Here is a 55925-nt window from a genome sequence, read left to right as displayed (position 1 = left end):
GCGTTGCCATTCCGGGCGATCGAACAGTGCGGACGCACCACCGCCGGTGCCGAGCGACAGCGGCACGTCGAACCAGGCCTGCTCACCCAGCCACGCGCCGTCGGCGGTGGTGGACAGCGTGGTGCCGCCGACATCGGTCATCTCCGGCAGCGATGCCACCGAGTCCAGGCCGATGTCATCCGGTCCCGGGGGTGAGGACCAGTCTTGTCCGCCTTTGCATTCCAGGCCGGCGAGGTCACCGCTGGCATTGAACGCCGTGGTGCCGCGCGCATGGGCGGCGGAAAGCGCGGACCGCACCGGGGCGAGATCGGCGGCGGTCAGCAGTTTGTCGCAGCCCCAGCCGATCGAAAAGCTCCACACCGCACCGGGAAACTGCTGATCGGCCGATTCGAGCATCTGGCCGATCTTCTCGTAGGCGCCGTCGCCTTCGACGGTCGGCCGCGCGTTGATGACCACTTTCCGTGCGTCGGGCGCGATGGCATGGGCGACTTCGAGATCCATGGTGGTCTCGCCGCGCGGTTCGCCGGGCTGCCCACCGATGAGGACGGGATTCAGCGGGGGCAGATTCCACAGCGTCGTGAAGCTGTCGAGATCGGCTTGGTCGTACCCGTCGAACGCGAAGATCACGATGGTCGTGCCCTTGCCGGTGAAGCCCTGCGCCGCGAGCCCGTCGGCGTTGTAGGTCTTGAGCAACCCGCTGGGCGTCAAGCCCCGATCCGGAACGTCGAGCGGCAGGATCCACGGAAGCGACATCTTGTGCGGGGTGTAGCCGAGGATGCGGCCGAGCTCGTCGACCTCGCCCTGCAACACGGCCGGCACGGCCGGCTGGTGCGGTGAGGCGTAGAACACCTGGCCCTGCTGGCCGCGGTAGTCGTGGATGGCCACCTCGAAGGCGTCGGCGACGCGATCCGGTGCCCCCTCGACGATCGCCCAGGTGTGGCCGGGGCGCCATCGGATGGTCATACCGTGCTGGTCCGCCCAGGTGATGAGGGCATCCGGGCGGGTGGCGTGATGCAGTGCGGCGGTGAGCTGCACCGGACCGCGGTGGGTCGGGCCGAGATCTGTTGAGGCGGCGAGTAAATGGGCATATGGCCCGTCGATCACGGCCGACGTCCCAGGTGCCTGCGCTGCCCGAAGGTCAGACGCCAACACCAGTACGCCGGCCGTGATCAGAGCCAGTAGCCAGTGGCTGGATACTGCGCGCACGTCGCGTTGTCCCGCGACCGTGCGTGCTTAGTTGTCGCCGGGAATGGCGGTGGGAGCCGGGGGTGCGATCACCTCGGGCGAGAACGGGTTCGGGCCACCGGGATCGATGCGCGGGGCCTTCTCGGTCGGCTCGACCGGCGGCGGCGGAGCGGCCGGCGTCGTCGTGGTCGTGGTGGTGGTCGTGGTGGTCGGCGTCGTCGTCTCGGGTGCCTCTTCTTCGGTACCGCATGCCGCGGTGAACGCGATCATCCCCATGACTGCGGCACCGCCCGCGATGACGGTGAGCCGACGCCTCAACTGCCCTGACTTCATGATGTCCTCACTGTCCCCCGAAGTTACAAAAAGCTGGCCATGCGAATCGCTTTGCGATTCCCAATATCTGCAACGCACGCATGCACCGAAACCCATCCCGAGCGGGTTCTGGCGAACGAACTCTAACTTAATGGCGGGTCGGCCGCAGAGGCATTACTGCGGGGATTACCAATCGGTGACGTCGCGTCCGTGCGCAGCTTGACGGTGTCGGACGCCCGGTGTTTACTCGAGCCATCGAACATATATTCGAACAGAGGCTGGTTTTGATGGTGCGGGAGGTGTTGGTGTGACAGCTGCGACAAGCCTGGACGAACGCCTGCGCACCCGCGCTGAGCAGGTAGAACACCTTCGCCGCAAGATCGCGTCGGTGTCGGGGAAAGTCGGTCCGGCGCACCGCGGGGTCTCGGGCTCCGATGACCTTCTCGACGATCAAGAATCTTTGCTGCAGGCGTCCGATGCGCTGGCCGGAACGTTGCCGGTGCAGTTGCCGACGGCGTTGCCGCGCGGGACGGTCGCGGTTGCGGCGGGGGCCCGGTCGTTGACGCTGGGCATCGTGGCGGCGGTGACGGCCGCGGGCGGGCATGCCGTGATCGTCGGTCAACCCGATGTCGGGCTGCTGGCCGCGGTGGAGATGGGCGCCGATCTGAGCAGGCTTGCGGTCATCCCGGATCCCGGCGCCGATCCGGTTGAGGTCGCCGCGGTGCTCATGGACGGGATGGACCTGGTGGTGCTCGGGCTGGGCGGACGCTCGGTGCCGCCGAGCCGGGCGCGCGTGATGGTGGCGCGGGCCCGGCAGAAGGGCTGCACGCTCGTGGTGACCGACGGGGTCTGGCAGGGCGCGTCCACCCGCTTGGAGGCCAGGGTCTGCGGTTATGAGGTGACCGGTGCGGGCCGGGGTGCGCCCACTCCCGGGCGCGGCCGGATCGGGCGGGTCCGGCTGACGATGCAAGGTAGGGGCCGGTCCTTCGGATCGGCACGCGCGGCAGGCGGATAAGCCATGCCCGCGGGTTCCAGGGTGCTGGCCCTGTGGTGCATGGACTGGCCTGCCGTCGCCGCGGCCGCCGCGGCGGGCCTTTCGCCCACCGCCCCGGTCGCGGTGACGCTGGCCAACCGGGTCATCGCCTGTTCGGCATCGGCGCGCGCGGCGGGTGTGCGGCGCAGGCTGCGCCGACGCGAAGCCCAGGCCCGATGCCCGGAGTTGCACGTCGTCACCGCCGACCCGGCGCGGGATGCCCGCCATTTCGAGGGCGTGACGGCCGCCGTCGACGAATTGGTCCCGCGCGCGGAAGTACTGCGGCCGGGCCTGCTGGTGCTGTCGGTGCGCGGGGCCGCCCGGTATTTCGGATCCGAACCGGCGGCAGCCGAACGGCTTGTCGACGCCGTCGCCGCGGTGGGGGCGGAGTGCCAGGTCGGTATCGCCGACCAGTTGGCCACTGCCGTCTTCGCGGCCAGGGCAGGCCGCATCGTCGAACCGGGACAGGACGCGCCGTTCCTGTCCGGCCTGTCCATCCGACAGCTGGCCACCGAACCGGCGCTGGCCGCCCCCGGCCGAGAGGATCTGGCAGATCTGCTGTGGCGGATGGGTATCCGGACCCTGGGTAAATTCGCGGCGTTGTCCCGCACCGATGTCGCGTCCCGGTTCGGTGCGGATGCGGTGGCAGCGCACCGGTTCGCGCGCGGTGAGCCCGCGCGGGGGCCGTCGGGGCGGGATCCGGCGGCCGAACTCGACGCGGTGATGAACTGCGACCCGCCGATCGAGCGGGTGGATGCCGCCGCCTTCGCCGGCCGCTCGTTGGCCAGTGCCCTGCATCGCAGCCTGGAGGCGGCCGGTGTCGGGTGTACCCGCCTGGCCATCCACGCCGTCACCGCCAATGGCGAAGAGCTGGAACGGGTTTGGCGTTGTGCCGAACCGCTGACCGAGGATGCCACCGCCGATCGCGTGCGCTGGCAACTCGACGGCTGGCTGAATCGGCGCACCTCCGAGCGGCCCACCGCCCCGGTCACGGTACTGCGGCTGCGCCCGGTGGAGGTGGTGTCGGCGGGTGCGCTGCAACTGCCGCTGTGGGGTGGTGTCGGTGAGGAGGACCGGTTGCGGGCCCGGCGCGCACTGGTGCGGGTTCAGGGGCTGCTCGGTCCGGAGGCCGTGCAGGTGCCGGTGCTCAGCGGTGGGCGCGGGCCCGCCGAACGCATCACCTTCACTCCGCTGGGGGATGAGCCGGTGCCGCGGGCTGACCCGCGGCAACCCTGGCCCGGCCAACTACCCGAGCCCTCGCCGACCGTATTGCTCGACGACCCGGTGGAACTCCTTGATGCACAAGGTGATCCGATTCGGGTCACCAGCCGAGGGATGTTCTCTGCCGATCCGGCACGGCTGTCGGGCGCAGGCAAACGCGGTGGCAGGCTGCGCTGGTGGGCCGGGCCGTGGCCGGTCGACGAGCGGTGGTGGGATCCCGAGAACCGGGGCGCGGGCCGCACCGCCCGCGCCCAGGTGCTCATGGGCGACGGCGAGGCCGGTTTGGCGATGCTGCTGTGCTACCGGCAGCGGCGGTGGTACTTGGAGGGGGTCTATGAGTGATGAGAGACGCCGAACGTGAACTTGTGTGCGACTTTTCGGCCGAATAACGACAACAAGCTCACGTTGGACGAAGGACAGCGGTGAACGCACCGACCCGGTCGATGAACCGATCGAAGAACACCACCGGGTCGACGTCCACACCGATGAGCGCGTTGGGCTTGCGGCCCCAGTGCCCGCGCCAGTCGGCAACCGTCATACCGCGCGTCAGCGTCCCGGCCAGCTCGACGTCGACGGTGGTCTGGCGGTACTGCACCAGGTCGGGGTCGAGTGCGACCGCCGCGGCCAGCGGATCATGCAGGTGAGCGAGATAGCCGTCGCCGGTGTCGAAGTGGAACTCGAAGTAGAACCGCATGGAATCCTCGAACACGCAGATCAGCGGGTTGGCCGAGGTTGATCGCGTGCCTCGCTCGTCGAGCACGCTCATCGGCGCGGACGTGGCCCCGCCTGCTGCCGCCAGCCGGTTCAGCAGCGCGGGCGTCATCGCGATGTTCTCGGTGAGGTTGAGGCCCAGCACGATCGGCACGTGGCCGGGGTCGTCGAGCCCCCACGCGGCACCCCAGCCGCCGAAGACCTCGGCCGCCGACTCCGGGTCCACGCTGATGTTCCACTCCGAGACCGGTGTGGTGTTGCCGCGGTAGTCGAATGCACCGCCCATGATCACGAGCCGGCGCAGCAGTTTGGGCAGGCCCGGCTCGATCCGCATGGCCAGCGCGAGATTGGTCAGCGGTCCGGTCGCCAGTCCGATCAGCTCACCCGGATACGCGCGCGCGGCGCGCACCCACGCTTCGGCGGCGTCGTAGTCGGTGAGCGGCCGATCACTGGCCGGCAAACGCGCGTAGCCGAGGCCTTGCGGGCCGTGGGTGTCCTCGGCCGTGCGCAGCGGCGCCTTCAACGGCTGTTCGGCGCCTTTGGACACCGGAATTCCCGTTGCCCCACACAGCTCCAGCAGTCCCAGGTTGTTGACGCAGACCTGTTGCACCGGAACGTTTCCCGCGGTCGACGCGATGCCGACGATCTCGGCCTCGGGGCTGGCCAGCAGGTACACGAGGGCCATCGCATCGTCGACGCCGGTGTCCACATCGGCGAAGACGGGTAACGGAGTATTCACTTCGCCCAGCCTAGAGCGAGACTAAAATTCTCCACCGAGGAGGCGACGACGATGACTGGTCGGGTTGTGCACTTCGAGGTGCCCTTCAGTGACGGCAAGCGTGCGAAAGACTTCTACCAGCAGGTGTTCGGCTGGCAGGTCAACGAATATCCCGAGATGAACTACACGGGTGTCGCGACCGGCCCGGTGGCCGAATCGGGAATGCCCGCAGAGCCCGGATACATCGGTGGTGGCATGTTCGAACGTGAACCGGCGTATCCGCAGGGGCCCGTGATCACCATCGACGTGCCGAATATCGACGCCGCGCTGGAGAAGATCCGGTCCCTCGGCGGCGAACAGGTCGGCGAGAAGACCGCGGTGGGAGAAATGGGGTTTGCGGCCTACTTCAAAGACACCGAGGGCAACGTCCTGGGTCTGTGGGAGACCGCCGCGCAGTCCTGAGCTTCACTGCTCGACAAGACGCAGGCCGATCAGGCCCACCACGATCAGCGCGATGAACGTCATCCGCCACGGGCTCAGTGCGTCGCTGAACAGCGCCACGCCCGCGACCGTCACGCCCACCGCGCCGATTCCGGCCCATACGGCGTAGGCGGTTCCCACCGGCAGCTGCTTGACGGCAATCGCGAGGATCGCGAAGCTGGCCGCCGCGGCGGTCACGCACACCACGCTCGGCCACAACCGCGTGAATCCGTCCGACTGTTTGATGGCCAGCGCCCAGACGATTTCCAGTAGTCCGGCGAAGATTAGCAATGCCCATGCCATCGTGGGTCTCCCTCGTGTCAGGCGTTGTAACCGCCGTCGACGGTCAAGGTGGTGCCGTTGACGTATTGCGCGTCGGGTCCGGCGAGATAGGCGACCGCAGCGGCGATCTCGTCGGCGCGCCCGTAGCGGCCGAGGGGAATGTTGGGCAGGTCGGCGATGGCGTCGTCACTGTCGGCCGGGTTCATCTCGGTGTCGGTGTTGCCGGGGTGGACGACGTTGGCGGTGATGCCGCGGGGTCCGAGATCGCGGGCCAGGCCACGGGCCAGCCCGGCCACCGCGGCCTTGGTCGCCGAGTACAGCGTCACGCCGGGGTAGGGCACGTGATCGGCAAGGGTGCTGCCGATCGTGATGATCCGGCCGCCCTCACCCATGACGGCCGCGGCGGCCTGGCTGAACAAGAACGGCGCACGGATGTGCAGATCGATGGCCTGGTCCAACTCGGCGGCGCTGACCTGGTCGAGGGGACCGTTCGGAAACACCCCGGCGTTGTTCACGAGGATGTCGAGGCGACCGAACGCTTCGATGACGGCGTCGACCGCCTGCCGCGCCGCCTCGGCTGCGGCGCTGTTTGCCTGCACCGCAATGGCTTTCGATCCCGTCGCGGTGATCTCGTCGACCACGGTGGCGGCCCGCTCGGGCGAGGAGTGGTAGGTGATGGCGACGTCGGCGCCCTCGGCCGCCAGTCGCCGGGCGATCGCTGCGCCGATCCCGCGGCTGCCTCCGGTGATCAATGCGGCTTTCGACTCCAGCGACATGACAGTCTCCCATCAATTTTGTAATAGTCACTACAAATATAGACTCTTCATATGTCCCGTCAACCCACGGCCCGCCGCGGTCGGCCCCGCGCATTCGACCGCGGTACCGCACTCGAGGCAGCGATGGACGTGTTCTGGGAGCGGGGCTACGAGGGCACGCGAGTGAGTGATCTGACGAAGGCGATGGGCCTGAACGCCCCGAGCCTCTACGCCACATTCGGCTCCAAGGAAGACCTGTTCCGGGAGGCCGTCGCGCACTACAACGCGCCCGACCGCTCGCCGACCACGATCGCGCTGCAGCGGCCGGGGCCCGTCCGTGACGCGGTGGAGGCGATGCTGCGCGACAACGTGCGTGAGTACGCCGATCCCGACACCCCGCCGGGCTGTCTGATCGTCCTGGCCGGGATCGCCTATTCGGCCGAGACCGAGGTGTTGCGTGACCTGCTCAAGAGCTGTCGAGACGAAGACCGCGCCCGGCTGCTCGGCCGAATCCAGGGCGGAATCACGGCAGGTGAGCTACCCGCCGGTCTGGACGCGCAGCGGCTCGCCTCGTTCCTCATGACGGTGCTGCACGGGCTGTCCATCCAGGCGCGCGACGGCGCCTCGCGCGCCGACATGGAGGCGGCGGTGGACATGGCAATGCTGGCTTGGGACCGCACTGTCGACGCCGCCGCCGGGCGGGCTACCAGTGCAGGCCCGGCACCATCCGCGCCGCCCGCTTGACCGGGCGGGCCACCGAACGCGGCACGCGCAGCGATCGCCGCGAGCGGGCAGGCCGCTTGGGTCTGCGAGTGGGAACCGTTGTGCTGTCGGTGGTTTCGGCCGGAGCCAGTCCGCGGGCCGCCGCCGAATCGGGGTAACCCAGATAGAGCTGATGCAGCACCCGGCGGGACAGCTTGGGGGTCATGTAGTTGCCGAAGTCGGCGAAGGTGCCCAGCGGGGTGTCGATGCGCGGCGGTTTTTCGACCAGGCCTCGCACCACCATCGCCGCGGCGTGCTCGGCCGAGATCGGCGGCACCGGGTTGAGCCGGCGCGACGGCGCGATCATCGGCGTCTTCACCAACGGCATGTGGATGTTGGTGAACGTGATGTGATCGGACAGGGTTTCGGTCGAGACCACATCGGAGAACGCATCCAACGCAGCCTTGCTGGGCAGGTACGAGCTGTACTTGGGGGTGTGCGCCTGCACCCCTGCGCTCGACACGTTGACCACATGGCCGAAGCGGCGTTCCCGCCAGTGCGGCAGCAGGGCCAGCACCATCCGCACCGCGCCGAAGTAGTTGACCGCCATGACTCTTTCGTAGTCATGCAGGCGGTCGGTCGAGTTCACCACCGACCGGCGGATCGACCGGCCGGCGTTGTTCACCAGATAGTCGACGTGGCCGAACCGGCCGAGGATGTCCTTGACCGTGTGCTCGACCGACGCGGAATCGGTGACGTCACACGTGAATGCGTATGCCTGGCCGCCGGCGGCACGGATCTCGGCGACCAGGTCGTCGAGTGCGTCTGCGTTACGGGCCAATGCGAACACGCAGCCACCCCGCTCGGCCACCGCGATCGCCGAGGCCCGGCCGATGCCACTGGAGGCGCCGGTGATGATGACGTGCTTGCCGACGAGTGGTCCGGCCGGATCGTCACGCCGAGCCCGGTCCGGGTCGAGGTGTCTTGCCCAGTACTCCCACAGCCTCGGTGCGTAGGAAGCGAATTCGGGGACCTCGATCCCGGTGCCGCGCAACGCATCGAGGGTGTTGTCGGCGGTGAACGTCGGCATCAGGTCCACGACATCGAGCACCTCGCCGGGGATACCGAGCTGGGTGGCCACGATGTTGCGCACGGCCTTGACGCGTCCGCGCGCCTTCACCACCGGTGCCGCGGTGGCCCGCGGCAGCGTGCCGCGCAGCGGCGGCAGCCCGGCCACATCCGCGATGCCGCGGTAAATTCCGCGCAGCCCAATGGTTTTCGGAGCCGTCAGGTGGAACGTCTGGCCATCGCGGCCCTCGGCGTGCATGAGGTGGACCAGGGCGTTCACCACGTAGTCGACCGGCACGATGTTGGTGCGGCCGGTATCGGGCAGCATCACCGGCGTGAACCGGGGAAGGCCTGCGAGGGCGGACAGAATCCCGAAGAAGTAGTACGGGCCGTCGATCTTGTCCATCTCGCCGGTGGCCGAGTCTCCGACCACCACCGCGGGCCGGTACACGCGGTAGCGCAGCCCTGCCGTGGACCGCACGAGCATCTCGGCCTCGAACTTTGTCTGGTGATATGGCGTCGGCAAGTCCTGGGCGACGTCGAAATCGTCTTCGGTGAAAACGCCCCGATAGGTGCCCGCGACCGCGATGGACGACACGTGGTGCAACGTCGCATCGAGACGCCGGGCCAGCGAGATCACCGCGCGGGTGCCGTCCACATTGGCGGCCCGCTGTTCGGATTCGCCGACCGTCATGTCGTAGATGGCCGCGCAATGCACGACGTGCGAGACGTCCCCGAGCTCGGCGACGTCGGCCTCACTGAGGCCGAGATCGGCCGTCGTCAGATCTCCGACCAGCGGTTTCGTCCGCTCGTTCCAGTCCTGTGCGAGGTGTTCGAACCGGTTCAACGATTCCCGGCGAACCAGCACCCAGACCTCGGCGTCGGGCTGCTGCGTCAGAATCCGCGACACCACGCGGCGACCAATAAACCCGGTACCGCCGGTAACGACATAGCGCATGCGAGACATGGTGGCCCTATATCGGGCAAACGTCAACTGGGGCTGTCGGCCGAGCGGCTATCGTCCGACGCATGCCCATCAATCCGCATGCCATCGGTGAAAAGACTGATCCACAACGCTTCGAATGGACCGACCGCGACACCCTGCTGTACGCGCTCGGCGTCGGTGCCGGCACCGACGACCTGGCGTTCACCACGGAGAACAGTCACGAGATCGAGCAGCAGGTACTGCCGACGTATGCGGTGATCGCGTGCTCCCCGTTCGCCGCGGCGCTCAAGATAGGCACCTTCAACTTCGGCATGCTGCTGCACGGTTCGCAGGAGATCCGGCTGTTCAATCCGCTTCCGCCGGCCGGAAAGATGACCGTGGTGTCCGAGGTCGCCGACATCCAGGACAAGGGCGAGGGCAAGAACGCCGTGGTGATGCTCAAAGGCGTCGGCACCGACACCGACAGCGGAGAGGTCATCGCTGAAACCCTCACAACGGTGGTGATCCGCGGCGAGGGTGGTTTCGGTGGACAGCCCGGCCAGCGGCCTGCCGCCCCGGAGATTCCCGACCGGGAGCCCGACGCCCGGGTGGCGCTGCCCACTCGCGAGGATCAGGCGCTGATCTACCGGCTGTCCGGCGACCGCAACCCGTTGCACAGCGACCCGTGGTTCGCCAAGAATCTCGCGGGCTTCCCGAAACCGATCCTGCACGGGCTGTGCACCTACGGGGTGGCCGGGCGGGCACTCGTGGCCGAGCTCGGCGGCGGGGATGCGACGAAGGTCCACGCGGTGGCGGCGCGGTTCACCTCGCCGGTGTTCCCGGGTGAGACGCTGACGACGTCGATCTGGCGCACCGAACCCGGCCGCGCGGTGTTCCGGACCGAGGCGGCAAATCCGGACGGGTCGGGTGCCCGCCTGGTGCTGGAGGACGGCGCCGCCGAATTTCACTGAAGCGCTGCTAAGCAGGACCGTAGGTTGACAGGATCGTTTTCACTGGGTCGCACGGCTCCGTGCGGGATTGGTGGGTGACACGTGGCAAAGCTGAAGTTGGTCGTCGGGTATCTCGCCACCCCGGGTGGTGCGGACGCGTTGGCCCTCGCCGTCCGGTTCGCGAGAACTCTGGATGCCGCGGTCGAGATCTGCATCGTGCTGCCGCCCGACACTCGGCTGCCGGGTCTGGTGCCGAAGGGCGGTTACGAGGATGTACTGGCGGATCAGGCCAAAGGCTGGTTGAACGAGGCGCTGGCCAAAGTGCCTGATGATGTTGTGGCACACGGTCATCTGAGCTTCGACGAGTCATTCGCCGACGGGCTGATTCGCGAGGCGTTGCGGCTCGAGGCGCTTGCCGTCGTGGTCGGCGGATCCGGCGGTGGCCTGGTCGGCAGTTACTCGTTGGGTTCGGTGGTCAACGAACTGCTGCACTCGTCGCCGCTGCCGGTCGCGGTGGCACCGCGCGGAACCCGGGAGTCCAAGGTCGAGCGGGTCAGGGAAGTCACCTGTGCGATCGGCCAGCGCACAGGTTCGGATCTCTTGCTGGACACGGCTGTCCGGGCGAGCCGGGCGGCGGGCACACCGCTGCGGCTGGTGTCGCTCGTGGCGCTCGATCCCACCTTCGGATCCCTGCGCTCCGATGATGACGCGGTCCGCGAACACGCGCTCGCCCATGCCCGGGAAACTCTGGAGGCCGCTAAAAGTGAGCTGCCGGAGGGGTTCCCAGTGACCTCGACTATCGTGAACGGTCCCACCGTCGAGGCTGCGGTGAACAAGCTGGAATGGCACGACGGTGACGTCATCATGGTCGGGTCGAGTCGGCTGAGCGCGCCTCGCCGGATCTTCCTCGGATCCACCGCGGCGAAGATGTTGCGGGTGTTGGATGTGCCGATGGTTGTTGTGCCCAGGGACGAGTTGAAGGATGGCGAGGAGCGGCAATGACGGAATCCGCCTCAGAGTCTGCGTCGCATCGCGAACTGGAGACCGCGGAGCAGTCTGCCGGGCTGGTCTCCAAAGGGCTGGCATCGGGTAAGGTCGGCACGTTTTCGGGTGCCATCCTTGGCATCTCGTCGGTCGCTCCGGGCTACACCCTCACCGCCAGCATCGGCCTGATCGTCGCGGCCGTCGGCCTGAAGATGCCCGCGATTCTCATCGCGGGCTTCATCCCGATGTTCCTGACGGCATACGCCTACCGGGAGCTGAATTCTCGCGCCCCCGACTGCGGTGCGTCATTCACGTGGTCCACCAAGGCATTCGGGCCTTATGTCGGGTGGATGTGCGGCTGGGGCATGGTGATGGCAACCATCATCGTGCTGTCCAACCTGGCCGCGATAGCCGTCGAGTTCTTCTATCTGTTCATCGCCCGGGTGACCAACAACCCGTCGATCGCCGACCTCGCCGGCAACAAGGCCATCAACATCATCACCACCCTCGTGTTCCTGGCGATCGCCACCGCGATCGCAAGCCGGGGCATCACCACCAGCGAGCGCGTGCAGTATGTGCTGGTCGGATTCCAGATGGTGGTGCTTTTGGCGTTCGCGATCATGGCGTTCGTTCATGTCGGCCGCGGTGACGCGCCCGCGGGCCTGTCGCTCGACCTGGACTGGTTCAACCCGTTCACCGGACTTGCCTTGAGTGCCTTTGCGATCGGCGTGACGGGATCGATCTTCGCGTTCTGGGGCTGGGACACGTGCCTGACCCTGGGGGAGGAGTCGAAAGACCCGACGAAGGTTCCCGGCCGCGCCGGCCTCTTGTGCGTGTTGTCCATCCTGGCGACCTATCTGCTCATCGCCGTCGCGGTGATGATGTACGCCGGCGTGGGCGAAGCCGACCTCGGGCTCGGCAATCCCGACAACGCCGACAACGTGTTCGCCGCGCTCGCCGATCCGGTGCTGGGTACCCTGGCCGGGCCACTGCTGTTCCTCGCGATCCTGGCCTCCTCGGTGGCCAGCCTGCAGACCACGTTCCTGCCTGCCGCTCGGGCGATGCTGGCGATGGGCGCCTACAAGGCCTTCCCGGCACGCTTCGCCGAAGTCAGCCCGCGCTACCTGGTGCCAAGCTTCGCGACGATCACGGCCGGTGTGGTGACAGGCGTGTTCTACACCGTGGTGAGCGTGCTCTCCGAGAGTGCACTGCTGGATACCATTGCCGCCCTTGGCATCATGATCTGCTGGTATTACGGCATCACCGCATTCGCGTGTGTCTGGTACTTCCGCCGCGAGCTGTTCGCCAATGCCCACAATGTGGTGTTCAAGCTCGTGTTCCCGTTGCTCGGCGGCATCATGCTGGCCGTGGTGTTCGTGATCGCCATCGGCGAGAGCATGAACCCGGAGAACGGCAGCGGTGCCGCGATCGGCGGTATCGGCCTGGTGTTCTTCATGGGCTTCGGCATCCTGCTGCTCGGCGCCGTGCTCATGTTGATCTGGCGCTCACGCAGCCCGGAGTTCTTCCGCGGCGAGACGCTGCGCCATGACACCCCGTCGCTCGTGGAGTAGGTGCGGCGACGCCGAGTCCGACGAAATGGCTGTTCCCGCAGAGGGTTTCCAGCCATTCCGTCGGTCTCACGCGAAGTATTTCTCCTATTGGTGGTCTTCTGACGCACTGTGGCGAACGTGCAGGCTTTTGCGACCGAGAGCCGTGATCGCCACGAAACGTTGCACGCTCGTCACAGCGTCCGCCACTCCATCTACGGCGTCAGCGGAGCCTCGTTGTGCGCAAAGGGCGCTCAGCTGCCGGCGGCGTTACCGATGCCGGACTCGCCCTTCACGTGGGCAAGCTCGAACGGATCGAGAATGTCCCACACCGTCGCGACTGCCTGATCCTTGAGAACGGCGGCCGGATCTTCCAGGTTCAGCAGGTCGGCGGCGATGTCGTAGCCGTAGTACGCGAACGATCCGATCGGCGTCGTCTTGATCAGCTCGTTGATGATGAGCTGGCGGGCACGGTCACCTTCCGGTCCACTGCCCAGGCCGGGCGCCAGGGCGGGCAGGATCTTGCTGATCGGAATGACGGCGTTGACCCACGGCACGATCTGGCTGCCGCGGTAGATCTGCTCGGTTGCTTCGCGAATGAACGGATCGAATGCGTCGAGCGCTTCGGGCGTGAGGTTCATCAACGCGTTCCGAAGCTCCATGATCTCGTCGGGGATATCGGTTGGCTCCGGATCATCCGGTCGGAAGGGGTTGGGGCTCCACGGCGTATCCGCGGCGGTGTCGGCCTGCGTCTCGACGGCAGCGGCCACCTTCGGCGAGCTGACCACCGTCGTGTTCGTCGGCTCGGCAACCGGTTCGGTCTCCAGCGTGCTGTCCGGCTTGGGAGCGGCGGCCTGCTTGGGTGTGAACAGGTTCTTGAGCTTCGCGATCTGCTCGGCCTCGAACTCCTCGGCGCTCGGCTTGGCGGCAGGCTTGGTTGCGGGCTTGGTCGCCGGTTTGGCCAGTGAGTCGGAGATCGTCTTCGACACTGTGCTGACGGTCTTGGTGACCTGCTCGTTGAGCTTTTCGCCGGCCTTCTCGAGGTTGTCGTTGAGCTTCGACAGCGGCTTGGGGCGGTCGGGCTTCGTATCGGCCTTGGAATCCGATTCCGAATCAGACTTTGAATCAGTCTTGGCACCCGCGTTGGCGGCCGGCTTCTTGGGTCCCGTGTTGGGTTTGGAGCTGCTGCTGGAGGTGGTGTCCTTCGAGCCGCTGTCGGTGGACTCCGCATGCGCGGTGCCCTGCCCCGCCGCGGCGATGGCCGCCCCGACACCCACCGCTACCGCAACACCGCCGACGTAGCCGATGTACTTCGTTGACGTCATCGCCGTCCTTTCACAGCCGATCCCCAGCCCAGAGGCATCGTAGGGGGTAGGCGAGGATCCGGCAGCGCGAGGGCGTCACACCCAGGTGCCGCCGTCGACGCGCAGCGTCACGCCGGTGACGTACGAGGCCCGGTCGCTCAGCAGCCATGCCGCGGCCTCGGCGACCTCCTCGGGCCGGGCAGCACGGCCCAGCGGGGTTTCTGCGACGATCCGCTCGATGACGCCGGGGCTCACGTCCTCCCACTGCTGGATCATCTCGGTGAGAGTGGGCCCCGGCGCGATGGCGTTGACCCGGATGCCCTCGGATCCGTATGTGGCGGCGGCAGATTCGGTGAGGCTGTTGACGGCCCTCTTCATCGCTCCGTACGCCGGCAGCTCGGGATTGCTGTGCAAACTGCCGACGCTTGAAGTGTTGACGATCGCACCGGTCTTGGCGGTGGCGCGGATCGCAGCGATCTCGGCGGTCATGGCCTGCCACACGCCTTTGAGGTTGACGGCGTAGACGTGATCGAAGTCGGCCTCGGCCACCTCGTCGAGCGGTCCCGGTGGCTGGATCGTCGCACCGTTGTTGAAGGCGATGTCGAGCCGGCCCCACAACTCGACGGTGCGCTGGACCGCGGCTTGCACACTGGCCCCGTCGGCCAGGTCGCACACCACGTAGTCCGCTGTGCCGCCGGCGTCGCGAATCTCGTCGGTGACCGTCTTGAGCTCACGCTCGGTCCGAGCCGCGAGCAGCACGGTCGCACCCTCACGCGCGAACAGGCGGGCCGCCGCCGCGCCGATGCCTCGTCCCGCGCCGGAGATGAATGCGATCTTGCCGGTGAGCATGCCGATGTGTGTCGTTTGAGTCATGGAATCGAGCGTGCGGGCGGTCACGCAGCGGATCCAGGTATTACCGATACCTGGCTACCGCCGCGGCGCCCCGGACAATGGAAGGCGTGGACAAGCGTGAATTCGGGGCGTTTCTGCGCAGCAGGCGCGAGCGGATCAGTCCCACCGATGTCGGGTTGCCGGTCGGTGCTCGGCGTCGCACCCCGGGTCTGCGCCGCGACGAGGTCGCGCACCTCGCGTTCATCTCCACCGAGTACTACACGCGCCTGGAGCAGGCCCGTGCCCCGCATCCGTCGCGGGAAGTGCTCGCGGGACTGACGCGCGCGCTCAGATTGTCCGATGCCGAACGTGCCCACCTGTATGTGCTGGCCGGTGTCGAGCCCGCGGCGCCACTTGGTCCACCGCGCGCCGTCCGGCAGAGCATCCTCGACCTGTTGCATCGTCTGCCGCAGGCCGCGGCGATCGTGCTGTCCGCCACCTATGAGGTGATCGCCTGGAACGACCTCGCGTGTGCGCTCATGGAGGACTTCTCGGCACTGTCGCGCCGCGACCGCAATCTCGTGCGACGCGCGTTTCTCGGACCGCGGCCGCCGGGCGGGCGGCGGCTGTACGGCGTATCCGACGCCGACGAGTTCGGCCGCACGTGCACCCAGCACCTGCGGGCCACCGCGGCCCGCTATCCGGACGACCCCGAGACCGCTGAGCTGATCGCCGAATTACGCGCGGGCAGCGAGGAATTCCGACAGCTGTGGGACGCCCACGACGTGATCGCCCAACCCGCTCTGTGTAAGACGTTCGCACATCCCGTGGTCGGCCCGGTGGCGGTCAACTGCGATGTGCTCGACATCGCGGATCGCGACCAACGGGTCGTGATCTACACCCCGGAACCGGGCTCGCCGTCCGAGGAAGCCATGCGACTGTTGGCGGTTCTCGGCACCCAACGCATGGACGTGCCGGGCTGAGGGGACTCGAGCCATTCGGCGAACTGTCGTCCTTCATCGATTGCCCAACGCTGCGGCGACGACGCATCGAGGTAGGACTCCAGCAGCTTTTCGGTGTCGGCCATGCCGTGTGTTGTGATCAGCTCTCGCAGCAGGTCCGGGCAGGCAAGCGTGAGCTGACCGAGCCGCGCCCGGTCGGCCAAACTTCGCAACAGGCGCATACCGGGATCGTCGGTCGGCGGATCGGCCGCGGCGCGCGCCGTGTAGGCCGCCAGGCGCCGCTCCCAGTCCCTGGTTTCGGCGAGGCCATGGGTAACGCGAAATCCGTTGTGAGCATACGGTTGTCGGACACGCCGGAACGGCGGTGACTCGACGGTGCCCGCGCACGCACGGTGCAGCGCTTCCAGGACAGCCCTCAGGCCGGCGGCGCCGAGCATGACCATCGAGGAGGGGACCGCCTCGAACACCACTGCCCGCAGCTGCGGCAGTTGTCCGACGACGTGGCTGAGTATCGTCAGCAGTTCGAGATCGGGGCCGCCGATGTGAGCGTCGAGGTAGTAGCCGTCGAGTTCGACGCCGCCGGCGACGTGGATCTCCAGCACGCGATCGAGGGGCAGGGCGGCGAGCACCTCGTCGACGGATTGGCGGCCGTTGCGCTGGTTGGTCAGAAGGTTGTGCAGGTCGAGCAGGATGCCGCAGTCGGCGCGCTCCACGATCTCGGCGATGAACACCCCGTCGGGCAGCTCACCGGGCCGCGGGCGTAGATAGTTCACCCCGGTCTCGATGAGAAATGGTCGTTCTGAACAGCTTTGGTAGCCACGGATATGCTCGACCGCAGCCTCGACCCCGCCCAGGGTTTGGGCCGGCGGCAGGAGAAATCCGGCATCGAGATCGCGGCCCGCGTGCCGGACGCGGTTGAACGACAGGTGCTCGCTCCAGTGCGGGGCGCCGAGACGTTTCGCGCACGCGGCGGTCAGCGCGAGACCCTGGGGATCGGGTGCCTCGCAGCCGCCGACGGGAAAACCCACGCCGTGCACGAGCGCGGGGCGGCCCCGGCTTTCGAGCCATGTGAAGGCGGGTTCATTGACGTCCCAGCCGTTTCCGTCACGTGGGTGCCACATGGTCTGCGGCTCGACCTCGACCATGTCGATCAGGTGGGCGATGTCGTCCCACACCAGATCAAGCCCGGTGGTGGCGATGACGCCGACGCCGAGGCCGGGCCGAGACATGGCAGCGTCATCCCATGTTGGGCGCGGCGAAGCCCTCTTCGTCGACGACGAAGTCGGCGAACGTCTGCCACTGCAGGTCCAGCCCGGAGTGACAGCCGGGGCAGCCGGCCTTACCGAGCACCTCGGCCTGCGCTTTCTGGAACTTCTTGAGATCGAACAGCACCGAGTCGGGGGCGCTGATCCGGATCCGGTCGCGCGGCGGCAGGGGCTGGGGATTCAATTCGGCCATGATGATGTCCTTTCTCGCTGGTCACCGGGCAATCCGGATAGGTCGACGGTAGGAAGTCCGATGCTCAAGATCGCGCGTAGTCGACTACTTGAATTCCGCGGCAATGGCCGTGTCGAACATGTGTTCGATACACTGGTGTGGTGGGTTGGCACAACGGGCCGCCGAGCTGGACCGAGATGGAGCGCGTGCTTACCGGCAAGCCGCGTCGCTCCGGCCTGCCGCTGGAAGACCAAGCCGGTGACGGCGGAGACAGCCCGGCCTGGTCGCGTAAACGGGGTGCCTATGAGCCGCCCGAGCGGTCCCGGACGTCGGCATCGGCGATCCCTTATGCCGAACTGCACGCGCATTCGGCCTACAGCTTCCTCGACGGGGCCAGCACGCCGGAGGAGCTCGTCGAGGAGGCGGCCCGGCTCAACCTGCGGGCCATTGCGCTGACCGATCATGACGGGCTCTACGGCGTGGTGCGGTTCGCCGAGGCTGCCAGGGAGCTCGACGTGGCCACGGTGTTCGGCGCCGAGCTGTCGCTGGGCAATGTCGCGCGCACCGAACATCCCGATCCGCCCGGGCCGCACCTGCTGGTGCTGGCCCGCGGTCCGGAAGGGTACCGCCGGCTGTCGCGCGAAATCGCCAAGGCCCATCTGGCCGGGGGCGAAAAAGGCAAGCCCCGCTACGATTTCGACGCGTTGACCGAGGCCGCTGGCGGGCACTGGCACATCCTCACCGGATGCCGCAAGGGGCATGTCCGTCAAGCGCTTTCGCGCGGCGGTCCGGAAGCGGCGAGCAAGGCGCTGGCCGATCTGGTCGACCGGTTCGGGGCGGACCGGGTCAGCGTCGAGCTCACCCACCACGGCCAGCCCTGTGACGACGAACGCAACGCCGCGCTGGCCGAGCTCGCGCCCCGCTTCGGTCTCGACGTCGTCGCCACCACCGGCGCGCACTTCGCGGCCCCCGACCGGGGCCGGCTGGCCATGGCCATGGCCGCGATCCGGGCCAGGAATTCGATGGACTCTGCGGCGGGGTGGCTGGCGCCGCTCGGTGGCGCACACCTGCGGTCGGGGGAGGAGATGGCCCAGCTGTTCGGCCCCGACATCGTCTCGGCCGCTGCCGATCTCGGCGAGCAGTGCGCGTTCGGGCTCGCCCTCATCGCCCCGCAGCTGCCGCCGTTCGACGTGCCCGCCGGGCACACCGAGGACAGCTGGCTGCGCCATCTCGTCATGGCGGGAGCGGCTGAACGCTATGGATCGCCCGAGCGGGCTCCCAAGGCGTACGCGCAGATCGAGCACGAGTTGCGAATCATCGAACAACTGGAATTTCCCGGCTATTTCCTGGTGGTGCACGACATCACGCGGTTCTGCCGGGACAACCACATCCTGTGCCAGGGCAGAGGATCGGCGGCCAACTCGGCGGTCTGTTACGCACTCAAGGTCACCAATGTCGATCCGATCGCCAACGAGCTGTTGTTCGAGCGGTTCTTGTCACCGGCTCGCGACGGCCCGCCCGACATCGATATCGACATCGAATCGGACTTGCGCGAGAACGTCATCCAGTACGTCTATGAGCGTTACGGCCGGGACTACGCGGCCCAGGTCGCCAACGTCATCACCTATCGCGGCCGCAGCGCGGTCCGCGACATGGCCCGCGCGTTGGGATTCTCCCAGGGGCAGCAGGACGCCTGGAGTAAGCAGCTCAGCCGGTGGAACGGGCTTCCCGATTCGCCGGACGTGGCCGAGATCCCCGAGCCGGTGATCGACCTCGCCACCCAGATCGCCAACCTGCCCCGCCACATGGGCATCCACTCGGGCGGCATGGTGATCTGTGACCGCCCCATCGCCGACGTGTGCCCGGTGGAGTGGGCGCGGATGGAAAACCGCAGTGTGCTGCAGTGGGACAAAGACGACTGTGCGGCAATCGGTTTGGTGAAGTTCGACCTTCTCGGGCTCGGCATGCTCTCGGCGCTGCACTACGCCATCGACCTGCTCGACGAACACAAGGGCATCAAAGTCGACCTGGCCAAACTGGACCTGTCCGAAGCCGCGGTCTACGAGATGCTGCAGAAGGCCGACTCGGTCGGGGTGTTCCAGGTGGAGTCCCGCGCGCAGATGGCCACCCTGCCGCGGCTCAAACCCCGCGAATTCTACGACCTGGTGGTCGAGGTGGCGCTCATCCGTCCCGGGCCCATCCAGGGTGGTTCGGTGCACCCCTACATCAAGCGCCGCAACGGTTTGGAGCGCGTCACCTACGAGCATCCGTCGATGGAGCCCGCGCTGAAGAAGACGCTCGGCGTGCCGCTGTTCCAGGAGCAGCTCATGCAGCTGGCCGTCGACTGTGCGGGCTTCACCGCGGCCGAGGCCGATCAGCTGCGCCGGGCGATGGGCTCCAAACGCTCGACCCAGAAGATGCGCCGCCTGCGCGGCCGGTTCTACGACGGCATGCGCGACCGGCACGGCATCACCGGTGAGGTGGCCGACCGGATCTATGAGAAGCTGGAAGCCTTCGCCAATTTCGGCTTCCCGGAAAGCCATTCGTTGAGCTTCGCGTCACTTGTGTTCTACTCGTCGTGGTTCAAGCTGCACCACCCCGCGGTATTCTGTGCCGCGCTGCTGCGCGCCCAGCCGATGGGGTTCTACTCGCCGCAGTCACTGGTCGCCGATGCGCGCCGACACGGCGTGACGGTGCACGGACCCGACGTCAACGCCAGCCTGGCCTATGCCACCCTGGAGAACCGCGGCATGGACGTGCGGCTCGGGCTCGGCAGTGTCCGCCACATCGGCGACGATCTCGCGCAGCGCATGGTCGACGAACGAAAAGCCAACGGGCCGTTCGCAACCCTGCTCGACCTTACCGGCCGGGTGCAGCTGTCCGTCCCGCAGACCGAGGCGCTGGCCACCGCGGGTGCGCTGGGGTGTTTCGGGATCACCCGCCGGGAGGCACTGTGGGCGGCGGGTGCGGCCGCCACCCAACGGCCGGACCGGCTGCCGGGGGTTGGATCGTCATCGCACATCCCGTCGTTGCCCGGCATGAGTGCGCTGGAACTGGCCGCGTCCGACGTGTGGGCCACCGGCATCTCCCCGGACAGCTATCCCACCGAGTTCCTGCGCGCCGACCTCGACGCGTTGGGCGTGATACCCGCAGACAAATTACTGGAGGTTGCAGACGGCACCCGAATCCTGATCGCCGGGGCGGTAACTCACCGGCAGCGGCCTGCGACCGCGCAGGGCGTGACGTTCGTGAACCTGGAAGACGAGACCGGCATGGTCAACGTCCTGTGCGCGCCGGGCGTGTGGGCCCGGCACCGCAAGCTGGCCCAGACGGCGTCAGCCCTGCTGGTCCGCGGCATCGTGCAGAACGCCACCGGTGCGGTCACCGTCGTCGCCGACCGGATGGAACCACTGAAGTTGCGGGTGGGTTCGCGGTCTCGTGACTTCCGGTGACGTCGGGGAGTGAAGTGTTCATCGGATCAGCATTCGCTCAGCAGGTCGGTGAGCTCGGCCGCGACGTGTTCGGGCAGTTCTATTCCGGGGAAATGAGTTTCGCCGGGCAGGCGGGTGTAGCTGAACCACGGGTTACGGCTGCGGAATTCGTCGTGCAGTGCGTCGTACTCGGGCACCTTCGGATGGGAGAAGACATGCCGGATCGGGCGCGGCTGGCTGAGCTTCTCCATCCGCCCCATCGGGGACCCCCAGGTGTTGTAGGCGTTCTCGATGACGCGACAGGCGCGTGACCACATGTCGAACCCGAAGCCGCCGGCCTCATGTTGCATGTGATAACGGACCGCGGGATTGTCGCTGCCGTCGAGCCAGGACTGCACGAGTCCGTCCCGGCCGGCCAACCACGTCTCGCGCTGCTGGATCGCGTGCAGACCGGCGACGAACTCCGGCGGTGCGGGTGTCATGATCAGGTCGAGGATCATCACCGCCGGCACTCGATCGGGACCCAGTTGCTCGGCGATGTCCAGCGCGGCCCAGCCGCCGTGGGCGTGTGCGACGGGCACGAACGTTTCGATCTCCAACGCGTCCAGCAGCGCGATGGTGTCGGCGACCTGCTCGGCCACCCCGAAGTCACCCACCGCGGTGCGGTCGGGGCCATGGCCGCGCCAGCACACCCGGACCACACGGTGTTTCGGAATGAGATGCGGGACCAGCCGATCGAAGGCACGGTGGTCGTGTGCCCATCCGGTGAGCGGGACGATCACCGGCCCCGGTTCGAGTCCCTCGTCGACGAACGCGATCTGGACGCCGTTGACGGTCATCGTGTTGGTCATGCTGTTCTCCTCATCTAGACGGTGGCGGCCGATTGCCGCCGGGCGGTGGACAGGTGCAGGTCGGAAAAGCCGGGTACGCGGCCAACCGTGGACAGCAGCGGCACGCGCACGGCATCGGGGATGTGATTGAGCAACCGCATGCCGTACGACGTGCGCTGTGTCCGTTCGATCTCGGGGCGGGTGTGCCGTTCCCAAGCCTTGAGCGCACCGGGAACCCCGTTGCCGGGGCGGCTCACCGCAGTGGCCAGCGCGATCGCGTTGGTCATGGCCGTTCCGCCACCCTGGCCCAGATAGGGCGGTTGGGCATGCGCGGCGTCGCCGAGGAACGCGACCGCGCCTCGCGACCACGTCGACAGCTGCACGAATTCGAAGGTGTCCCAACGGATCGGAACGTCGGCGGTGGCGTCGAGCAGCGCCGACAGCATCGGGAAGCTCCGTTGCCATTGCGCCACGTTCACGCGCGATCCGTCGATGGCCGGATCGCCCGCATCGCAGACCAGGGCGAGGTAGACCCACTCCGGGGTGCACGGCGTGTACAGCAGCCGGCGCCGGCCCTGGAAGAACTCGAGGTGCTTCACCCGATCCTCGTCGGACAGATAGTCGGCCGAGGCCGGGATCATCAGCCGCGCCGCCCCCTGCGTCATGCGGATCCGGTGGTAGGCCAGGTCGAGGCTGTCGCGCAGCCGTGAGTGCACACCGTCGGCGGCGACCACCAGTTCGGCAACCTCGGTGTGTCCGTCGTCGAAAGCGACTGTCCCGTTCGCGTGGACGGCAGTGGCCACCGAGTCGGTGACGAGTTCGACGCCGGCGTCGCGCGCGGCGTTCACCAACGCGCGGATCAGTACTTCTCGCAGCAGGGTGTAGCACCGGGCCTGGCCGTCGCCGTTGATGTCGATGCGGTACAACGTCTTTCCGCGGTGTGACCTGGCTTCGGCGGCCGGGCCGATGTGCGCGCCGTGGGTGGCCTCGTCGAACGCTCCGATCGATTCGAGAGCGAGCAGGCCGTTGTCCCAGACATAGATACCGGCACCGACCGCGCGGATCTCGGGTTGGCGCTCGTGCAATCGGACATTCCAGCCGCGTCGGGCAAGTGCGGTGGCGGCGGTCAATCCGCCGATGCCGCCGCCGATGACGGTGGCATTGCTCATGGTGGCCTCTCTGTGTCGATTGGGTGGTCAAGGCAGTGCGTGCACGCGCCGGGACCCGGGCCGGTGCATCCGCCAGTCCCCGGAGATCTCGCCGGTGCTGACGAACTGGCCCCAGTGTTCGCGGGTGCGCGCGCCGATCGCGGTGATCTCGCCGGCGGTCAGCGGCGACACCATGGGCGCGTTCTTCCAAGCCTCGCCGTCACCGAACAGCAGCGGGAGTTCGATGCAGTGGCAGGCGCCGAAGGGGTTCGCGGGATGCAGCGATCCGACGCGGTAGCGGTACACGCCCGCCCCGGCGTCGGCGAGCAGATCGGCGAGTTGGTCTGTGGGTTTGTCGAAGGCCTTGGCCTGTACTGCTTTCTGCGCGATCAGAGCGAGGGGCTTGCCGATCACCGGAACGCGGCGCAGTGCCGAGAAGAACGGGTGCGGACCGTAGAAGGCCGCCATCTCGTCGGCGGTGGTGCCGATCAGGACCCGTAGGTCAGCGGCCCGCTCGATGACGGTCTGCCGCCATTCCGGCTCGTCGGGCAGGGGAGTGATCCCGCTGACCGGTCGCAGCGGGGGTGCCGAATTGAGTCCGAGCCGCCCGGCCAGCCGACGGGCGGCACGGGCCTGCGCGTCGAGAATCTCGGCGTCGGTCGTCTCGCGGGGATCGGTACCGAGTTCGCCGAGGACGACGTCGGCCACCCGCTGCGCTTGATCCGGACTGTGGAATGCGATGCCCAGCGGCGCGCTCTGGATGATGACCTGGTCGAAAAGTGTTCGAGTACGGTCGATCCCGAGCATGGCGACGACGGATTGCGCGCCGGCGGACTGGCCTGCGACCGTGACCCGCGACGGGTCCCCGCCGAACTCTGCGATGTGGTCGCGTACCCACTCCAGTGCGGTGATCTGATCGAGCAGCCCCAGGTTGCCCGGCGAAACGCCGGCGGCGCGCAGATAGCCGAAGGCGCCGACGCGGTAGCTGACGGCGACGACCACAACGTCGGTTTGCCGTACCAGGTGGTCGGCGTCGTAGAGATTCCACTCGCCGCTGCCGGACAGGTAGGCCCCGCCGTGCAGCCAGACCAGCACCGGCCGGGAGCCCGGTTCGGCGCCGGCCGGCGCGGTGACCGTGACGCGCAAGCAATCCGGGCTCTGCCGGTACCGGGCCGGTGCGCCCATGATCGCTTCCAGACGCGACGGCAGTTGGGGTGCGGCCGGGCCACGGTCAGTGGCATCGAACATGCTGTCGGCCAAGGGGATCGGCCGGGGCGGCCCGAACCTGTCAGCCTGCGCGTAGCGAATTCCGCGGAAGATCGCGATGTCACCGGACCGACGGCCGCGCCACCGGGCTGACGCGGTCAGCGCCTCGTCGTGCATGTATCCCACCTTCTATCGCAAGTTGACTTGCGATATTGCCAAGGTAGGCGTCGCGCTCGCGTATCGCAAGTTGGACTGCGATAATGGGGTCATGGTTGATCGGCCGAATCCTGACCGGCAGGTGCGCGGCGCCAAGCTCCGCGCGCTGGTCCTGGATGCCACGATCGCCCGAATCGAAGAGGTCGGGATCGACAACGTCCGCATCGCCGACATCGCCGAAGCGGCGGGAGTCCACGAGACGTCGCTGTATCGGCGATGGAAGACGCTGTCGCGGTTGCTGGTCGACGCGTTGGTCTCTCGTACCGCAGCGGAGATCCCGATACCCGACACCGGCTCGGTCGAATCTGATCTGGAGACCTTCACCGCCGATCTCGCCCGGTTCGCCCAGACCCGCGCGGGGACGGCGATGATCCGCAGCACCGTGGTCTCGGACACCGATCCCGAAGTTGAGGCCGCCCGCCGCGAATTCTGGCTACAGCGCTTATCGGCTGCCGAGGAGATCATCAAACGCGGGATCACCCGCGGCGAGGTCGCCGCCGATACCGACGCACAGCTGGTGGTGCTGACTCTCGGCGGGCTGGTCCACCTGTACGTCAGCCATATCGGCGACCCGATCCCGGCGGACCTGCCCCAGCGGGTGGTGCGCCTGGTCCTGCCCGGGATCACGCCGAAATGGTCGGCCTAAATGAAAGCCGGTGCCTGTTCGTCTTTTTCGGCGGCCTCGGCAATTCGCAGCAGGGGATCGACCAGTGACTCCGACATCTCGAACTGTGCCACGTCATGGTCGAGTTGATAGGAGCGCGCGGCCGAGCCGAGGTAGAACCGCTCGTACAGTTCGTTGCGCCCGCCCAGTGCGGTTCCGGCGAAATCCCAGGCGGCCCGGAACAGCCGGACCCGTTCCTTGGCATCGAACCGGTTGGCGCCCTGCAGATACTTGTCGAGCAGGGGGCGTAGTTCCGGATTGTCGAAGGCGGCCTCGGACGGTGTGGCGAGCAGGTTGTGGGAGCCGAGCAGCTTGATGATCTCGTTCACCCTCGGGAACCACTGTGGCAGCGTCGGACGCAAGGCCCGGAACGGACGCTCGTCGCAGAACCAGATGCCGTTGCCCCACTCTCGCGCACCCGCCTCCGCGGCGACCAGCAGTGCGCGCGTCATCTCGGCGTACGTCCACAGTTCGCCGAGCAACTCCTTGGTACGCGGGTCTGACGCGTTGATCGACTTGCAGAACCTGCTGACCAGCTCGTAGGCGAAGCGCAGCTTGGCCTCGGCGCGAATCGTGGTCTGCTGCATGATGTTGGCGGTCCAACCGTTCATCATGGCCGCGTTCCACACCTCGGTGTTGCCGTCGATGAACACGCGGGTGCGCGGGATCTCGACATCGTCGAAGATCAGGAAGGCATCCTGTTCATCGAAGCGTCCCGAGAAAGGCGCGTCGAAATGGGCCATGTCGGTCGAGAATGCATCCCGGCAGAGAAGTCTGAGCCCGGGGGAGGCGATGGGTGCGGAGAACGCGATCGCGTACTTGTGTGCGTCTTTGGGCAGCGGCTGGCCCGGGTAGACCGCGACCTCGTCCGAGAACGGGGCGAGTGTGCTGAGCACCATCGCGCCGCGTACCACGATGCCGTCCGCGGTGTCGGCGACCTTGTGCAGCGCCATCTGGCCGTCGGCGGCGGCGAGGTCGCCGATGCCCTTGTCGACGGTCGGCCGGATGATCGCATGGGTCAGCGCGAGATCGTCACGGGCGAGATCGGCCTGGAATCGCACGAGATTGGCCGCGCCTTCTTCGTTTCCGTTGCGTGACCAGACGTCGGACCGCCCGGCATGGCCGGCAAGGGAGACGTTGACGTAGTCGGGCGACCGGCCGAGCAATCCGACTGAATACCGGGCCGCGTGTGCCAAAGCCGTTCCACGGCGCGCGATGTCCTCGCGCGAGCGGGGGATTAGATGGCTGACGTTGGTCGGTTCGCCCGTCTCCGGATGCGTGAACAGGCAGTCGCCGGCGTAATCGTGCTGCAGGTCGTACAGGCCCGCCACTGACTGCACCGCACCCGCGAACGGTTCGTATTCCGTTACGTCGGAGACTCGTTGGCCGCCGATCCACACCTCGCGTCCATCGCGCAGGCCTGCGATGTACTCCTTGCCGGTTCGTGCCGCCATTCCGTCTCCTCCGATGGTGGTGATGCGTTCTCGGTCGTGGGCCGCCTCGGTGTTCGGACCCATCGGCCTTGGTGACGACGGTAAAAACCGCCGGTGGCCGCGGCAATGGCGCTGGTCCGGCAGTCGGAACGGCAACTATCCGTGGAACGGATGGTATGTATCCGAACCATCTATTGGACAATTGACACCTAGCGCCAGCAAGGTGGAAGTACCGGCCCGTCTGCCGGGCACGATTCGCGAAACAGATTCGGATGCAAGGGGTTATGCAGCATGGCGGTTTTCCGCGACCTGCGGCACTACATCGACACGTTGACCGACAAACTCGGTGCCGACGAAGTGCAGACGATCAAGGGTGCCAACTGGGATCTCGAAATCGGTTGCATCACTGAGCTGTCGGCTGAGAAGGAGGGCCCGGCACTGCTTTTCGACGACATCCCCGGATATCCATCCGGCTATCGTGTCTTCACGAACTTCATGGGGACCGTGTCGCGCTGCGCGGTGGCGCTGGGTTTGCCTGCCGAAACCCCCGCGATGGACATCATCCGCGCCTGGAAAGATCTCGGTAAGCGCATCGAACCCATTCCTCCCGTTGAGGTTTCCGAGGGAGCCGTCCTGGAGAACGTACTCGAGGGCGACGAGGTCGACCTGGGGATGTTCCCGGCGCCAAGGTGGCACGACGGGGACGGCGGACGCTACATCGGAACCGCATGCATGGTCATCACACGCGATCCCGACACCGGCTGGGTCAACGTCGGCACCTACCGCGGATGTGTACAGGGCAAGGACCGGCTGTCGCTGTGGATGCTGGGGAACCGGCACGCACTCGCGATCGCGAAGAAGTACTGGGATCGGGGCGCGGCTTGCCCCATCGCGGTCGTGGTCGGTTGTGACCCCATTCTGACCACCGCTGCCGCCATCGCGGCTCCGTCGGGGGTGTGCGAGTACGACGTCGCAGGCGGCCTGCGCGGCGTCGGCGTCGAGGTCATCGCCGCGCCCGGCACCGGTCTGCCGATCCCGGCCAACGCCGAGATCGTCTTCGAGGGCGAGATGCCGCCCGTGGAAGAGGAATCGGCGCACGAGGGACCGTTCGGCGAATGGACCGGATACTTCACTCACGCCGGAGACGAGACGGTCGTGCGCGTGCAGCGTATCCTGCACCGGGATTCGCCGATCATCCTTGGTGCCCCACCGATGATCCCGACCGTGCCCGCAGGCGATCAGGCGGTTCCCTTGTACTCGGCGTCGGTGACCTGGGATCACCTGGAGGCGTCCGGTGTACAGAACATCAGGGGCGTATGGGCGTATGCGCGTCAGCTCATGATGGTGATCTCGATCGAACAGACAGGTGCGGGCGATGCCATGCATGCGCTGCTCGCTGCGGCAGGTCGTAAGCGCACCGGTGGAGTCGACCGCTACTTCGTTGTGGTCGACGAGGACATCGACGTCACCGACATCAATCATGTGCTGTGGGCGCTGTTCACGCGTGTCGATCCCGCCGAATCGATCCACGTGTTGCGGACGCCCACGACCGCGATCGACCCGCGGCTTTCGCCGGCCAAGCGGGACGCCGGTGACATGTCGATGGGAATCGTGTTGATCGATGCGTGTAAGCCGTTCGCGTGGAAGGACTCCTACCCACGGTCGAACCGGTTCGACGAGTCGTACCGCGCCGAGGTTCGTGATCGGTGGAAGGCGACACTGCCGCTCTGACGGAGTCGAGGAAGGTGGAAAGTGGTGGAAAGTGATGATGCCGAAGGTGCCCGGTGAGGTTTCCGAGATGCTGCGCGGGTTCCCTGATGTGGACACGCAAGAACAGGCATTTGCGTTCCTGACGGTCGATACCGGCGGCTATCCGCACGGTGCGTTGCTGTCTCGCACCGAGCTCGAACCCAGTGACGACGACGCGGTGTTGTTCGCGGTCGTGGCGAGCCCCCGAACCCGCGCCAATCTTCGGCGTACTGGGACTGCGGCCCTGATCGGCGTCGACGGCACGACCTGTCATCACCTGAAGCTGCGCATGACCGGGTCGCTGGCCGACCGTGGAGTTCTCGGTTGCGTCTTCACCGTTGTCGAGCACAAACGTGACGATCTCGGAATTCCATTGCAAGGTATGCAGTTCCACACATCCTCGGAGCTCGCGCAACGAGAGGACTGGCCTAGGACACTCGCCATGTTCGCCCGGCTCCGCGCAGTACACGAGCCGGCGTGATGACTGAATCGACGATCCGCATCATCGTGGGGGTCAGCGGCGCGACCGGCGCACCGTTCGCGGTGCGCCTGCTGGAGACGCTACGCGAGATGCCCGATGTGGAAACCCATTTGGTCATGAGCACCTGGGGCAGATCGAACATTGAGGTGGAGAGCGACCGCACGGTGTCCGAAGTCGTCGCCTTGGCGGACGTGACGTACAAGCTCGGTGAGCAGGGTGCGGCGATCTCGTCCGGCTCGTTCCGCACTTCCGGGATGATCATCGTGCCGTGCAGCATGAGGACGCTGTCCGCCATCCGCTACGGACTGGCTGACAACCTCATCTGTCGTGCCGCCGACGTCGTGCTCAAGGAGGGACGGCGGCTCGTGCTGGTGCCGCGCGAAACCCCGCTCAACACCATTCACCTGGAAAACATGCTCGCGTTGAGCACGATGGGGGCGCGCATCGTGCCGCCGATGCCAGCCTTCTACAACCATCCACAGTCGATCGCCGACATCGTCGAACATGTGGTGGTGCGCATTCTCGATCAGTTCGGGCTGGACGCGCCGCAGGCGAAGCGCTGGCGCGGACTGGGCGCGGCGCGTCGAGACCGGCCCACACGCATCGGCCGCGGCCTCAGCTAGGCTTTCTGCGGCGACTGTTCGAAGACATGGTCGCCGCATGCTCGACGAACGCCTGGGCCGCCGGGTTCACGGTCGGGCGGTCGCGCCAGATAAGCCCGAGCCGGCCCGGCGGCAAGTCGTCCACGCGTACGCCGACGAGCCGATCACTCTGCGTAAGCGCCGATTCCGGCACCAGGCCGACGCCGAGTCCCTGTTCTACCAGTGCCACCAGCACATCGGGGTCACTGGCCTCAAAGGCGATCCGCGCGCGCACCCCGGCACGTTCGAGACCGCGGTCGAGTTGCCAACGCAATCCAGAACCTTCGGGAAGCGCGATCAACGGATGCTCAGTCAATTCCCGCAGCGACACTTCGCTTTGACGAGCGAGGGTGCTCGACGGTGGCAGGATCGCGATCACGGCCTCACGATGCAGTTCACGAACTTGCATGCCGTGGGTCGTCGCCTCGGTGAGGCTTGTGAACGCCACATCGAGCCGTCCGTCGGAAATGTGTTGCGTGAGCATCGAAGCAGAATCTTCGACGAGCGACAGGTCGACGCCGGGATGCATGCGATGAAATGAGGCCAGCAACTGAGGAAGGTCGATGCTGCGCGGCGAGATCGACGTTATCGTCCCGATGGCCACCCGGCCGTGCAGCAGACCGGTCAGACCGTCGATGGCGGCGCGCCCTGACGCGAGCGCGTCCATGGCAGCACGCACATGGGGGAACAGGGTCTCACCGGCGGCGGTCAGCTTCACCGCGCGGGGATGACGCTCGAACAGTCGCTGCCCGACTTCGCGTTCGAGAGCCTTGATGTGCGCGCTGACGCCGGACTGCGCGAGGTGCAGACGCAATCCGGCCGCGGTGAACGTGCCCTCCTCGGCCACCGCGATGAAGCACCGCAACTGGTGGATGTCCATTCTCAGCCCAATGTAGCGCTCCGTTGAGTTTCGGTACTTCGACCCTGATGAAGGCCGAGGTCTTCACAGTACCTAACCCGTTCCGTACCAAGCGAAATAGGAGAAACAATGCCTGATTATCACGCGAACGAACCGGATGCGATTGCCGAGGTACTCGCGCAGTATCCGCGGATGAAGGACGCGATCGTCAACCGCGACTATGCGGCACTGGTGGACCTGCACGATGTCGAGTTTCTGGGCGCCGAGCTTCCCGGACACCTCATCACCGCCGAGGAGCACATCCAGACGGCGATGAATTCTCGCGACCTCGAAATGGAGTACTTCGATCTGCGGGTCAAGACTTTTGGTGACATCGCCCTGTGCTGGGGTAAGCAATCTCTCAAAGGCAAACTGGATGGCAATGACCCGGGTACGTCACCGGCCATGGCTCGCAAGGTCGGCACCGACGGCGTGTTCTGGTCGATGCTTGTCGTATGGCGACGCACCCAGGGGCGATGGCGTCTGCTGTCCTATCAGGTGACACCCCTCGACGAGATGTGAAACACCAGAGCGGGTCGCCTATCCAAGAGTGGGAAACTCAAGAGATCAGTTCCCCGCCAAGCGGAACCAGGCCGCGACTGTGTAGGCCGCCGTCGGAGTTGATCACACACCCAGTGACCGACTTCGTGCGTTCCTTGCATGCGAGATACACGTATGCCCAGGCATGATCGGCAGGTTCGGACGCGACCTGCAATGGGTTGGTGCGACGTATCAATGTGGGCAGGTCCGGCATGTCGATCAGCCGCTGTTCGCCGGTGGCCGTTGCTTCCAGCCCGCGCAACGGGGTGACGGTGCCGCCCGGTGCCACCGCGTTGACCCGGATGTCCGGCGCCAGCTCGAAGGACAGTTGCGCCAGTAGACCGCGTACGGCGAACTTCGAACCCGTGTAGAGCGGGCCGCCGCCGCCCGGCAGGTAGCCTGCGTTGGAGATGGTCAGGACGACGTTGCCCTGGGACTTCTTGAGCTCGGGCAGAGCAGCTTTCACGGCCAGCAATGTGCCCTTGACGTTCACGTCGAACATCTCGCTGAACGCCGCGTCGAGGTTGTCCTCGGGCAGGCTCTCCAGCGAGGTGAAATAGTCGAAGATTCCTGCGACGGTGACGAGCACTTCGATACCACCGAACTCGTGTACGGCCTCTGCGACGCATCGCTGGTGATCGCCATACCGTCGCACATCTCCTTCGGTGGCCCACACGTTCTGCCGGGTACGGAGTTCGGCTACCGCATCGGTGTCGCGGTCGAGCACCGAAACCTGCGCGCCTTCGGCGACGAACCGGTCTACGACCGCGCGCCCGATTCCGGTGCCGCCTCCGGTGACCAGCACCGTCTTGCCAGCGAGCCAGCCATCGGTCACAGTGTCGTCCGTTCATCGGATCGCACGAAATCGGGTTCTGCGACGCCGAATTCGGTCCGCGAGGGGCCTATCGATCCCTCCAGCATCCGCGTGAAGGTGTCGGTGGTCTGCCAGGTCAGCGCTTCCAGCTCGACAGGGTCCAGCCGGATGCTGGTGCCGCGCCGGGGCGAGGTGATCTGCAGGCGTTCGCCGTTGCCGGTGCTGACGACTTCGAGGACGACATCGGCGAATTCGTTGCTCAGACGTGTCGTCATCACAGGAAGATTCCCAGGTTCGCAGTCACCAACGTGGTGTGGGCGAGGTGCACGGTTCGGCGGGCCAGGCGCCATCCGTCGGCGGTTTCGCGGAGTACATCGAAACGCTCGCCGACCAGGATGTCGTAGTCCACGAGGTCGCCCTGGGCCCGATAGCACAGGAAGTTGCTGCGCACGCTGTACTCGTCGTCGCCCAGCGGGTCGACGCGCACGTTGGTGATGAGACGTTGGGTGCGCGACGGCGGGTCCTCGGCGTACGCGTGCTCGGTATAGAGGCGCGCCACCCGCATTTTCATCGATGCGAGGGTGTCCTTCATGTGAAAGCCCGTCGGGGAGAATTCCAGTTCGCGGGCCTCGGGTCCCCGCGTCACCCGGATGGGCATCAGGTACACCAAGTCATCGGCGAGGCCGCCGAGCCACAGGTCGAATTCGTGGTGGTCCAGGTGTTCGGCTTCCAGGTACAGAAAACGGGCACAGTCGGCCGTGACGTCGCGGGTCAGTTCGGGTTCGGTGTCGATGGTCATGCGTGGGCTCCCTTCGCGGCCCGCTCCTCTTCTGGGATGGTCATCTCGCGCAGCCACCGGCGATAGAAGGCCCGTTGCGGTGCTTCGCCGAGGGCGGTGGTCGTGGCGATACCGGGGTACTGCCACTCCGAGTCTGCGGCGTAATCGCTCATACCGTCCAGCCCGAGTTGGAAATTGAAGCGCATACCGTATTTCCGCGCGAAAACTGATTTCCCGGCTTGCGGGGCGCCGCCCCACACCACGGTGTCGTCCTGCTCGAGGATGCCGGCCGGGCCGTGCATGCTCAGGCCGGCGACGTAGGCGTCCTCGTTCAAGCCGGCGGGTGCGGTCTTCCAGCCGAGGGTCCAGTTCCAGTTGACGATTCCGTCGGGTCCGACGGGTTGCCACTGCCGTAGGTGGGTGAAGACCATCGGCGGTGCGTCGGGATGCGGCGCCGCGGGTACGCGAACCAGACCGAAGTTGGGGAAGATGAGAAAGGTTGTCGCCGAGTGGTTTTCGACGAACTGGCGTTGCAGTGGCGTCAGTCGGTCGAGCTGGAAGGTGTCGGCGATCTCCGGCGGGTAACCCGACGTGTGCCACGGTGGGGGAAGGAAGCCGTTGTTGACGATCATGCCGTGGCCGTGGTCGAAGTACACATGCCGGGACACGCCTTGCGGGCCCGCGCCGCCGGTCTCGATCCTCGGGAACATTCCGACATCCTCGGCGGAGCGGTGCAATGAAGGCACGTGGTAAGCGTCGGCCATGAAGTTCTCCGCACCCGACTTCCAATTGGCGGGTACCCGCCAGCGGTGCGGTTCACCGATGGCGGTCATGCCCGAGTCGTTGAGACCGAGCAGAACGTCGAGATACCAGCGCATGTCGCCGAGGTACTCGTCCAGTGTGGGGGCGTCGGGATCGAGCGCCGCGAACACCAGGCCGTGCACCGAGTCCACGTGCGGGGCAGCGGCGAGCCCCCAGTTTCCGGCATCGAGCTTCTTGTATGCGCTTTTCCGGTAAGGCGCGCCGCTCCATTCGCCGGTGTTCTTGAAAACCCATGAGTGATAAGGACAACGGAAATGCGAGGTGTTCCCCTTTTCCACCCGGCACACGGTGCTGCCGCGGTGCGTGCACTTGTTGAACAGCACATGGATCAGACCGTCCTCGTCGCGTACGACGATGAATTGGTCCTGCCCGATATAGCGGAGTACGTAGTCACCCGGTTCGGGGATCTCCGACTCGTGGGCGACAAAGCACCAGCAGCGCGCGAAAATGCGTGCCAGCTCCCGTTCGTAGAGGTCGGGATCATTGAATATACGTGGTGATATCACGCCGCCGGCGAGGTCGGATGCGGCGTTGCGGAGGAATTCCGATATCGAATCCATTGATTCGGGCCGAACCGCGGAATCGCCATTGCGTAACTGCTCGATCAACGTTGATTCTCCTTGAGTGAGGGACAGTTATCGACGAATGCCCGATAACCTATGAGCGGAATGGATGTGGATCCAAGTGGCGTGGTCCGGAGCGTGGAACAGCGCGGGAATCTTTCTGAATCATCGTTTGCCAGCATCGATTTGTGTCGGGTGGCAGCAATAATTGGCTATCGTTCCAACGGAGAGCACCACCTATGTGCGAGGTCAGTCAATGGAGAACACGCCGCCTTCGGGGCCGCGCCACCAGCTGCCCGCCGACCTGACGAGCCTCGTCGGGCGCCGGGCCGAGGCGGCCGAGGTTCGCCGGTTGTTGGGCTCCTCGCGGTTGGTCACCTTGATCGGTATCGGCGGTGTCGGAAAGACTCGTCTTGCCGTGCACGTAGCCCGCAAGTCGCAACGGGCCTTCAGTGACGGCGTGGCCCTGGTGGAACTGGCCGGCGTCACCGATCCCGGCCTGGTGGCTCTCGCCGTCGGAGAGTCGCTCGGGCTCGCGGTGCGGCACCAGGACGTCGTATGGGCGCTGACCGAGTATCTGCGCGCCCGCGACCTACTCTTGGTGCTCGACAACTGCGAGCACCTTCTCGATCAGTGTGCGGTGCTCGCGCGAAATCTGCTGTCCGCCTGTCCAACCTTGCGGATCCTGGCGACCAGTCGCGAAGCGCTGCGAGTAGGCGGGGAGCACGTTTTCGTGGTCCCGCCGCTGGCTGTGCATCGCGGCGACGCGGATCGGGACCCGGCCCCGACCGAGGCCGTCCAGCTGTTCGTCGAGCGGGCAGGCGCGGTGGATCCGGGCTTCCGGATCACCGCCGAGAACTCCTCGGACATCGCGGAACTGTGTTCCCGTCTGGACGGTCTACCGCTGGCGATCGAGCTCGCGGCGGTCCGAATGCGCGCGCTCACGCCGGCCGCTCTGCTCGATCGGCTCGACCATCGCCACGACCTGCTCACTGTCGGCGACCGCTCGGCCGCACCACGTCATCACTCCCTGCGGGCGGCGCTGGAATGGAGTTATGAGCTGTGCTCGGAGCCGGAACAACGACTCTGGGAACGGCTTTCGGTGTTCTCGGGCTGGATCATGCTCAGCGCCGCGGAGTGTATTTGCAGTGACGACGTCCTCCCGCGGGAAGATATCGCGGGACATCTGTCGGCACTGGTCGACAAGTCGATCGTGGCGCGTCACGTCGCCGAGGGGCACCAGGGTTACCGGTTACTCGAGACGGTCGCCGAATACGGCAGGGAGCAATTGCGCTGCCGCGGTGAAGAACTCGCCGTCCGCAACCGGTATCACACCTATTACCGCCGACTCGCGCACGAATTCGAAGGCCAGTGGTTCGGCCCCGACCAGCTCGCTCTGGTCGGGCGGATGAGAAACGAACAGGTCAACGTTCGTGCGGTGCTCGGGGCGATGCTCGACGACCCGGACGGTGGGCGGGCCGCGCTGCAGATGGCGGCGGACCTGTTCTGGTACTGGCTGGGCTGCGGCCAACTCCGCGAAGGCAGGCATTGGCTGGACCGCGCACTGGCAGCCGACGCTTCGGTGAGCTCGGAGCGCGCGGCGGCGCTGTGGGGGAACGGGTATATCGCGATTGCGGAGGGCAAAACCGTCGTGGCGTTGCAGATGTTGCGAGAAAGCCAGTCTCTCGCCGAAGCTCTCGGCGACACCGTCAATCTTGCACATGCAACACATTTCCGAGGTGTGGCCGAACACAATCTCGGCAACACCGCGCTCGGCACCGAGCTCATCCGTGAAGGCTCGGTACTGGAGGAGGCCGGGGGACCGAGCCTGCATCACGTGCTCGCACAGGAGCAGATCGGCTGGTTGCACTGTCGGCGGCACGACCCGCAACAAGCGGTGGAGGTGCTGGGCCGATGTCTGTCGGAATGCGACCTCAGAGACGAGCGCTGGTTGCGGTCCTGGATCCTGACGTTCCTGGGGCTGGCAAACTGGATGCTCGGCCACATGGACGTCGCCGAACGGCAGCTGCGGGAAGCGTTGGCCGGTAAGGCGCTCTTCCACGACTCGCTCGGCACTGCCGTGGTCATTGAACTGAGCGCATGGCTCGCGGCCGGCCAAGGTGAGCCACACCGAGCCGCGCGTCTGCTCGGCGCGGCGCAGCGCGCCTGGGAACCCATCGGTGACTATCCGGGCGGCTTCGAACTGCCGAACTGGAACGACAAAATATCGGCCGAGTTGCGAGCGACGCTCGGCGAGGACGTATTCGACAGGCTGCTGGCCGAAGGCCGCGGGATGAGCATCGACAACGCCGTCGGCGAGGTCATGGGTGATACCGAGCCGGCTCCACAGGCGCCGTCCCTGCGGGATCGAGCTCTCGCCAAGCTGAGTCGCCGGGAGGCCGAGGTGGCGGGCATGGTGGCCGAAGGAATGACGAACAAGCAGATCGCACAGGCGCTCGTGCTGTCACTGCGCACCGTCGAGAGCCACGTGGAGCACATCTTCACCAAGCTCGGGGTGCGGTCCAGGACGCAAGTGGCGGTGCTCTACGCCGCTGATCAGCTGCCGCGCTGAACGTCAGAACATCGTTCGGTTGGTGAGGACACCTGTGATGCCGCGGGCGTGCGCGGGATCCATCCAGGTCGGCTCAGCAAGTACTGCACCATCCGTCCGGGTATCGTCAGCGCGGTCTCGATGTCGTTGCTGTCGGCCGGCAGGTGAGTTCGAACACTTTGGTGTTGACCGGCTTTCATCTTGTCGGCCCATTCCGGGTCGATAAGGGCGGCGCGGCCGACCGCGACGAGATCGGCGCCTGCATCCAGCGCTTCACGGGCATCGTCGAGCGTTCGGATGCCGCCGCTGGCGACGACGGCGCTGCGGCCTGCGACCGCGGCCGCGATCGCCGTGATCGGATTGCGTGATTCGACGGCTTCGCGACTCTTGGTCCAGTCGCGATCCTCCGGCTGTGGCGAGTTCCTGCGGAAGTCGTCCATGGAGATGTGTACATAGTCGAGTCCGCCCTCGGCGAGTTGGTCGCACAACAGCGCCGAATCGTCGAGCGTGTAGCCGCCGGCCTCGGATTCGAATGGCGTTACCCGGAATCCCACTGTCACAGCGGGGCCGACCGCTTCCCGCACCGATTCGGCGACCGCGAGGGGGAAGCGCGTCCGTCGGGCCGCATCACCGCCCCAGTCGTCGGTGCGCTGATTCGCTCGCGGCGAGAAAAACTGATGGATCAGATAGTGATTGGCTCCGTGGATTTCGATCCCGTCGAACCCGGCCTGCACACCGAGAGCGGCCGCGCGCCCGAATGCGGCCACCAGGTCATCGATCTCGCTGTTGTCCAGCTCGCGTGGCGTACGGGCATCGGGGCGCGCAGATGGAATGGGTGACGGTCCGCGGATCCCCCCGGGGCCGACCAGGTCCGGCATGGCGATGCGCCCGCCGTCGTAGACCTGCAGCAGGGTGAGCGCGCCGCCGCGACCGATCGCCTGTGCGACTGCCCGCAGGCTGTCCAGCTGATCAGCTGTCGAAGCCCCGATGCCCTGCCAGGCCCGTCCGTCCCGGTGGACATATGCGCACGATGTCACGGCGGCTCCGAACTCGGTGGCTCCGCGGCGGTCCAGATAACGCAACTCGTCCTCGGTCACGCGTCCCTCGGGGTCGGACGAGTTCGTGGTCATCGGTGCGAGCACGAAGCGGTTTCGCAGTGTCGCTCCGGAGGCGAGGCGTAGTGGTGACCAGGGGTCGGTGATCGTGCGCATGGCGGCTCCTTGTGGCACGTCTGCGAGGAAGCGTTGAACGGTCACGGTCTCTCAATCGACTGCCGGGGGCGTCTGCCGTACCGAGTAGGACAGTGAGATCGCCTCGTCGGTAACGGGATCGCGTAGTTCCACACCCCATCCGGTGCTGAACTGGTTGACCTCGGGACGCATGGGGATGGTTCCGGACATCAGCACGGTGCCGGGGTTCAGGAGGTCGCGCGAGCGCAGCTCCTCGATCCAGAACAGTGGTGAAAGCAGCTCGGTGAGTGTGCCCTGTTGGATCACATCGACGCCGGTCTCGGTTTCGACGGTGCCGGTCAGGGTGAACTCGTCGAGCCGATCGGCGATGGTGGACAGGCGCCAGGCCCGGCGGGCCAGCACGTCCGGAGCGGCCTGCTTGCTCCAGGCCACCCCGTGTTGTTCGAGGCGCCGATCGGTGTGGTCACACGCCGCGGTGAGAAGCAGATCGTCGGGTCCGGTTCCGGCGACCACCAGCGCCCACTCTGCCTCCCCCGAGGTGAGCTCGTGCTGGACGTCGATGTTCTCGGTCTGCATCGCCAGGTAGGAGGCGATGGGGTAGATGCACGGGATACGAGTGGGAGCGGGCACGCCCAGCTCGGCGAGTTCGTTGATGTGAGCGGTCACGTCGGCTTTGCTGCGACCGGCGTATCCGGCGTTCAGCAGTGTGTCGACGTCGACGATGACCGCTTCGTCATCGCGCAGCGTGAAGGTGAGCTGTGGCATGGGTGTCCTGACTGTCGATGGTGTACTTGGTGCGTGAAGCGGCGTACCACAGGATGTTTCGAACGCAGATCAGCGCGCTGCTCGCCGCCAGGTGGCTTGCTGCACGTGTTTGGCGATACCCGCAGCAGCTGCCCGGATTGCGGGTGCGGCGTCGGCAGGCCGGAACCGGTGTACCGGTCCCGATATCGAGATCGCTGCGACGACACCGCCCGACCAGCTGCGGACAGGCGCCGCAACACAAGTCAGACCCGGCTTGCTCTCCTGTCGGTCGTACGCCACACCAGAACGCCGGACGGCGGCCAGGTCGCGATTGAGCTGCGCAGGGGAAGAGACACTCAACGACGTGGCGGGGCGCAAATTCGCCGAGATGCGCGCGACGACGCCCTCGTCGCCGAATGCCAGTAGCGCCTTACCGATCGCGGTGTTTGCGGCGGGGAGTCGGCCCCCGACGCAGGCGGGCGAGTTCACCCCGTTGTGTCCATGGATCTTATCGATGTACAGGACATCGTGGCCGGTCAAGATTCCCAGATTCACTGTCTCATGGGTTATCTCGTACAAGTCGAGGAGGTGTGGCAGTGCGACGCGGCGCAACTCATGATTGTTCGGTTTGCTGCCGATGGCGGCCAGCTCGTTGAGCCGCGCTCCCGGGGAGTACTCGGTGCCGCGTTTGGTGACCATGTCCCAGTCGACGAGGACGGCGAGCAGCCGGTGTGCGGTCGATTTCGGCAGGTGTGCTCGACGGGCGATCTCCGAGACTCCCATCGCCGGGCGATTCGGCGTGAAGCAACTCAGCAGGGCCAGGGCCTTGGCAACCGAGGTGGATGAGTCCGGGTCCAGCGGACGGCCGGCTACCAACTGCACGGCGGGGGTTCGATGCCGTGAACGGGACGGCGGGGACACTACAGTGGGGCTGATCGTTGTCATGGTTGCCTCTCTGTCGCGAAAGCGACGTCCTTCCTCAATCCAGCCGTGCCGTCCCGTCCCGCTCTCGGATGGGCTGGCTAGAACTGGGGCTACAGTTCCGCGGGGAGCGGCCCGATGTGCGGCGCTCATGAATCCGCCTGGGGCCCGACGGTAGGGCACTAGTGGTGCGGGTCACATCCGGGGAATTACCGAAAGACACCTACCTAACGACTGGCGGCAGCAGGTAAAGCTGCCGTGACCTGCGGTCGGTATCGCGCCGTCGCTGGACAAATCCGGACCGCGTTGCGGGCCAGGGGGTCTGAGGAGTTCGCAGCGGCGAGCAAGTTGTGATGCCGAGGTCTAGCCGTGCTTGATGCAGGTAGTTCAACGGAGGCGTGCGAAGGGGCGGCGAATTGCGTATAGCAGGGGCATGGGTGTCGCCGTAGGCGGCCCGCGATATCGGTCAACCCGATGCCGGAAGGAAGGGGTCGGTTGCCGAGTATGGCCTGCCAGTCGCGACCGTCCGCCGGTGCACGATGCGGGCGCAGGCTGTGCGAAAAACTATTGTGTGGCTTGCTTATTCGACAGTGCTCGAGCCGCATGTTGAGCAACCCCATCGCGGATGAGTAGCATCCGATTGCGGCCAATCGTGCGTGCGCTCGGTGGCGCTGAGCCCTCTCGATGAGCACGTTGACCACTGTGTGACGAGCGCTGTCACCCGGGGCGGTGACGAGGCCAATGCGACGCCGGCCGAGGCCTCACCGGCAATCGCACGCCTCGTACGTTCCCGACCGCTGCCGGCGATAGGCCCGTTCCAGTCGGGCTGCGCCACTGGTCATTCCGTGACGTCGTGATGCGCACCCGGGCAAGCTATAGCGTCACCAGACCCAGACCGACATGTCGCCGGGCGGGTAGTTCATGCAGACCGAGGTGGCCGCGGCGGCGACGCCCTTGTTGTTGAAGAAGATCTTGGCCCAGTTCGGCCAGTTCCAGGCCAGCTGTTCGTAGAACGCGTTGGTCGCGGTGTTCTCGGAGTATTGGCGCCGGCCGGCGTAATCCATGGAGAAGAACCAGTGGATGCGGTCCTGGACGGCGCGGTGCACCTCGGGGGACTTGTTGTTGTAGTCGATCATGTAGCGCTCGTAATAGACCGGGTTGGTGTCGCGGGTGGCGGCCAGGATCTGCTCGGCGGTGCACGGGGTGTGCAGGATCCTGCGCGGGATCGGGTAGTCCTCGGTTGCGTCGGCCGCCGCGGTAGGGGACAGGTCAGCGTGGCGGCCGTGGCCAATGCGGCCAGGCTCAGCTTCTCGAGTTTCATGGTGTGTTCCCTACTGTTGCGTGAGCAGCACGCGTTTGTCCGGGCAGTAGTAATTCATTGCCGCACCGAGGAATTGGTAGGCTTGCTCGGTGCTGGAGCCGCGCGGTAGTTGGTCGGCGACGAACTTGGCCGAGTCCGCGGCATGGACGTCGACACCGCGGTCGAGGCGTTTGCAGGCGATCTTGCCGATCCAGGCGTTGAAGTCTTTCTGCCCGTAGATCCCGTAGACGTGCAACTCCCTGGCGAAGTCGCTGTCAGGATCGGCCTGCGCAGGTGCCGCGAAGGTAAGCGCAGCCATACCGGTAAGCAACACGGCCGCCCATGTCTTCTTCAACGTCATCAATTCATCTCTGGCCGAGGAGTTTCCGGCGCAACCGGCTCGGACGCCGGCTTGCTCGACCGCTGGCGGGCGGAGGCGACCGCCTCGGACGGTACGACCATGGTTGGTCGGCGGGCATGATGGAGCACGTTTACCGATGTGCTGCCGAGCACGGCCGACCACAGCCCACGGCGGCCCCGGGAGCCGAGAACGATGAGGGCCACGTCGATCTCCTCGGCGGCCTGCACGATCGCCTCCGATGCGGTGGACATTCGGGACAGCACCCGTGGCTCGGCGTCCAAACCGGCGGCGCGCGCACGCTCCGCGCCTTCGAACGCGATTCGTTCGGAGGCGTCGAGGCTGGCTTTTTCAACGCCCCGAAGGTCCTCCAGGGCGCGATGCCCTTCGAGGTGAGCAGCGAGGCCTTCCAGCGGCTGGCGGGCATACAGGACAACCGCTTTGGCGCCAGGGAGCAGCCTGGCCACCTCGGCAATCGCCGTGCGCGCGTCGGCAGAGCCGTCGTACGCGATGAGAACACGGGCTGTGGTCATGGTGATCCTGTCTCTAGAGGTGCGGGGTGTGATCGGCCGCGCATTCAGGCGTGTTCTGCCGCGGATTCGCCGTCGGGAATGGAACTTTCGAGCTGAGGGGTGCGGAGAGTCAGCGCAGCGATCACTGCGCCTGCCAGAGCAATCAGACCGGCTCCGAGGAAGGCGGACGAGAAGCCGTCGGTGAGCGCGGACGGGTCGCCGAGCCGGTCCGCACCGTAGGAAGCGGCGACGGCAGTCATGGCCGCCAGGCCGAGTGCGGAACCGATCTGGTAGCTGGTGTTGACGATCCCCGACGCCAGACCGCCCTCTTCGGGCCGAGCGGACGAGATGGCAGTTCCGAGCGAGGGAATGAAGGCGAGCGACATACCGAGTGCCGCCACCAGCGATGCGGGCAGCACGTCGGCCCAGAAGTTGCCATCGGGCCGGATGAAGGACAACCAACCCATTCCGATGGCGAGAATCACCAGGCCGGCCACGATCATCGTCTTTGGCCCGAAACGGTTGATCGCTCGCGGTGCGAGGGCGATCATTCCGATCATGATGAGGATCGTCATCGGCAGCAGGGCGGCACCGGACGGAAAGGCGCTGTAGCCGAGAACCTGCTGCAGGTACAGGTTCAGGAAGAACCACATCGGGATCCATGCAGCGCCAAGCAGCAGCTGTGCGATGTTGGCCGCACCCAGGTTCGGCGTACGGAATATGGACAGGCGCATCAACGGTTCGCGACGGGATGCCTGTACTCCGATGAAGATTCCAAGCAGGACGACCGAGATGGCGAGCACGCCCCACGTCTCGATGGAGTCCCATCCGACTTCAGGAGCCCGGACGATGGCGTACACTGTCGCGCCAAGTCCTGCGGTGACCGTGGCCGCGCCGGTAACGTCAACCGTGCCCCTCACCCTGGCACCGCCAGCCGGCATCAGGACAGGCACGGCGGCCAGTGCGAGCACTGCGACCGGAATGTTGATGAAGAAAACCCATGGCCACGACATGTATTCGGTGATCAGTCCGCCGAGAAACACACCGGCCGTGCCACCGGCTGGGGCCGCGGCGCCGTACAGCGCGAGAGCCTTGGTCAGCTCCCGCGGGTCTGAGCCGAAGAACATCATCAACAGAGTCAGGGCCGACGGTGCGATGAGCGCCGCGCCCGCTCCCTGCACGGCACGGCCGGCGAGCTCGACGCCCACGTTTCCGGCGAGGCCGGCCACAGCAGACCCGACCAGGAGGATGCCCCACCCGGCGCTGAACATCCGGCGCGCCCCGAAGAGGTCAGACAGACGACCGCCCAGTAAGAGCAGACCGCCGAGTGCGACCACGTAGGCGTTGAACACCCAGGACAGATTCTCTTGCGAGAAGCCGAGATCTTCCTGAATACGGGGCAATGCGACACCAATGATCGAGGTGTCCATGATGACGATGAACTGAGCTGTGGCGATCAGTGCGAGCGCCCACCAGCGTCGAGAGTGGGGCGGTGATGCGATTGACATTCCGTTACCTCATACCGGTAAGGGTATGCAGCCGTTCCTGGCCAGATACCGGGAGTTCGAAAGGTGCGTGTTCGCGTCGATCACGGTCCGTTGTACGACGCGGTTGATACCCTACCAGGGTATGGTACTTAGGCAAGAGCTGCTGCCCGCGGACCCGCTCCGTGCAAGTGAAACGGCTGCAGTCGGCGCGTGCCCGACGGTGAAGTGGGCACCCAAACCACTTGTCGCACTGAAGTTTCCAGAAGCGGCCGTTGTCAACGCCATTGCCCGCGTGGTGATCTCGACACGCGCGATTGACGAAACTGGTGACAGGTTGCAAGTTCGGCAATGACCGAAAACTCTTCGGCACTATCGGTTGCCTTTGTGCGGCATCGCCTTTGATCCAGCGCTATTTGGGTGCCGCAGTAGGTCGGGTGATGCGCGGCTTGTCGAAGGTGAGGAGAACAACGCTGGTGCTGATGACCAGCAGTCCCAGCAGCAGGGCCGGCGTGAGTGGTTCGCCGAGCCAACCCACGCCGAGTCCGGCGCCGGCGACCGGGACCAAGAGGGTCACGGTGGAAGCGGCGACGGGGCCGGCGTGGCGGATGATCCAAAAGTAGAGCAGGTAACCGCAAGCGGTGGCGCCCAGCCCGAGCACCGCGACCGCTGTGATCGCGGCGGCGGTCACAGGCCCTGGCGGTGCTGCCGCCCAGGTGGCGCCCACGGTTACGGGAATCAACAGCAGTGTGGCGGCTACTTGTTGGCCCAGCGCCAGAGTCATCGGTGCAGTGTCGGGGAAGGCTCGACGGGCATAAGTGCCGCCCAGGGCGTAGGACAGTGCTGCCGTCAGGGATGCCGCCGCGGCCAGGGCGGTGCCGGTGTCCGGTGTTAACGAGGCTCCGCCGAGCAGGATGACAACACCGAAGACACCCGCGGCCACACCGAGTGTCCGGCTCCAGGTTATGCGCTGACCGAGCCAGGCCGCTGCGACCAGGATGGTGAACATCGGGGTGGTGGCGTTGAGGATCGCTGCCATCGAAGCGTTGAGCCCAACGATGGCGGTGGCGACCAGCGTCAGGGGGATCGCGACGTTGAGGGCGGCCAGTAGCGCGAATGCTCCGAAGCGTTTTGACACCCCGCGCCAGAGGTCGCGGCGGACGGCGGCGATCAGGGCGAGAACGACCGCGGCCACCGCCAGCCGGATGTGGGTCGTTCCAACCGGGCCGAAAGCTGGTGCCGCGACCTTGATCAGCGGGAACGCGCTACCCCATAAAGTGCCGAGCAGTAGCAGGGCGCCGACGATCAGTCCCGAACGGCGCTTGTCGGTGGTCGGGGAGGGGGTATCGAAGGTGCGGCCGCCTTCGCCCTCCGGCGCGGTTCGTATGCATCGCGCGTGGTCCTCCTTGCGGTGGATGTAGCCGTGCGACATGTGGTGTTCGCGGGCTTGCATCTGCTGCCTCTCACTCCGGGTCGCTGGCAATGCCGTACTGCAACACGTACCCCCCTAACGCATTACGGACGATACCCTACGGAGGTATGGTACTAAGAGGCTGGCTCTGGCTTCGCCGGCCAAAGGGAATCTGCTGTCGCCCGGTCAAAACTCAGCCGAAACACTGTTCACCACTCCCCGGAAGGACTTCGTATGGCCACCATGCGCCCTCTTTTCATCGCGGTCAGGCGATCCACGACCACCCGTCGTGTGTTGCACTGCGTGGCCGCTTGCGCCGTCAACATCGTGATGGCCGAGCGTCGGACGCAGGGCTCCTGCTCGCCCGACAGCTGCCGCTAGACAAGCCCTGTGTCTCCCGGCAACAACCACCAGGTGCGTCCCTGACACCCGCTAACGAAGGAGCAGTTGATGACACGGTTTCCCCGACTCACCCCGGATACCGCTCAAGGCGCCGCGCGGGACCTTCTCGGCGGTCTCGTCGCCAGGCACGGCGAAATCGGCTCCATGGTCGCCACGATGGCCCACTCACCTGCCGTCCTGGGCGGCTACCTCGACCTGAGCCGGGCAACGAAGCGATCCAAACTGCCCCGGCACATCACCGAACGCATTTCCATTGCGGTGCAACACCGCCAAGGGTGCGCCCTCTGCCTGGCTGCGCACATCAGCGGAGCGCGTGCTGCAGGGGTGGATGACTCGGAGATCGAGTACGCGCGCGAAGGGACTTCCGCCGACCCTGCGATCGCCGCGATCGTGGCATTCGGTCTTCAGGTCTACACCGCACCCGCCACCATCACCGATGGCCAGATCGCCGGCCTGCGCCACCACGGGTACACCGATCGGCAGATCATCGACGTCGTCGGCATCGTGGCTGTCAACGTCCTCACTGGGGCCTTCAACCTCGTCGCAGGCCTTCAGCCCACCGAAGTTCCCGGCTCGCACCAAACTCACACCGCGGTCGAACGACCACTCGGTTAACCCTGGCGCCCTCACCGGGGTGTCGGTGGTCCGCCGCCGTTGGTGGCGGGCGATCCGCCTGTGCGAGGTGGGCTCAGTGGAGGATCGGCGCAAGCTTCCTGATACCCATACGGGTATAGCCTCGGTCGCCTGCGGGGCGAAGAACAGGTTGCCTTCCCGTTGTTGGTCGATGGAGATCCTGTCCAGGCCTTCGGAATCGGCCCGCATGCCGAGCGGTGCAGCAAAGGGCTTGTGCCGACACCTCAGCCGCGACGGTGGTTGGCTGGATCGACCGCTGTTTGCAGCCTTCCGTGCTGGCGGCTGCCTCAGTATGCGATGAATGTCCAAGTGGCTGCGAGTATTTCGATGTCGATCCGAAATATCTGTTCACGATGGATTTGGGCGATCCGCCACCTCGCGGCGCGCGCGTTGCGCTGCGGCACAGACTTCTCGGCTGCCCATCGCGATCAGCGTGGCCAAAACGTCGCCGCCGCAATGGTTGCTGACAGATGTGCATCCCGCAGCGCTCGGCATTCCTGACGATGGTCATATACTCCATAGGGGTATGGGGTGTACGCTCCCAGCAGACGTCGACACATCACGGCGCCGGAGAGCGGCGCACCAATACTGCTGTTGTTCAGTCGGTATGGCTGACGCATTGAAGGGACGAGAGATGTTCAGGGTCGTGCAGCGAATATGGATACCGATGGTGGTGGTGACGGTGGCCGCGGTCGCAGTGTTCGCGGTATCGCGGTTGCAGGAAGTGGCCGGGGCGCCTCTGCACGTTCCAAGCGCCATCAGAGATGGATCTGAGCCCGTCATTCCCAAAGACGTGACGTATGAAGTGTTCGGCCCGGCGGGGACGACGGGTCAGGCGAACTTCCTCGACGAGCATGCTCAGCCACAGCGTGCAGACTTCGTAACCCTGCCTTGGTCGTACACCATTTCAACGAAACTGATGTCGGTCTTCGCGAATGTGGTTGCGCAGGGGAACAGTAGCGAGCTGGGCTGCCGAATCACCGTCAACGGCGAGGTGCGCGATGAGCAGTCGGTGACCGCTCATAACGCCCAGGTCTTCTGCTTGGTGAAATCCGCATGAGGACAATCATGGCCGCTGCCAAGCCATCCCGTGTCGCGACGACCATCAGTCGGGTGCCCGTTCTCATCATCGTGGCCTGGCTGGTGGCGATGGTGGCGGTGAGTGTCGTTGTGCCGTCGCTCGAAAAGGTTGGGCAAGCCAACTTGGTCTCGCTCGCATCCGAGGATGCGCCGTCCTACAAGGCGATCAAGAGGCTGGGCGTCGAGTTCGAACAGTTCGACTACGACGGGATGGTCATGGTGTTGCTGGAAAGCGACACAGAACTCGGCGATGAGGCGCGCGACTACTATCGCGGACTGGTCGCCCAGTTCAAAGACGACCACGAGCATGTCGATCACGTTCAGGACTTCTGGGGCGACCGCGTCACCGCCGGAGGTTCTCAGAGCATGGATGGCAAGGCGGCCTACGTCCTGCTGAATATCATCGGTGACCAAGGGACGACGCCGGCCAAGAAATCCGTTGAAGCGGTGCGCGATATCGTCGATCGAAGCAATCCGCCGGCTGGGCTGAAGGTCTACGTCACCGGTCCGGCCGCGCTCACGATGGACCTGAACGCGGCGGCTGACGATAGTCAGCTGGAGATGACGTTGATCACCTTCGCGATCATCGCACTCATTCTGTTGTTCATCTATCGCTCGATCGCCACGGTGTTGCTTGTCACGATCACGGTCTTCATCGAGCTCAGTGCCGCGCGCGGAGTCGTCGCCATCCTGGGGCACCACCAGGTCATGGGGTTGTCGAACCTCGCCGTGAACCTACTGACGATGCTGGGGATTGCCGCGGCCACCGACTACGCGATCTTCTTCCTCGGCCGGTATCACGAAGCGCGGGCAGCTGGTCAGGATCGGATGGCGGCCTATTACACGACATACCACAGCGTTTCGCATGTGGTACTGGGTTCGGGTTTGACGATTGCCGGTGCGACTTTCTGTCTGGCGTTCACCCGGCTGCCGTACTTTGCGGCAGTGGGCGTGCCTACCGCCGTGGCCATGATCGTCGTGGTCGCCGCGGCACTCACGCTCATGCCGGCGGTGCTGGTAGTCGGCACTCGTTTCGGGCTGCTCGAATCGAAACGAAAGATCCAGACCCGCCGGTGGCGCCGGATCGGTACCGGTCTCGTCCGCTGGCCGGGACCGATTCTGGTCGTGACGATGATCGTCTCGCTGATCGGTCTGGCGATTCTGCCTTCGTACACGGTCAATTACAACGATCGGTATTACATCCCGGAGAGCCTCCCTTCCATTCAGGGCTATCAAGCCGCGGATCGGCATTTCTCGAAGGCAAAGATGGACCCCGACATCATGCTGATCGTGTCCGACCAGGATCTGCGCACTCCCTCGAACATGCTAATCCTGGACAGGATCGCGAGAAACGTCCTGCGGGTCGAGGGAATCAACAAGGTACAGAGCATCACCCGGCCGCTTGGGGCTCCGATCGACCACAGTTCGGTCCCATTCCAGGTGAGCATGCAGTCGGTGTCGATGACCGAGAACTTGCAATACATGAAAGACCGCATGGGTGACATGCTCAAGATGACCGATCAACTCGGCGCGATGATCGCGATTATGGAACGCATGCACGGCCTCATGCAGCAACAGGCCGACATCACGCACGACATGGTCGGCGATTCACGAGACCTGAAGTCGACCTCTGACGAAATGCGCGACCACATGGCCAATTTCGACGATTTCTGGCGACCGATACGCAACTACCTTTATTGGGAACCGCATTGCGCCAACATTCCGCTCTGCTCGTCGACGCGGTCGTTGTTCGACGGTCTTGATGGGATCGACAAGCTCAGCGAGAACATGACCTCGATGCTGGTCAATCTGGAAAAGATGGACGCGCTGACGCCGCAGCAGGTCGCTCAGTTGCCGCCGATGATCGCAATTTCAAAAGACATCCGGTCCACCATGCTGACCCTGCACAGCAGCTTCAACGGCATGATTGATCAGATCGGCCGCATGACCGACACGGCGACCGTGATGGGCCAGGCGTTCGACGCGGCGAAAAACGACGACTACTTCTATCTTCCGCCGGAAGCCTTCGACAACGCGGACTTCCAGAAGGGTCTCAAGCTGCTGGTATCACCGGACGGCAGGTCCGCCCAGATGATCATCACGCATGAAGGTGATCCGGCGGGAACTCAAGCGCTCGCCACGACACCGCGGGAGCTGATTGCGGCCAAGGAGGCCATCAAGGGCACGCCGCTGGAGGGATCGGAAATCCATCTCGGCGGTACCGCCGCGATCTTCCATGACATCGAGGAGTTCGTCCGCTATGACCTGATGATCGTCGCGATCGCGGCGCTCAGTCTGATCTTGATCATCATGTTGGTCATGACGCGAAGCATCGTCGCGGCCACCGTGATCGTCGGAACGATCGCGATTTCGCTGGGTTCGTCATTCGGGCTCTCCGTGCTCGTCTGGCAGCACCTTCTCGGCCAGCAATTGCACTGGTTCGTACTGCCGATCACGGTCATCATCTTGTTGGCGGTGGGATCGGACTACAACCTGCTGCTGGTGTCGCGGTTCAAGGAAGAGCTGCACGCCGGCCTGAACACCTCGATCATCCGAGGGGTGGCCGGTTCCGGGAGCGTGGCCACGCAGGCGGGTCTGGTGTTCGCAATCACCATGGGCTCCATGGTCACCAACGATCTGATCGCCATCGGTCAGGTGGGATCTGCGATCTGTCTGGGCTTGTTGTTCGACACGTTCGTAATCCGTGCATTCATGACGCCAACCGTGGCAGCGCTGTTGGGCCGCTGGTTCTGGTGGCCGATCAAGGTGCTCCCCACCTCGGCGCTCAATCGGAGGGCCGCCAAACCCGACGATCCCGCCGGTGAGGACACCACCGAGATCCCGGTTCCGGTCCACTGAGCTCGCCCCGGGTTTCGTCCAGGGGCACCTGCAGGCCAATTGCGAGCCTGAACCCGCCTTGGACGCGCCGGCCGTGAATCACGGCCGGCGCGCCCATCCTCTGCTGCACCAATGACGGGCAACCAAAGCGATCCGCGATGACGACAGCCCAACGACCACTCACGCAGGTGCTCGTGAACCCGTTGTTCGAAGGCGCGCTGTCCGGTAGCCGACATCGCACCACACACTTGACGAAATACCCCCGCGGGGTATGGTGGTCTGCGGGCCAGATACCCCCTGGGGGTATATACGAAAGGGAAGGGAACTCGATGACTACGACCACGTACCACGTGACTGGAATGACCTGTGGGCATTGCGAAGGAGCGATCACTCGGGAAGTCGGCCAGGTTGCCGGCGTCCAGCGGATCGAGGTCTCCGCAACCACCGGCATTCTCGCGGTGACCAGCGCGGGCGAACTTGACGACGCCGCGGTGTTGGCTGCCGTCGAGGAAGCCGGATACACCGGAGTGCGCGCCTGACATGCGCGCACCGTTAAGGCTCGGGTTGTACGTCGCAGCGCTGGTTGCGATATTCGTCGCCGGCTTAGTCGGCGCCCGCGCATTCATCCCCGCAGACGCATCCGCGTCGTGGAAAAGACAAACGGAGGCAACACAAATGGATCACGGAGCACACCACGGCGGCCACAACGGATCGGCCTCATCGGCTGACGTGCCGGGCCTGTCGATCGAACGTAGCGGATATCAGATCCGCGATGTGGCAGCACCCGACGTCGTCGGAGAGGACGGCACGCTGTCGTTCCGATTGACCGGCCCCGGTGGCGTTGCGCTCACCGAGTACGACACCGCTCACGACAAAGACCTCCACCTGATCGTCGTCCGCAGCGACGGCGCCGAGTTCCGGCACGTCCATCCCCACTACGACGGCGACGGCCGGTGGTCGATGCCGTGGCGCTGGAATGCGGCGGGCTCCTACCGGATCTTCGCCGACGCCGTTCCCACCGACCTCGGCAGCAACGTGACGCTGACCTCAACCACGTCAGTCGCCGGCAACTTGGTCCCGCGGCCACTGCCGCCGGAATCGGCCGTCGCCACGGTCGGTGATTTCACCGTCACTCTCGACGGATCGCTCGGCGTCGGCGCAACTTCCACCCTGACGTTCACCGTCACACGCGCAGGACGGCCGGTCCAGACCTTGGAGCCGTATCTAGGCGCCTACGGTCACCTGGTGGCGCTTCGGACCGGTGACCTCGGGTACCTGCACGTGCACCCGATGGGTGAGCCGGGCGACGGAATCACCCAGCCGGGACCCGACATCGAGTTCATGGCTGCCGCACCGACCGACGGCACTTACCTGCTGTACCTGGACTTCAAGGTGGACGGACAGGTTCACACCGCAGAGTTCACCGTCACCGCGGCGCCGGGCATTGCCACCGCGGGCTCGCCCGAGCCCGAACACTCCGGCGCCGGTCACTGACCGGCAGCGAACTGAAAGGAGTCATGTCGTGACGACCTCGTCCGATCACCCGCCGGAGCAGGCAGACAATATCGAACTCGACATCAGTGGCATGACCTGTGCGTCATGTGCCATGCGAATCGAGAAGAAGCTCAACAAGATCGACGGAATCTCGGCGACGGTGAACTACGCCACCGAGAAGGCCCGTGTCAGTGCCCCGCGGGGGTTCGACATCGAGGTCTTGATCGCCGAGGTCGAGAAAACCGGTTATGGCGCTACTCTGCCTGCGGCCAAGATCACCGCATCCGACGCCGATGAACAGCGGGAGGAGCCGGAGCTGACGGCCCTGCGTAACCGCCTCATCGGGTCGGTCGTGCTGTCGCTGCCGGTGATCGTCCTCGCGATGGCTCCCGCGCTGCAGTTCACGTACTGGCAGTGGGCGTCGCTGGCGCTCGCCGCACCGGTGATCGTCTGGGCCGCATGGCCGTTCCATAAGGCAGCCTTCGCCAACCTCCGGCACGGTGCCGCGACGATGGACACACTCATCTCGGTGGGCACCTCCGCGGCCTTCCTATGGTCGCTGTATGCGCTGTTCTTCGGCACCGCCGGGGTGCTCGGAATGACGCACGCGTTCGAGTTCACCATCGCCCCTGGCGACGGCTCGGCCAACATCTATCTGGAGGTCGCCGCCGGTGTCACCACGTTCGTCCTGGCCGGACGCTACTTCGAGAAGCGATCCAAGCGTCAGGCCGGGGCGGCCATGCGGGCACTTTTGGAGTTGGGCGCCAAAGACGTTGCGGTACTGCGCAATGGCGTAGAGACCCGGATCCCGACCGAGGACTTGGCAGCTGGCGACGAGTTCATCGTGCGGCCAGGTGAGAAGATCGCCACCGACGGCGTCATCATCGACGGCACGTCCGTGGTCGATGCATCGATGCTGACCGGCGAATCGGTGCCGGTCGAAGTCGGCGAAGGCGACACCGTGGTCGGCGCTACCGTCAACGCCGGCGGACGCCTGGTCGTCCGTGCCACCCGGGTCGGATCGGACACGCAGCTCGCACAGATGGCCAAGCTTGTCGAGGATGCACAATCCGGCAAGGCCGAGGTCCAGCGCTTGGCGGACAAGATCTCCGGCGTCTTCGTGCCGATCGTGATCGGTATCGCCGTCGCCACCCTCGCGGTGTGGCTGGGCGGCGGCTTCGGGATCTCGGCCGCGTTCACCGCTGCGGTAGCTGTGTTGATCATCGCGTGCCCCTGTGCACTCGGCTTGGCCACCCCGACAGCACTTTTGGTCGGGACCGGCCGCGGCGCTCAGCTCGGCATCCTGATCAAGGGCCCCGAGGTGCTCGAATCGACACGCAAGATCGACACCATCGTGTTGGACAAGACCGGGACGGTCACCACCGGCAAGATGACCCTGCTCGGTGTCACGACCACCGGTGACACCAGTGGTGACGAAGTGTTGCGGCTAGCCGGGGCCGTCGAGGACGCGTCCGAACACCCGATCGCTCAGGCGATTGCCAAGGGTGCGGTGCAGCGGGTTGGCGCTCTGCCCACCCCGGAGTCCTTCAAGAACGTCGAAGGCAAGGGTGTGCAGGGGATCGTCGACGGACACCTCGTGGTGGTGGGACGAGCGTCATTGCTCGAAGACTGGTCAATCACCATGGACGCAGAGTTGGCCGCCGCCAAAGAGGCCGCCGAGAAGACCGGTCAGACTGCGGTTGTGGTGGCCTGGGACGGAGCCGCCCGCGGAGTGCTGGTGGTCGCAGACGCAGTCAAAGGCACCAGCGCCGAAGCCATCGGCCAGCTCAAGGCGCTGGGATTGACCCCAGTTCTGTTGACCGGCGACAACCGAACCGTCGCCGAGCGGGTCGCCGAGCAAGTCGGGATTGAGCAGGTCATCGCGGAGGTCCTGCCACGGGACAAGGTCGATGTCGTGAGCCGCCTGCAAGCCGAGGGCAAGGTCGTCGCGATGGTCGGCGACGGCGTCAACGACGCTGCCGCACTTGCGCAGGCGGATCTCGGCCTGGCGATGGGCACGGGAACCGACGCTGCGATCGAGGCTGCCGACCTGACCCTGGTGCGTGGCGACCTTCGATCGGCCGCCGATGCAATACGGCTGGCACGCAAGACATTGACGACAATCAAGGTGAATCTGTTCTGGGCGTTCGCCTACAACGTCGCCGCGATCCCACTGGCCGCGCTCGGGCTGCTCAACCCGATGCTTGCGGGCGCCGCGATGGCGTTCTCGAGTGTCTTCGTCGTCAGCAACAGCCTGCGGCTGCGCGCATTCCGCTCCCAAGCTGACGGCACTGCCGATCTCGACCCGCGGCGTGCGTCGGCGTCGCCTTCCCCGCAGTACGCTTGATTATCACTGCGATTCACCCCGAGTTACCCACGCGAGACCCGTGGTTCGGCAACTGCCCCCCGGGAATCGACACCCCGGCGATCATCGAACGCACCGTCAGCAGGATGGCACCACATCGGCTCGACGCCCGGGCGACAATCGCGTTCAGCACGTCAGCGTGACGGTTCCGAGCGAAGAGAACCGTGCTGTGACCGGAAACCCCACGGCGAGCGGTAACGGTGTCGATCCCACGAGAACCGTCCAGCCGCTTTCGATTGCATGACCGCGGCGGGCAAGGCAGTTCGCCGCTGCGGCGAGTGCCTCGGCGGGATGGGTTCTGGTCACGGCATCGAAACGCATCGCGGTAGCTTTCCCGGCAGCGACGGTGATACCGGCCTCTTCCTGGGACAGGTCTAGGCCGGCCGGGGCGAACCCGACGGGCCCGGTCAGGTAGAAGGACGACGACAAGTTGTCCGCGACGAGATCGGGCAGCGTGCACGCGCGGTCGGCGTAACGACTGTCCGTCACTTCCAGGCTCGCGAAGACGAGGTCAACCGCGGCCAGTGCGGCCGCCGCCGTTACGCCGGGCCCGCCGAGACGCCGACCCATGACGAACGCGACGGCGGGTCTCACGGCCGGGTGTACGAGTGATTCCCTCGGCAGCGGCTCGCCGGCGCACAGTGCCATCGCGTCGGTCAGCCAACCGGTCAGCGGCGCCACCGGCGTACCCGATGTCGCCTTGACACCGACGATGTTCTCGCCGCGCTCGATGCGCTGGCTCAAGGCCTCGTCCTGAATCTGGTACGCCACATCGAAGTTCAAGGTGCGGCACTGTTCGGACAGCGGTGTCACGCGTAGCCGTTCGGCCTGCGCACGCAGCAACCTGCACGCGGTGGAATCGACCGTGGACTGGATGGTCGTGCTGAGTTCGATGTCCAAGTGCTGCTCCTGACGCCGTCGGTGTGCCGGGACCCTCACCGTGACGGGTCGGCCGAGACAGTGGAATACACCCGGTCTGCACCGTGGAACAGCCGGAATTGGTGAAGGCGGTTTGCCGCCATGTGGAACGGTGCCGTTGCCGAACCCAGACCCGGAGGGAAATCTGCTGTGCCGGTGCAGTCTTGACATGGAAGGGAACGGTCAATGGCCACGTTGGCGATCGACGGCGTCGACATCTACTACGAGGATCACGGACACGGCGAACCACTGCTTCTGGTGCACGGTGCGGCGGCGTCCGGCCGCTGGTTCGGCGATCTGATTCCCCAGCTCGCCGCCAATCACCGGGTGATCTTGCCGGATCTGCGCGGGCTGGGCCGCAGCTCCCGGGTGGCGCCTCTGGAGCGGCCTCAGGTGTGGGTGTCCGATCTGTGGCGGCTGCTGGATTCCCTCAGTGTGGAGCGGGTCCATCTCGCCGGGGTTTCTCTGGGGTCCCGCATCGCCGGCCGAATGGTGCTCGACAACCGCGAGCGGGTCATGACGCTGACGGTCGACGCGCCGATCGTCGGATTGAGCAAGAGCGGAAACGCTTCTCTCAACACGGTTTTCACTGTCGTCGATCCGGACAGTGACCAGGCCCGCGAGTGGCAACACCTGCACGGTGACGATTGGCGTGAAGCGGTCCGGTTCTACGCCGCGACCCGTAACACCGAGGAGTTTCAGCAGTACTTCACACTGCGGCCGCATCTTTCGGACATCGATGTGCCGACGCTGGTGTGCCGGGGCGACCTCGACGACGCCATCCACCCGGTCGATGACGCGTTCATCTGGCACAAGCAAGCCCCCGACACCCAGCTGTTCATCGCGCCGGGGCTCACCCAATCGTCGATCATGTTGGAGCGCGCCGCGAACTTCGTCGCCGAGTTCGAGGCGTTCCAGGCGCGCTGCGCACTCGGCTCCGCGGCATGACCCGGGCGCTCGTCACGGGTTTCGGGGCTTATGCCGACGAGAATGACAATCCCAGCGGGCTGATCGCCCAACGGCTGAACGGGCAGCAGATCGACGGGGTTGAGATCGCCGGACGCGTACTGCCGGTCGACACCGAACTCGTGCACGAAATGCTCACCGAAGCGGTCGATGCCGTGCAGCCCGCTGTCGTTGTGCTGACCGGGGTCGCACCGGGCCGCACCGCGCCGGCCCTGGAACGGGTTGCGATCAATGTGCGAGACTTCCCGATCCCCGACACGGCCGGCCGCAGCCCGATCGACGAGCCGGTCGTCGGCGGTGGTCCGCCCGCTTACCTGAGCACACTGCCGGTCAAGGCGATAGCCGATGGGTGGCGCCGTGCGGGGTTGGCCGGTTACGTCTCCAACACCGCAGGTACCTACCTGTGCAATCAGGTGTTCTACCTGGCGCGGCACCTGTGCCGCGCGTCCGATGCGCGCGTCGGGATGGTGCATCTTCCGGTGACACCCGCGCGGTCGGTCACCAGCACCCCGCCCTTGCCGTCGGTGCCGATTGTTGCCCTCGAACATCAGGTGCGCCTTGCGGTCTCGATTGCCGCCAGGCATGACGGCGCCGATCTACCGATCGGCGGGGGTGCCATCAGTTGACCGCGACTGCGCAGGCAACCGAGCCTCCCTGGCTCTCCGAGCGCGACAGCAGTCGCATCGTGGAGATCGACGGGCATCCTGTTCACTATCACGACATCGGCGCCGGCCCGGCGCTGGTCATGCCGCAGGCGTTCGGGCCGCTGCCCGGCACTACGGCATGGCTGACCTACCACCGCACACTCGGTCACCTGACCGCCGAGTACCGGTGCATCCTGGTGGACTATCCCAACTTCGGGCGTAGCGGGCCGCGGGAGTTCCACGAGCCGGTGCACGACCTCTACGTGCGGAACACATTCGGCATCATCGACCGGCTGGGACTGGACACCGTGAGCGTCGTCGGCGTCTCCACCGGCGGCACCGTGGCGCTCGGCATGGCGATGGCCGCACCCGAACGCGTCGAACGGCTCGTGGTCGGTGGCTGTACCGCGTCGACCGGCGGCGACCCCTATCTGTTGGCGACTGCTCCGACCGAAGTCGGGCGCTTGTTCGACGAATGTCAGTCGGAACCGCC

General features: G+C 65.9%; 52 protein-coding genes and 1 pseudogene (2 of these 53 cut by a window edge). 25 read left to right on the top strand and 28 right to left on the bottom strand.

Annotated features, from left to right (window positions below; translation table 11 throughout):
- On the bottom strand, positions 1-1206 hold the 5' portion of the coding sequence (locus ACOI2T_RS28315) for a S53 family peptidase (RefSeq protein ID WP_409501954.1). It extends 399 nt beyond the left edge of the window; only the first 1206 of its 1605 coding nucleotides appear in the window; the start codon lies at positions 1204-1206; the stop codon falls past the left edge of the window.
- A 27-nt stretch (positions 1207-1233) separates the two neighbouring features.
- Positions 1234-1518 carry a hypothetical protein gene (locus tag ACOI2T_RS28310; RefSeq protein WP_409501953.1) on the bottom strand — a complete coding sequence of 95 codons (285 nt, stop codon included), beginning with the start codon at positions 1516-1518 and terminating at the stop codon, positions 1234-1236.
- 286 nt (positions 1519-1804) lie between these two features.
- On the opposite strand from ACOI2T_RS28310, the gene ACOI2T_RS28305 reads away from it, so the two are divergent.
- A complete protein-coding gene (locus ACOI2T_RS28305) occupies positions 1805-2512 on the top strand; it encodes a DnaE2-dependent mutagenesis accessory factor ImuA' (protein WP_409501952.1) in 708 nt (235 codons plus the stop codon).
- A gap of 3 nt (positions 2513-2515) precedes the next feature.
- Entirely contained in the window at positions 2516-4093 is a 1578-nt protein-coding gene (locus ACOI2T_RS28300) for a DNA polymerase Y family protein (RefSeq protein ID WP_409501951.1), read from the top strand.
- A gap of 58 nt (positions 4094-4151) precedes the next feature.
- Here the strand turns inward: ACOI2T_RS28300 and ACOI2T_RS28295 are convergent, their stop codons facing one another.
- Positions 4152-5147, bottom strand: coding sequence for a nucleoside hydrolase (locus ACOI2T_RS28295; protein WP_421877431.1), 996 nt, complete (start codon positions 5145-5147; stop codon positions 4152-4154).
- 105 nt (positions 5148-5252) lie between these two features.
- Here ACOI2T_RS28295 and ACOI2T_RS28290 point away from each other — a divergent pair, with 105 nt between their 5' ends.
- Positions 5253-5642 (top strand): VOC family protein, encoded by a 390-nt coding sequence (locus ACOI2T_RS28290; protein ID WP_409501949.1) that lies wholly within the window; start codon positions 5253-5255, stop codon positions 5640-5642.
- 3 nt (positions 5643-5645) lie between these two features.
- Here ACOI2T_RS28290 and ACOI2T_RS28285 read toward each other — a convergent pair whose 3' ends face one another.
- Positions 5646-5963 carry a DMT family transporter gene (locus ACOI2T_RS28285; RefSeq protein ID WP_409501948.1) on the bottom strand — a complete coding sequence of 106 codons (318 nt, stop codon included), beginning with the start codon at positions 5961-5963 and terminating at the stop codon, positions 5646-5648.
- 17 nt (positions 5964-5980) lie between these two features.
- The gene (locus ACOI2T_RS28280) at positions 5981-6718 is read right to left on the bottom strand and encodes an SDR family NAD(P)-dependent oxidoreductase (RefSeq protein ID WP_409501947.1); all 738 of its coding nucleotides are present in this window, start codon (positions 6716-6718) and stop codon (positions 5981-5983) included.
- A 51-nt stretch (positions 6719-6769) separates the two neighbouring features.
- Here ACOI2T_RS28280 and ACOI2T_RS28275 point away from each other — a divergent pair, with 51 nt between their 5' ends.
- On the top strand, positions 6770-7441 hold the full coding sequence (locus ACOI2T_RS28275) for a TetR/AcrR family transcriptional regulator (RefSeq protein ID WP_067842775.1): 672 nt from the start codon (positions 6770-6772) through the stop codon (positions 7439-7441).
- Here the strand turns inward: ACOI2T_RS28275 and ACOI2T_RS28270 are convergent.
- Positions 7401-9425, bottom strand: a complete 2025-nt coding sequence (locus ACOI2T_RS28270; RefSeq protein ID WP_409501946.1) for an SDR family oxidoreductase — start codon at positions 9423-9425, stop codon at positions 7401-7403. The genes ACOI2T_RS28275 and ACOI2T_RS28270 overlap by 41 nt on opposite strands.
- A 71-nt stretch (positions 9426-9496) precedes the next feature.
- Between ACOI2T_RS28270 and ACOI2T_RS28265 the strand changes: the two genes are divergently transcribed.
- From ACOI2T_RS28265 to ACOI2T_RS28255, 3 genes are all read left to right on the top strand, one after another.
- The gene (locus ACOI2T_RS28265; RefSeq protein ID WP_409501945.1) at positions 9497-10363 is read left to right on the top strand and encodes a MaoC family dehydratase; all 867 of its coding nucleotides are present in this window, start codon (positions 9497-9499) and stop codon (positions 10361-10363) included.
- A 90-nt stretch (positions 10364-10453) separates the two neighbouring features.
- Positions 10454-11344: a universal stress protein gene (locus ACOI2T_RS28260; protein WP_409502354.1), complete on the top strand. Its 891-nt coding sequence runs from the start codon at positions 10454-10456 to the stop codon at positions 11342-11344.
- Positions 11341-12897, top strand: coding sequence for an APC family permease (locus tag ACOI2T_RS28255; protein WP_409501944.1), 1557 nt, complete (start codon positions 11341-11343; stop codon positions 12895-12897). Before ACOI2T_RS28260 ends, ACOI2T_RS28255 begins: the two co-directional genes overlap by 4 nt.
- Before the next feature lie 230 nt (positions 12898-13127).
- On the opposite strand, the gene ACOI2T_RS28250 is transcribed toward ACOI2T_RS28255, so the two are convergent.
- Both ACOI2T_RS28250 and ACOI2T_RS28245 read right to left on the bottom strand, forming a co-directional pair.
- Positions 13128-14198: a hypothetical protein gene (locus ACOI2T_RS28250; protein ID WP_409501943.1), complete on the bottom strand. Its 1071-nt coding sequence runs from the start codon at positions 14196-14198 to the stop codon at positions 13128-13130.
- Between the two features lie 75 nt (positions 14199-14273).
- Complete coding sequence (locus tag ACOI2T_RS28245) at positions 14274-15050, bottom strand: SDR family NAD(P)-dependent oxidoreductase (RefSeq protein WP_409501942.1); 777 nt, start codon at positions 15048-15050, stop codon at positions 14274-14276.
- Between the two features lie 86 nt (positions 15051-15136).
- Here ACOI2T_RS28245 and ACOI2T_RS28240 point away from each other — a divergent pair, with 86 nt between their 5' ends.
- Positions 15137-15991 carry a helix-turn-helix transcriptional regulator gene (locus ACOI2T_RS28240; protein ID WP_409501941.1) on the top strand — a complete coding sequence of 285 codons (855 nt, stop codon included), beginning with the start codon at positions 15137-15139 and terminating at the stop codon, positions 15989-15991.
- On the opposite strand, the gene ACOI2T_RS28235 is transcribed toward ACOI2T_RS28240, so the two are convergent.
- Complete coding sequence (locus ACOI2T_RS28235; RefSeq protein WP_409501940.1) at positions 15904-17199, bottom strand: MbnB/TglH/ChrH family RiPP precursor modification enzyme; 1296 nt, start codon at positions 17197-17199, stop codon at positions 15904-15906. The two genes, ACOI2T_RS28240 and ACOI2T_RS28235, sit on opposite strands and share 88 nt — an antisense overlap.
- Before the next feature lie 7 nt (positions 17200-17206).
- The gene (locus ACOI2T_RS28230) at positions 17207-17428 is read right to left on the bottom strand and encodes a hypothetical protein (protein ID WP_067842796.1); all 222 of its coding nucleotides are present in this window, start codon (positions 17426-17428) and stop codon (positions 17207-17209) included.
- A gap of 140 nt (positions 17429-17568) precedes the next feature.
- Between ACOI2T_RS28230 and ACOI2T_RS28225 the strand changes: the two genes are divergently transcribed.
- A complete protein-coding gene (locus tag ACOI2T_RS28225; protein WP_409501939.1) occupies positions 17569-20859 on the top strand; it encodes an error-prone DNA polymerase in 3291 nt (1096 codons plus the stop codon).
- Positions 20860-20885: 26 nt separating this feature from the next.
- Here ACOI2T_RS28225 and ACOI2T_RS28220 read toward each other — a convergent pair whose 3' ends face one another.
- From ACOI2T_RS28220 to ACOI2T_RS28210, 3 genes are read right to left on the bottom strand one after another with little or no spacing between them, the layout of a single operon-like run.
- Positions 20886-21689, bottom strand: a complete 804-nt coding sequence (locus tag ACOI2T_RS28220) for an alpha/beta fold hydrolase (protein WP_409501938.1) — start codon at positions 21687-21689, stop codon at positions 20886-20888.
- Positions 21690-21703: 14 nt separating this feature from the next.
- The gene (locus ACOI2T_RS28215) at positions 21704-22837 is read right to left on the bottom strand and encodes an FAD-dependent oxidoreductase (RefSeq protein ID WP_409501937.1); all 1134 of its coding nucleotides are present in this window, start codon (positions 22835-22837) and stop codon (positions 21704-21706) included.
- A 27-nt stretch (positions 22838-22864) separates the two neighbouring features.
- A complete protein-coding gene (locus tag ACOI2T_RS28210) occupies positions 22865-24199 on the bottom strand; it encodes a carboxylesterase family protein (protein ID WP_409501936.1) in 1335 nt (444 codons plus the stop codon).
- A gap of 91 nt (positions 24200-24290) precedes the next feature.
- On the opposite strand from ACOI2T_RS28210, the gene ACOI2T_RS28205 reads away from it, so the two are divergent.
- A complete protein-coding gene (locus ACOI2T_RS28205) occupies positions 24291-24884 on the top strand; it encodes a TetR/AcrR family transcriptional regulator (protein WP_409501935.1) in 594 nt (197 codons plus the stop codon).
- On the opposite strand, the gene ACOI2T_RS28200 is transcribed toward ACOI2T_RS28205, so the two are convergent.
- Entirely contained in the window at positions 24881-26356 is a 1476-nt protein-coding gene (locus tag ACOI2T_RS28200; protein ID WP_409501934.1) for a 4-hydroxyphenylacetate 3-hydroxylase family protein, read from the bottom strand. The genes ACOI2T_RS28205 and ACOI2T_RS28200 overlap by 4 nt on opposite strands.
- A gap of 288 nt (positions 26357-26644) precedes the next feature.
- On the opposite strand from ACOI2T_RS28200, the gene ACOI2T_RS28195 reads away from it, so the two are divergent.
- The 3 genes from ACOI2T_RS28195 to ACOI2T_RS28185 are packed head-to-tail and all read left to right on the top strand — an operon-like array spanning position 26645 to position 29188.
- Positions 26645-28066 (top strand): UbiD family decarboxylase, encoded by a 1422-nt coding sequence (locus ACOI2T_RS28195; RefSeq protein WP_409502353.1) that lies wholly within the window; start codon positions 26645-26647, stop codon positions 28064-28066.
- A gap of 34 nt (positions 28067-28100) precedes the next feature.
- A complete protein-coding gene (locus ACOI2T_RS28190) occupies positions 28101-28565 on the top strand; it encodes a hypothetical protein (RefSeq protein ID WP_409501933.1) in 465 nt (154 codons plus the stop codon).
- Positions 28565-29188, top strand: a complete 624-nt coding sequence (locus ACOI2T_RS28185; RefSeq protein ID WP_409501932.1) for a non-oxidative hydroxyarylic acid decarboxylases subunit B — start codon at positions 28565-28567, stop codon at positions 29186-29188. The genes ACOI2T_RS28190 and ACOI2T_RS28185 overlap by 1 nt, the downstream gene beginning before the upstream one ends.
- Here the strand turns inward: ACOI2T_RS28185 and ACOI2T_RS28180 are convergent.
- Positions 29181-30086, bottom strand: a complete 906-nt coding sequence (locus ACOI2T_RS28180; RefSeq protein ID WP_409501931.1) for a LysR substrate-binding domain-containing protein — start codon at positions 30084-30086, stop codon at positions 29181-29183. The genes ACOI2T_RS28185 and ACOI2T_RS28180 overlap by 8 nt on opposite strands.
- Positions 30087-30194: 108 nt before the next feature.
- Here ACOI2T_RS28180 and ACOI2T_RS28175 point away from each other — a divergent pair, with 108 nt between their 5' ends.
- The gene (locus ACOI2T_RS28175; protein WP_409501930.1) at positions 30195-30626 is read left to right on the top strand and encodes a DUF4440 domain-containing protein; all 432 of its coding nucleotides are present in this window, start codon (positions 30195-30197) and stop codon (positions 30624-30626) included.
- Between the two features lie 37 nt (positions 30627-30663).
- Here the strand turns inward: ACOI2T_RS28175 and hcaB are convergent, their stop codons facing one another.
- From hcaB to ACOI2T_RS28155, 4 genes are read right to left on the bottom strand one after another with little or no spacing between them, the layout of a single operon-like run.
- Positions 30664-31479, bottom strand: coding sequence for a 3-(cis-5,6-dihydroxycyclohexa-1,3-dien-1-yl)propanoate dehydrogenase (hcaB, locus tag ACOI2T_RS28170; protein WP_409501929.1), 816 nt, complete (start codon positions 31477-31479; stop codon positions 30664-30666).
- Positions 31476-31733 (bottom strand): dihydrodiol dehydrogenase, encoded by a 258-nt coding sequence (locus tag ACOI2T_RS28165; RefSeq protein WP_067842824.1) that lies wholly within the window; start codon positions 31731-31733, stop codon positions 31476-31478. Before ACOI2T_RS28165 ends, hcaB begins: the two co-directional genes overlap by 4 nt.
- Positions 31733-32257 (bottom strand): aromatic-ring-hydroxylating dioxygenase subunit beta, encoded by a 525-nt coding sequence (locus tag ACOI2T_RS28160; protein ID WP_409501928.1) that lies wholly within the window; start codon positions 32255-32257, stop codon positions 31733-31735. Before ACOI2T_RS28160 ends, ACOI2T_RS28165 begins: the two co-directional genes overlap by 1 nt.
- Positions 32254-33618: an aromatic ring-hydroxylating oxygenase subunit alpha gene (locus ACOI2T_RS28155; RefSeq protein WP_421874865.1), complete on the bottom strand. Its 1365-nt coding sequence runs from the start codon at positions 33616-33618 to the stop codon at positions 32254-32256. The genes ACOI2T_RS28160 and ACOI2T_RS28155 overlap by 4 nt, the downstream gene beginning before the upstream one ends.
- Before the next feature lie 259 nt (positions 33619-33877).
- Between ACOI2T_RS28155 and ACOI2T_RS28150 the strand changes: the two genes are divergently transcribed.
- Positions 33878-36193, top strand: coding sequence for an ATP-binding protein (locus tag ACOI2T_RS28150; protein ID WP_409504663.1), 2316 nt, complete (start codon positions 33878-33880; stop codon positions 36191-36193).
- On the opposite strand, the gene ACOI2T_RS28145 is transcribed toward ACOI2T_RS28150, so the two are convergent.
- The 3 genes from ACOI2T_RS28145 to ACOI2T_RS28135 all read right to left on the bottom strand — a co-directional run bounded on the left by ACOI2T_RS28145 (position 36178) and on the right by ACOI2T_RS28135 (position 38988).
- Positions 36178-37383, bottom strand: a complete 1206-nt coding sequence (locus tag ACOI2T_RS28145; RefSeq protein WP_409504662.1) for an oxidoreductase — start codon at positions 37381-37383, stop codon at positions 36178-36180. The two genes, ACOI2T_RS28150 and ACOI2T_RS28145, sit on opposite strands and share 16 nt — an antisense overlap.
- Before the next feature lie 51 nt (positions 37384-37434).
- A complete protein-coding gene (locus ACOI2T_RS28140; protein ID WP_409504661.1) occupies positions 37435-38127 on the bottom strand; it encodes a DUF2848 family protein in 693 nt (230 codons plus the stop codon).
- 69 nt (positions 38128-38196) lie between these two features.
- A complete protein-coding gene (locus ACOI2T_RS28135) occupies positions 38197-38988 on the bottom strand; it encodes an IclR family transcriptional regulator (protein ID WP_409504660.1) in 792 nt (263 codons plus the stop codon).
- Between the two features lie 689 nt (positions 38989-39677).
- On the opposite strand from ACOI2T_RS28135, the pseudogene ACOI2T_RS28130 reads away from it, so the two are divergent.
- A pseudogene (locus ACOI2T_RS28130) lies at positions 39678-39818 on the top strand (CopY family transcriptional regulator); the annotation flags it as partial.
- 90 nt (positions 39819-39908) lie between these two features.
- On the opposite strand, the gene ACOI2T_RS28125 reads toward ACOI2T_RS28130, so the two are convergent.
- The 5 genes from ACOI2T_RS28125 to ACOI2T_RS28105 all read right to left on the bottom strand — a co-directional run bounded on the left by ACOI2T_RS28125 (position 39909) and on the right by ACOI2T_RS28105 (position 44134).
- Entirely contained in the window at positions 39909-40208 is a 300-nt protein-coding gene (locus ACOI2T_RS28125; protein ID WP_409504681.1) for a DUF5078 domain-containing protein, read from the bottom strand.
- Positions 40209-40358: 150 nt separating this feature from the next.
- On the bottom strand, positions 40359-40688 hold the full coding sequence (locus ACOI2T_RS28120) for a DUF732 domain-containing protein (RefSeq protein ID WP_409504659.1): 330 nt from the start codon (positions 40686-40688) through the stop codon (positions 40359-40361).
- Positions 40688-41218 carry a universal stress protein gene (locus ACOI2T_RS28115; RefSeq protein WP_409504658.1) on the bottom strand — a complete coding sequence of 177 codons (531 nt, stop codon included), beginning with the start codon at positions 41216-41218 and terminating at the stop codon, positions 40688-40690. Before ACOI2T_RS28115 ends, ACOI2T_RS28120 begins: the two co-directional genes overlap by 1 nt.
- A gap of 44 nt (positions 41219-41262) precedes the next feature.
- Entirely contained in the window at positions 41263-42705 is a 1443-nt protein-coding gene (locus ACOI2T_RS28110) for an MFS transporter (protein WP_409504657.1), read from the bottom strand.
- Between the two features lie 388 nt (positions 42706-43093).
- Positions 43094-44134 carry a DMT family transporter gene (locus ACOI2T_RS28105; RefSeq protein WP_409504656.1) on the bottom strand — a complete coding sequence of 347 codons (1041 nt, stop codon included), beginning with the start codon at positions 44132-44134 and terminating at the stop codon, positions 43094-43096.
- 408 nt (positions 44135-44542) lie between these two features.
- Here ACOI2T_RS28105 and ACOI2T_RS28100 point away from each other — a divergent pair, with 408 nt between their 5' ends.
- The 6 genes from ACOI2T_RS28100 (at position 44543) to ACOI2T_RS28075 (ending at position 52886) form a co-directional block, all read left to right on the top strand.
- Positions 44543-45109, top strand: coding sequence for a carboxymuconolactone decarboxylase family protein (locus ACOI2T_RS28100; RefSeq protein WP_067842846.1), 567 nt, complete (start codon positions 44543-44545; stop codon positions 45107-45109).
- Between the two features lie 625 nt (positions 45110-45734).
- A complete protein-coding gene (locus ACOI2T_RS28095; protein WP_409504655.1) occupies positions 45735-46187 on the top strand; it encodes an MmpS family transport accessory protein in 453 nt (150 codons plus the stop codon).
- A gap of 8 nt (positions 46188-46195) precedes the next feature.
- A complete protein-coding gene (locus ACOI2T_RS28090; protein WP_409504654.1) occupies positions 46196-49066 on the top strand; it encodes an MMPL/RND family transporter in 2871 nt (956 codons plus the stop codon).
- A gap of 308 nt (positions 49067-49374) precedes the next feature.
- Complete coding sequence (locus tag ACOI2T_RS28085) at positions 49375-49584, top strand: heavy-metal-associated domain-containing protein (RefSeq protein ID WP_067842858.1); 210 nt, start codon at positions 49375-49377, stop codon at positions 49582-49584.
- A gap of 136 nt (positions 49585-49720) precedes the next feature.
- Positions 49721-50539 carry a DUF8832 domain-containing protein gene (locus ACOI2T_RS28080; RefSeq protein ID WP_409504653.1) on the top strand — a complete coding sequence of 273 codons (819 nt, stop codon included), beginning with the start codon at positions 49721-49723 and terminating at the stop codon, positions 50537-50539.
- A gap of 28 nt (positions 50540-50567) precedes the next feature.
- Entirely contained in the window at positions 50568-52886 is a 2319-nt protein-coding gene (locus ACOI2T_RS28075; protein WP_409504652.1) for a heavy metal translocating P-type ATPase, read from the top strand.
- Between the two features lie 144 nt (positions 52887-53030).
- Here ACOI2T_RS28075 and ACOI2T_RS28070 read toward each other — a convergent pair whose 3' ends face one another.
- Complete coding sequence (locus tag ACOI2T_RS28070) at positions 53031-53804, bottom strand: 2-keto-4-pentenoate hydratase (protein WP_409504651.1); 774 nt, start codon at positions 53802-53804, stop codon at positions 53031-53033.
- Positions 53805-54008: 204 nt separating this feature from the next.
- Here ACOI2T_RS28070 and ACOI2T_RS28065 point away from each other — a divergent pair, with 204 nt between their 5' ends.
- The 3 genes in view from ACOI2T_RS28065 to ACOI2T_RS28055 are tightly spaced (each overlapping or abutting the next) and all read left to right on the top strand, a layout consistent with a single transcriptional unit that may run on beyond the window.
- Positions 54009-54770, top strand: a complete 762-nt coding sequence (locus tag ACOI2T_RS28065; RefSeq protein WP_409504650.1) for an alpha/beta fold hydrolase — start codon at positions 54009-54011, stop codon at positions 54768-54770.
- Positions 54767-55414, top strand: coding sequence for a pyroglutamyl-peptidase I (locus ACOI2T_RS28060; protein WP_409504649.1), 648 nt, complete (start codon positions 54767-54769; stop codon positions 55412-55414). The genes ACOI2T_RS28065 and ACOI2T_RS28060 overlap by 4 nt, the downstream gene beginning before the upstream one ends.
- Positions 55411-55925: the 5' portion of an alpha/beta fold hydrolase gene (locus ACOI2T_RS28055; protein ID WP_409504648.1), read on the top strand. 358 nt of this gene lie beyond the right edge of the window; 515 of the gene's 873 nt are visible here — the first part of the coding sequence; its start codon is at positions 55411-55413; its stop codon lies beyond the right edge, outside the window. Before ACOI2T_RS28060 ends, ACOI2T_RS28055 begins: the two co-directional genes overlap by 4 nt.

The sequence above is a fragment of the Mycolicibacterium wolinskyi str. Jessa 2025 genome, assembly GCF_049241375.1.
Classification (GTDB): Bacteria; Actinomycetota; Actinomycetes; order Mycobacteriales; family Mycobacteriaceae; genus Mycobacterium; species Mycobacterium wolinskyi.
Note: the sequence above shows the minus strand (reverse complement) of the source record. Positions and strands in the feature narration are given on the sequence as shown.

What these genes read in the sequence shown, in the direction of transcription:
- ACOI2T_RS28060 (WP_409504649.1), top strand. Translation starts at nt 54,767, where the DNA reads ATGACCCGGGCGCTCGTCACGGGTTTCGGGGCTTATGCCGACGAGAAT.
- ACOI2T_RS28190 (WP_409501933.1), top strand. Translation starts at nt 28,101, where the DNA reads ATGATGCCGAAGGTGCCCGGTGAGGTTTCCGAGATGCTGCGCGGGTTC.
- ACOI2T_RS28230 (WP_067842796.1), bottom strand. Translation starts at nt 17,428, where the DNA reads ATGGCCGAATTGAATCCCCAGCCCCTGCCGCCGCGCGACCGGATCCGG.
- ACOI2T_RS28275 (WP_067842775.1), top strand. Translation starts at nt 6,770, where the DNA reads ATGTCCCGTCAACCCACGGCCCGCCGCGGTCGGCCCCGCGCATTCGAC.
- ACOI2T_RS28115 (WP_409504658.1), bottom strand. Translation starts at nt 41,218, where the DNA reads ATGACCACAGCCCGTGTTCTCATCGCGTACGACGGCTCTGCCGACGCG.
- ACOI2T_RS28270 (WP_409501946.1), bottom strand. Translation starts at nt 9,425, where the DNA reads ATGCGCTATGTCGTTACCGGCGGTACCGGGTTTATTGGTCGCCGCGTG.
- ACOI2T_RS28160 (WP_409501928.1), bottom strand. Translation starts at nt 32,257, where the DNA reads ATGACCATCGACACCGAACCCGAACTGACCCGCGACGTCACGGCCGAC.
- ACOI2T_RS28255 (WP_409501944.1), top strand. Translation starts at nt 11,341, where the DNA reads ATGACGGAATCCGCCTCAGAGTCTGCGTCGCATCGCGAACTGGAGACC.
- ACOI2T_RS28155 (WP_421874865.1), bottom strand. Translation starts at nt 33,618, where the DNA reads ATGGATTCGATATCGGAATTCCTCCGCAACGCCGCATCCGACCTCGCC.
- ACOI2T_RS28295 (WP_421877431.1), bottom strand. Translation starts at nt 5,147, where the DNA reads ATGGCCCTCGTGTACCTGCTGGCCAGCCCCGAGGCCGAGATCGTCGGC.
- ACOI2T_RS28080 (WP_409504653.1), top strand. Translation starts at nt 49,721, where the DNA reads ATGGATCACGGAGCACACCACGGCGGCCACAACGGATCGGCCTCATCG.
- ACOI2T_RS28145 (WP_409504662.1), bottom strand. Translation starts at nt 37,383, where the DNA reads ATGCGCACGATCACCGACCCCTGGTCACCACTACGCCTCGCCTCCGGA.
- ACOI2T_RS28180 (WP_409501931.1), bottom strand. Translation starts at nt 30,086, where the DNA reads ATGGACATCCACCAGTTGCGGTGCTTCATCGCGGTGGCCGAGGAGGGC.
- ACOI2T_RS28105 (WP_409504656.1), bottom strand. Translation starts at nt 44,134, where the DNA reads ATGCAAGCCCGCGAACACCACATGTCGCACGGCTACATCCACCGCAAG.
- ACOI2T_RS28150 (WP_409504663.1), top strand. Translation starts at nt 33,878, where the DNA reads ATGGAGAACACGCCGCCTTCGGGGCCGCGCCACCAGCTGCCCGCCGAC.
- ACOI2T_RS28090 (WP_409504654.1), top strand. Translation starts at nt 46,196, where the DNA reads ATGGCCGCTGCCAAGCCATCCCGTGTCGCGACGACCATCAGTCGGGTG.
- ACOI2T_RS28245 (WP_409501942.1), bottom strand. Translation starts at nt 15,050, where the DNA reads ATGACTCAAACGACACACATCGGCATGCTCACCGGCAAGATCGCATTC.
- ACOI2T_RS28250 (WP_409501943.1), bottom strand. Translation starts at nt 14,198, where the DNA reads ATGACGTCAACGAAGTACATCGGCTACGTCGGCGGTGTTGCGGTAGCG.
- ACOI2T_RS28210 (WP_409501936.1), bottom strand. Translation starts at nt 24,199, where the DNA reads ATGCACGACGAGGCGCTGACCGCGTCAGCCCGGTGGCGCGGCCGTCGG.
- ACOI2T_RS28265 (WP_409501945.1), top strand. Translation starts at nt 9,497, where the DNA reads ATGCCCATCAATCCGCATGCCATCGGTGAAAAGACTGATCCACAACGC.
- ACOI2T_RS28140 (WP_409504661.1), bottom strand. Translation starts at nt 38,127, where the DNA reads ATGCCACAGCTCACCTTCACGCTGCGCGATGACGAAGCGGTCATCGTC.
- ACOI2T_RS28095 (WP_409504655.1), top strand. Translation starts at nt 45,735, where the DNA reads ATGGCTGACGCATTGAAGGGACGAGAGATGTTCAGGGTCGTGCAGCGA.
- ACOI2T_RS28065 (WP_409504650.1), top strand. Translation starts at nt 54,009, where the DNA reads ATGGCCACGTTGGCGATCGACGGCGTCGACATCTACTACGAGGATCAC.
- ACOI2T_RS28300 (WP_409501951.1), top strand. Translation starts at nt 2,516, where the DNA reads ATGCCCGCGGGTTCCAGGGTGCTGGCCCTGTGGTGCATGGACTGGCCT.
- ACOI2T_RS28200 (WP_409501934.1), bottom strand. Translation starts at nt 26,356, where the DNA reads ATGGCGGCACGAACCGGCAAGGAGTACATCGCAGGCCTGCGCGATGGA.
- ACOI2T_RS28165 (WP_067842824.1), bottom strand. Translation starts at nt 31,733, where the DNA reads ATGACGACACGTCTGAGCAACGAATTCGCCGATGTCGTCCTCGAAGTC.
- ACOI2T_RS28215 (WP_409501937.1), bottom strand. Translation starts at nt 22,837, where the DNA reads ATGAGCAATGCCACCGTCATCGGCGGCGGCATCGGCGGATTGACCGCC.
- ACOI2T_RS28120 (WP_409504659.1), bottom strand. Translation starts at nt 40,688, where the DNA reads ATGACGTTGAAGAAGACATGGGCGGCCGTGTTGCTTACCGGTATGGCT.
- ACOI2T_RS28110 (WP_409504657.1), bottom strand. Translation starts at nt 42,705, where the DNA reads ATGTCAATCGCATCACCGCCCCACTCTCGACGCTGGTGGGCGCTCGCA.
- ACOI2T_RS28280 (WP_409501947.1), bottom strand. Translation starts at nt 6,718, where the DNA reads ATGTCGCTGGAGTCGAAAGCCGCATTGATCACCGGAGGCAGCCGCGGG.
- ACOI2T_RS28290 (WP_409501949.1), top strand. Translation starts at nt 5,253, where the DNA reads ATGACTGGTCGGGTTGTGCACTTCGAGGTGCCCTTCAGTGACGGCAAG.
- ACOI2T_RS28100 (WP_067842846.1), top strand. Translation starts at nt 44,543, where the DNA reads ATGACACGGTTTCCCCGACTCACCCCGGATACCGCTCAAGGCGCCGCG.
- ACOI2T_RS28085 (WP_067842858.1), top strand. Translation starts at nt 49,375, where the DNA reads ATGACTACGACCACGTACCACGTGACTGGAATGACCTGTGGGCATTGC.
- ACOI2T_RS28185 (WP_409501932.1), top strand. Translation starts at nt 28,565, where the DNA reads ATGACTGAATCGACGATCCGCATCATCGTGGGGGTCAGCGGCGCGACC.
- ACOI2T_RS28285 (WP_409501948.1), bottom strand. Translation starts at nt 5,963, where the DNA reads ATGGCATGGGCATTGCTAATCTTCGCCGGACTACTGGAAATCGTCTGG.
- ACOI2T_RS28175 (WP_409501930.1), top strand. Translation starts at nt 30,195, where the DNA reads ATGCCTGATTATCACGCGAACGAACCGGATGCGATTGCCGAGGTACTC.
- ACOI2T_RS28220 (WP_409501938.1), bottom strand. Translation starts at nt 21,689, where the DNA reads ATGACCAACACGATGACCGTCAACGGCGTCCAGATCGCGTTCGTCGAC.
- ACOI2T_RS28205 (WP_409501935.1), top strand. Translation starts at nt 24,291, where the DNA reads ATGGTTGATCGGCCGAATCCTGACCGGCAGGTGCGCGGCGCCAAGCTC.
- ACOI2T_RS28235 (WP_409501940.1), bottom strand. Translation starts at nt 17,199, where the DNA reads ATGTCTCGGCCCGGCCTCGGCGTCGGCGTCATCGCCACCACCGGGCTT.
- ACOI2T_RS28310 (WP_409501953.1), bottom strand. Translation starts at nt 1,518, where the DNA reads ATGAAGTCAGGGCAGTTGAGGCGTCGGCTCACCGTCATCGCGGGCGGT.